54 protein-coding genes, 1 rRNA gene and 1 pseudogene (1 of these 56 running past the window's edge) are annotated in these 57,671 nt (G+C 37.7%); 23 read left to right on the top strand and 33 right to left on the bottom strand.

Annotated features, from left to right (window positions below; translation table 11 throughout):
• From pspA to H4J67_RS07090, 10 genes are all read right to left on the bottom strand, one after another.
• Window positions 1-106, bottom strand: partial view of a phage shock protein PspA gene (pspA, locus tag H4J67_RS07130; protein WP_182176465.1) — the beginning only. It extends 557 nt beyond the left edge of the window; the window shows 106 of its 663 coding nt (coding positions 1-106); the start codon lies at window positions 104-106; the stop codon falls past the left edge of the window.
• A 291-nt stretch (window positions 107-397) separates the two neighbouring features.
• On the bottom strand, window positions 398-1,285 hold the full coding sequence (locus H4J67_RS07125) for a sulfurtransferase (RefSeq protein ID WP_182203277.1): 888 nt from the start codon (window positions 1,283-1,285) through the stop codon (window positions 398-400).
• A gap of 109 nt (window positions 1,286-1,394) precedes the next feature.
• On the bottom strand, window positions 1,395-1,526 hold the full coding sequence (locus H4J67_RS20510) for a hypothetical protein (protein WP_259364605.1): 132 nt from the start codon (window positions 1,524-1,526) through the stop codon (window positions 1,395-1,397).
• A 10-nt stretch (window positions 1,527-1,536) separates the two neighbouring features.
• A complete protein-coding gene (locus H4J67_RS07120; protein WP_182176467.1) occupies window positions 1,537-1,815 on the bottom strand; it encodes a hypothetical protein in 279 nt (92 codons plus the stop codon).
• Window positions 1,816-2,091: 276 nt separating this feature from the next.
• The gene (dusA, locus tag H4J67_RS07115) at window positions 2,092-3,066 is read right to left on the bottom strand and encodes a tRNA dihydrouridine(20/20a) synthase DusA (protein WP_182203275.1); all 975 of its coding nucleotides are present in this window, start codon (window positions 3,064-3,066) and stop codon (window positions 2,092-2,094) included.
• A 292-nt stretch (window positions 3,067-3,358) separates the two neighbouring features.
• Window positions 3,359-3,721: a DUF413 domain-containing protein gene (gene maoP / locus H4J67_RS07110; RefSeq protein ID WP_070374989.1), complete on the bottom strand. Its 363-nt coding sequence runs from the start codon at window positions 3,719-3,721 to the stop codon at window positions 3,359-3,361.
• Window positions 3,722-3,899: 178 nt separating this feature from the next.
• Entirely contained in the window at window positions 3,900-4,748 is an 849-nt protein-coding gene (locus tag H4J67_RS07105; RefSeq protein ID WP_182203273.1) for an alpha/beta hydrolase, read from the bottom strand.
• A gap of 342 nt (window positions 4,749-5,090) precedes the next feature.
• On the bottom strand, window positions 5,091-6,317 hold the full coding sequence (locus H4J67_RS07100) for an ectonucleotide pyrophosphatase/phosphodiesterase (RefSeq protein ID WP_182176469.1): 1,227 nt from the start codon (window positions 6,315-6,317) through the stop codon (window positions 5,091-5,093).
• A 204-nt stretch (window positions 6,318-6,521) separates the two neighbouring features.
• Entirely contained in the window at window positions 6,522-8,831 is a 2,310-nt protein-coding gene (locus H4J67_RS07095; protein WP_182203271.1) for a hypothetical protein, read from the bottom strand.
• Window positions 8,832-8,921: 90 nt separating this feature from the next.
• Window positions 8,922-9,077 carry a hypothetical protein gene (locus H4J67_RS07090; RefSeq protein ID WP_182176471.1) on the bottom strand — a complete coding sequence of 52 codons (156 nt, stop codon included), beginning with the start codon at window positions 9,075-9,077 and terminating at the stop codon, window positions 8,922-8,924.
• 934 nt (window positions 9,078-10,011) lie between these two features.
• Here H4J67_RS07090 and zur point away from each other — a divergent pair.
• From zur to H4J67_RS07070, 4 genes are all read left to right on the top strand, one after another.
• The gene (gene zur / locus H4J67_RS07085) at window positions 10,012-10,449 is read left to right on the top strand and encodes a zinc uptake transcriptional repressor Zur (protein WP_070374992.1); all 438 of its coding nucleotides are present in this window, start codon (window positions 10,012-10,014) and stop codon (window positions 10,447-10,449) included.
• A 161-nt stretch (window positions 10,450-10,610) separates the two neighbouring features.
• Complete coding sequence (locus H4J67_RS07080; protein WP_182176472.1) at window positions 10,611-12,962, top strand: M1 family metallopeptidase; 2,352 nt, start codon at window positions 10,611-10,613, stop codon at window positions 12,960-12,962.
• Window positions 12,962-13,477: a DUF6702 family protein gene (locus H4J67_RS07075; protein ID WP_182176473.1), complete on the top strand. Its 516-nt coding sequence runs from the start codon at window positions 12,962-12,964 to the stop codon at window positions 13,475-13,477. The genes H4J67_RS07080 and H4J67_RS07075 overlap by 1 nt, the downstream gene beginning before the upstream one ends.
• A gap of 75 nt (window positions 13,478-13,552) precedes the next feature.
• Window positions 13,553-14,017, top strand: a complete 465-nt coding sequence (locus tag H4J67_RS07070; RefSeq protein WP_182176474.1) for a chemotaxis protein CheX — start codon at window positions 13,553-13,555, stop codon at window positions 14,015-14,017.
• Between the two features lie 221 nt (window positions 14,018-14,238).
• On the opposite strand, the gene alr is transcribed toward H4J67_RS07070, so the two are convergent.
• The 6 genes from alr to rpmE form a co-directional block, all read right to left on the bottom strand.
• Window positions 14,239-15,417 (bottom strand): alanine racemase, encoded by a 1,179-nt coding sequence (alr, locus tag H4J67_RS07065; protein ID WP_182203269.1) that lies wholly within the window; start codon window positions 15,415-15,417, stop codon window positions 14,239-14,241.
• Window positions 15,417-16,835, bottom strand: a complete 1,419-nt coding sequence (gene dnaB, locus H4J67_RS07060; RefSeq protein WP_070374997.1) for a replicative DNA helicase — start codon at window positions 16,833-16,835, stop codon at window positions 15,417-15,419. Before dnaB ends, alr begins: the two co-directional genes overlap by 1 nt.
• 138 nt (window positions 16,836-16,973) lie before the next feature.
• On the bottom strand, window positions 16,974-17,924 hold the full coding sequence (locus tag H4J67_RS07055) for a DUF4097 family beta strand repeat-containing protein (protein ID WP_182203267.1): 951 nt from the start codon (window positions 17,922-17,924) through the stop codon (window positions 16,974-16,976).
• Between the two features lie 24 nt (window positions 17,925-17,948).
• The gene (locus H4J67_RS07050) at window positions 17,949-18,485 is read right to left on the bottom strand and encodes a hypothetical protein (protein WP_182203265.1); all 537 of its coding nucleotides are present in this window, start codon (window positions 18,483-18,485) and stop codon (window positions 17,949-17,951) included.
• Window positions 18,482-19,018 carry an RNA polymerase sigma factor gene (locus H4J67_RS07045; RefSeq protein WP_182176542.1) on the bottom strand — a complete coding sequence of 179 codons (537 nt, stop codon included), beginning with the start codon at window positions 19,016-19,018 and terminating at the stop codon, window positions 18,482-18,484. Before H4J67_RS07045 ends, H4J67_RS07050 begins: the two co-directional genes overlap by 4 nt.
• Window positions 19,019-19,257: 239 nt before the next feature.
• A complete protein-coding gene (rpmE, locus tag H4J67_RS07040; protein ID WP_070374999.1) occupies window positions 19,258-19,470 on the bottom strand; it encodes a 50S ribosomal protein L31 in 213 nt (70 codons plus the stop codon).
• A 255-nt stretch (window positions 19,471-19,725) separates the two neighbouring features.
• Here rpmE and priA point away from each other — a divergent pair, with 255 nt between their 5' ends.
• From priA to H4J67_RS07015, 5 genes are all read left to right on the top strand, one after another.
• Window positions 19,726-21,942 carry a primosomal protein N' gene (gene priA, locus H4J67_RS07035; RefSeq protein WP_182203263.1) on the top strand — a complete coding sequence of 739 codons (2,217 nt, stop codon included), beginning with the start codon at window positions 19,726-19,728 and terminating at the stop codon, window positions 21,940-21,942.
• Window positions 21,943-22,045: 103 nt separating this feature from the next.
• Window positions 22,046-22,600 (top strand): SPOR domain-containing protein, encoded by a 555-nt coding sequence (locus H4J67_RS07030; RefSeq protein ID WP_182176479.1) that lies wholly within the window; start codon window positions 22,046-22,048, stop codon window positions 22,598-22,600.
• A 133-nt stretch (window positions 22,601-22,733) separates the two neighbouring features.
• Window positions 22,734-23,252, top strand: coding sequence for an ATP-dependent protease subunit HslV (gene hslV, locus H4J67_RS07025; RefSeq protein ID WP_070375002.1), 519 nt, complete (start codon window positions 22,734-22,736; stop codon window positions 23,250-23,252).
• A 61-nt stretch (window positions 23,253-23,313) separates the two neighbouring features.
• Window positions 23,314-24,642, top strand: coding sequence for an HslU--HslV peptidase ATPase subunit (hslU, locus tag H4J67_RS07020; protein WP_070375003.1), 1,329 nt, complete (start codon window positions 23,314-23,316; stop codon window positions 24,640-24,642).
• Window positions 24,643-24,701: 59 nt separating this feature from the next.
• Window positions 24,702-25,067 (top strand): gamma-butyrobetaine hydroxylase-like domain-containing protein, encoded by a 366-nt coding sequence (locus tag H4J67_RS07015; RefSeq protein WP_182176480.1) that lies wholly within the window; start codon window positions 24,702-24,704, stop codon window positions 25,065-25,067.
• Between the two features lie 124 nt (window positions 25,068-25,191).
• Here H4J67_RS07015 and H4J67_RS07010 read toward each other — a convergent pair whose 3' ends face one another.
• Both H4J67_RS07010 and H4J67_RS07005 read right to left on the bottom strand, forming a co-directional pair.
• Entirely contained in the window at window positions 25,192-27,051 is a 1,860-nt protein-coding gene (locus tag H4J67_RS07010) for a methyl-accepting chemotaxis protein (protein ID WP_182176481.1), read from the bottom strand.
• Between the two features lie 107 nt (window positions 27,052-27,158).
• Window positions 27,159-29,159, bottom strand: a complete 2,001-nt coding sequence (locus H4J67_RS07005) for a bifunctional diguanylate cyclase/phosphodiesterase (protein ID WP_182203261.1) — start codon at window positions 29,157-29,159, stop codon at window positions 27,159-27,161.
• A gap of 248 nt (window positions 29,160-29,407) precedes the next feature.
• On the opposite strand from H4J67_RS07005, the gene rraA reads away from it, so the two are divergent.
• On the top strand, window positions 29,408-29,893 hold the full coding sequence (gene rraA, locus H4J67_RS07000) for a ribonuclease E activity regulator RraA (protein ID WP_182176483.1): 486 nt from the start codon (window positions 29,408-29,410) through the stop codon (window positions 29,891-29,893).
• A 51-nt stretch (window positions 29,894-29,944) separates the two neighbouring features.
• Here rraA and H4J67_RS06995 read toward each other — a convergent pair whose 3' ends face one another.
• Complete coding sequence (locus H4J67_RS06995; RefSeq protein ID WP_182203259.1) at window positions 29,945-32,044, bottom strand: EAL domain-containing protein; 2,100 nt, start codon at window positions 32,042-32,044, stop codon at window positions 29,945-29,947.
• 240 nt (window positions 32,045-32,284) lie between these two features.
• Window positions 32,285-33,517 (bottom strand): imidazolonepropionase, encoded by a 1,233-nt coding sequence (hutI, locus tag H4J67_RS06990; protein WP_182176485.1) that lies wholly within the window; start codon window positions 33,515-33,517, stop codon window positions 32,285-32,287.
• A 236-nt stretch (window positions 33,518-33,753) separates the two neighbouring features.
• Here hutI and hutC point away from each other — a divergent pair, with 236 nt between their 5' ends.
• The 6 genes from hutC to H4J67_RS06960 all read left to right on the top strand — a co-directional run bounded on the left by hutC (window position 33,754) and on the right by H4J67_RS06960 (window position 40,725).
• Window positions 33,754-34,476, top strand: coding sequence for a histidine utilization repressor (gene hutC, locus H4J67_RS06985; RefSeq protein WP_182203257.1), 723 nt, complete (start codon window positions 33,754-33,756; stop codon window positions 34,474-34,476).
• A gap of 64 nt (window positions 34,477-34,540) precedes the next feature.
• Complete coding sequence (gene hutU / locus H4J67_RS06980) at window positions 34,541-36,223, top strand: urocanate hydratase (RefSeq protein WP_310650683.1); 1,683 nt, start codon at window positions 34,541-34,543, stop codon at window positions 36,221-36,223.
• 88 nt (window positions 36,224-36,311) lie between these two features.
• Window positions 36,312-37,856 carry a histidine ammonia-lyase gene (gene hutH / locus H4J67_RS06975; protein WP_182176488.1) on the top strand — a complete coding sequence of 515 codons (1,545 nt, stop codon included), beginning with the start codon at window positions 36,312-36,314 and terminating at the stop codon, window positions 37,854-37,856.
• A gap of 507 nt (window positions 37,857-38,363) precedes the next feature.
• Window positions 38,364-38,816, top strand: coding sequence for an NfeD family protein (locus H4J67_RS21005; protein WP_182176489.1), 453 nt, complete (start codon window positions 38,364-38,366; stop codon window positions 38,814-38,816).
• A 47-nt stretch (window positions 38,817-38,863) separates the two neighbouring features.
• Window positions 38,864-39,781: a slipin family protein gene (locus tag H4J67_RS06965; RefSeq protein ID WP_182176490.1), complete on the top strand. Its 918-nt coding sequence runs from the start codon at window positions 38,864-38,866 to the stop codon at window positions 39,779-39,781.
• Window positions 39,781-40,725 carry an SPFH domain-containing protein gene (locus H4J67_RS06960; RefSeq protein ID WP_182176491.1) on the top strand — a complete coding sequence of 315 codons (945 nt, stop codon included), beginning with the start codon at window positions 39,781-39,783 and terminating at the stop codon, window positions 40,723-40,725. Before H4J67_RS06965 ends, H4J67_RS06960 begins: the two co-directional genes overlap by 1 nt.
• Window positions 40,726-40,803: 78 nt before the next feature.
• Here H4J67_RS06960 and H4J67_RS06955 read toward each other — a convergent pair whose 3' ends face one another.
• Genes H4J67_RS06955 through H4J67_RS06940 form a run of 4 tightly spaced genes read right to left on the bottom strand, consistent with a single transcriptional unit; the run spans window position 40,804 to window position 43,366 of the window.
• Window positions 40,804-41,115: a hypothetical protein gene (locus H4J67_RS06955; RefSeq protein ID WP_182203256.1), complete on the bottom strand. Its 312-nt coding sequence runs from the start codon at window positions 41,113-41,115 to the stop codon at window positions 40,804-40,806.
• Between the two features lies 1 nt (window position 41,116).
• A complete protein-coding gene (locus H4J67_RS06950; protein ID WP_182176493.1) occupies window positions 41,117-41,950 on the bottom strand; it encodes an SDR family oxidoreductase in 834 nt (277 codons plus the stop codon).
• Between the two features lie 17 nt (window positions 41,951-41,967).
• Complete coding sequence (locus H4J67_RS06945) at window positions 41,968-42,453, bottom strand: nuclear transport factor 2 family protein (RefSeq protein WP_182203254.1); 486 nt, start codon at window positions 42,451-42,453, stop codon at window positions 41,968-41,970.
• A 22-nt stretch (window positions 42,454-42,475) separates the two neighbouring features.
• A complete protein-coding gene (locus tag H4J67_RS06940; RefSeq protein WP_182176495.1) occupies window positions 42,476-43,366 on the bottom strand; it encodes a bifunctional GNAT family N-acetyltransferase/hotdog fold thioesterase in 891 nt (296 codons plus the stop codon).
• Between the two features lie 50 nt (window positions 43,367-43,416).
• On the opposite strand from H4J67_RS06940, the gene H4J67_RS06935 reads away from it, so the two are divergent.
• The gene (locus tag H4J67_RS06935) at window positions 43,417-44,169 is read left to right on the top strand and encodes a spermidine synthase (RefSeq protein ID WP_182176496.1); all 753 of its coding nucleotides are present in this window, start codon (window positions 43,417-43,419) and stop codon (window positions 44,167-44,169) included.
• Between the two features lie 10 nt (window positions 44,170-44,179).
• Here H4J67_RS06935 and dtd read toward each other — a convergent pair whose 3' ends face one another.
• The 3 genes from dtd to H4J67_RS06920 all read right to left on the bottom strand — a co-directional run bounded on the left by dtd (window position 44,180) and on the right by H4J67_RS06920 (window position 46,547).
• Entirely contained in the window at window positions 44,180-44,617 is a 438-nt protein-coding gene (gene dtd / locus H4J67_RS06930) for a D-aminoacyl-tRNA deacylase (RefSeq protein WP_182176497.1), read from the bottom strand.
• A 1-nt stretch (window position 44,618) separates the two neighbouring features.
• Window positions 44,619-45,581, bottom strand: coding sequence for a prolyl aminopeptidase (gene pip / locus H4J67_RS06925; RefSeq protein ID WP_182176498.1), 963 nt, complete (start codon window positions 45,579-45,581; stop codon window positions 44,619-44,621).
• Between the two features lie 84 nt (window positions 45,582-45,665).
• Entirely contained in the window at window positions 45,666-46,547 is an 882-nt protein-coding gene (locus H4J67_RS06920; RefSeq protein WP_182176499.1) for a virulence factor BrkB family protein, read from the bottom strand.
• A 100-nt stretch (window positions 46,548-46,647) separates the two neighbouring features.
• On the opposite strand from H4J67_RS06920, the gene H4J67_RS06915 reads away from it, so the two are divergent.
• Complete coding sequence (locus tag H4J67_RS06915) at window positions 46,648-46,881, top strand: hypothetical protein (RefSeq protein ID WP_182176500.1); 234 nt, start codon at window positions 46,648-46,650, stop codon at window positions 46,879-46,881.
• Window positions 46,882-46,921: 40 nt separating this feature from the next.
• Window positions 46,922-47,530: pseudogene (locus H4J67_RS06910) on the top strand (DUF2959 domain-containing protein).
• 167 nt (window positions 47,531-47,697) lie between these two features.
• Here the strand turns inward: H4J67_RS06910 and H4J67_RS06905 are convergent.
• The 3 genes from H4J67_RS06905 to typA all read right to left on the bottom strand — a co-directional run bounded on the left by H4J67_RS06905 (window position 47,698) and on the right by typA (window position 50,236).
• The gene (locus H4J67_RS06905) at window positions 47,698-47,880 is read right to left on the bottom strand and encodes a hypothetical protein (protein WP_182176501.1); all 183 of its coding nucleotides are present in this window, start codon (window positions 47,878-47,880) and stop codon (window positions 47,698-47,700) included.
• Between the two features lie 49 nt (window positions 47,881-47,929).
• Window positions 47,930-48,148, bottom strand: a complete 219-nt coding sequence (locus H4J67_RS06900) for a hypothetical protein (RefSeq protein ID WP_182203252.1) — start codon at window positions 48,146-48,148, stop codon at window positions 47,930-47,932.
• Between the two features lie 273 nt (window positions 48,149-48,421).
• Window positions 48,422-50,236 (bottom strand): translational GTPase TypA, encoded by a 1,815-nt coding sequence (gene typA / locus H4J67_RS06895; protein ID WP_070375026.1) that lies wholly within the window; start codon window positions 50,234-50,236, stop codon window positions 48,422-48,424.
• A gap of 342 nt (window positions 50,237-50,578) precedes the next feature.
• Between typA and glnA the strand changes: the two genes are divergently transcribed.
• The 4 genes from glnA (at window position 50,579) to glnG (ending at window position 55,185) form a co-directional block, all read left to right on the top strand.
• Entirely contained in the window at window positions 50,579-51,985 is a 1,407-nt protein-coding gene (gene glnA, locus H4J67_RS06890) for a glutamate--ammonia ligase (protein ID WP_182176503.1), read from the top strand.
• A 111-nt stretch (window positions 51,986-52,096) separates the two neighbouring features.
• The gene (locus H4J67_RS06885) at window positions 52,097-52,618 is read left to right on the top strand and encodes a DUF4124 domain-containing protein (RefSeq protein ID WP_182176504.1); all 522 of its coding nucleotides are present in this window, start codon (window positions 52,097-52,099) and stop codon (window positions 52,616-52,618) included.
• Window positions 52,619-52,694: 76 nt separating this feature from the next.
• Window positions 52,695-53,789, top strand: coding sequence for a nitrogen regulation protein NR(II) (gene glnL / locus H4J67_RS06880; RefSeq protein ID WP_182176505.1), 1,095 nt, complete (start codon window positions 52,695-52,697; stop codon window positions 53,787-53,789).
• On the top strand, window positions 53,779-55,185 hold the full coding sequence (glnG, locus tag H4J67_RS06875; RefSeq protein WP_182176506.1) for a nitrogen regulation protein NR(I): 1,407 nt from the start codon (window positions 53,779-53,781) through the stop codon (window positions 55,183-55,185). The genes glnL and glnG overlap by 11 nt, the downstream gene beginning before the upstream one ends.
• 21 nt (window positions 55,186-55,206) lie before the next feature.
• On the opposite strand, the gene H4J67_RS06870 is transcribed toward glnG, so the two are convergent.
• The 3 genes from H4J67_RS06870 to rrf form a co-directional block, all read right to left on the bottom strand.
• Complete coding sequence (locus H4J67_RS06870; RefSeq protein WP_182176507.1) at window positions 55,207-55,590, bottom strand: MerC domain-containing protein; 384 nt, start codon at window positions 55,588-55,590, stop codon at window positions 55,207-55,209.
• Window positions 55,591-55,669: 79 nt separating this feature from the next.
• Window positions 55,670-56,629, bottom strand: a complete 960-nt coding sequence (gene epmA / locus H4J67_RS06865) for an elongation factor P--(R)-beta-lysine ligase (RefSeq protein WP_182176508.1) — start codon at window positions 56,627-56,629, stop codon at window positions 55,670-55,672.
• Window positions 56,630-57,560: 931 nt separating this feature from the next.
• Window positions 57,561-57,671 (bottom strand): 5S ribosomal RNA (rrf, locus tag H4J67_RS06860); the annotation flags it as partial.

Raw genomic sequence — 57,671 nt, 5'->3', positions numbered from 1 at the left:
TTTCCTGAATAATCAATTTAACCATTTTCTCAGGATCTTCAGCTTTATCTAACATATTGTTTAAGTTAGCGTTAATAATATCGGTAAAACGTGAAAACATGCCCATAATCCATTCTCCTGCGCAAATGCGCTGCTATTAGTATTTTAATTTAATGACTCATTAAGTATTAACCAAAATGTTAATGCTTAACTTGCTACTGTGTTTTCTATTACAAGTGACATGCCAACTCAGCAAAACAAATTAAGCTACTGTTTATTATGAGATTTTAATAGATATCGATTACAGAAAGAAAGAGGACATAATATGTCAGACGAAAATATAGTCAAATTGACAAATTAATTAGTTAATTTAACTATACCCATAACATGGTGGAATTTTATTAAAATGAGCGTTGAATTATTGAGTAACCACTACCGGAAAATAATCACCTGCGCCCCACTCACTCCATGAGCCGTCATAAACTTTTACGTGCTTATAACCGCACATTTCGGCGGTTAACGCTAAAACACAGGCGGTTACCCCAGAGCCACAGCTCATCACCATTGGTTTATTTTCGCTATTAATAGCGTTAAATTTTTCTTTTAAAATATTTTTGGCGTGCAAGCAGCCATCATGCGATAAATCACTAAAGGGTAAATTCACAGAAGAGGGAATATGACCGCTACGAATACCTTCGCGTGGCTCAGCAACGTTGCCCTCAAAGCGTTCTTTAGCCCTAGCATCAACAATAAGGTATTCTTGAGAGTTAAGGTTATGCTCTATATTTTGGCTGCTATAAAAGTATTCTTTACAAAATGTGGCGATAAAGTTACCACGGCTAGTAACGGAAGATGTCGCTGATGAAACACGATACCCTGATACCAACCAAGCGGGTAAGCCGCCATCAAGTACAGCAACATTTTCATGTCCCATTGCTCTAAACATATACCAAGCACGCGCTGCAGAAAATAAGCCTTGGTCATCGTAAACAACAATTTGACTGTCTGTCATTACACCTAACGCACGCGCTTGCTGCTGAAAATGTTCAGCACTTGGCATCGTGTGGGGAAGTGGATTTGATAAATCAGAAAAGTTTTTATTTAAATCAAATCGTTTGGTATAAGGCAGCGTAAAGTCTGGCCATTTTTTTTCTGGCGAGCGCATATTACCAACGGGTGGGATACTCGCATCAAGCAGTATTATATTTGATAATGATTTTGCAGAGTCTCCGGTCAAATGGAGTGGAGAAAAAAGCAAATCATGCAGCTGATGGCACGATATTATTTGCTGAAAAGTCGAAGGCATAGTTAGCGTCATTCATTTTTGAATAAGGCTTAAAAAATAACGAATAAATCGATTGTTGTACAGTCGAAAAAACAATATAAATTGGCAGGGTACAACAAATTCCCTGCATTTAGCTTGCTGCTTGTTTTTCGGCTGATGATTGTTCACGGTTATTTTCTACTAGGCTTACCACTAAAGACGCTGCCAATAAAAATACAGCAGGTAACATCAATAACGTAAAAATTAGCTCTAAGCTAGGCATAATCAATTCCTTACTCATCCGCTGCTTTAGCGGTATTCTTTTGTTGAGTACCCTTTTTGTTACTAAGCTTAGCCACTAAAATTTGGGAATATTTGTTGTTGGCTAAAGCTGACATCGTGATATCTGGCTGAACTTTATCTTTTACGCTACTCGTTAATTTTGTATTAAGTTGTTCAATGCCTGTTTTAACCATCAGATTAGCGATAGTTTTGATGTCTGTGGTGTTGTCTGCAAAACTGTTAAAAGATAATAAAGCGGTAGTTAATGTGGTGATCAATAATGTTTTCATGTTGTTCTCCGAGTTTTATAATAGTTAAGTCGTAATATCTATTACAAAGGTTGTGCCAGAGATCAAAAAAAAATTAAGCAATTGAATTTTATAGGATTAATTAATCTATGCTTTTATCATAAAAATAAAACTTAAGACTAAATAAAAGAAAAGTGGTCAAAAAAGCCAATTATTAATAATTATAGCGATAACATTATCTTTATCGCTAAACGGCAAAATAAATAGTATTCCGATTTAGGGATACAATTTCCCAAAATCGGTACACAAAACAGAAAATTACTCGCCTGCAGGAAGGGTCACTTGTGCGAACGCATCAAAAAGAACTTGGCTGGTTACTGTATTACCACTGCATTGCTCACTTAAATAACGACGAAACTGCCTAGCACCCGCTAAACCATTGCAGAGTCCAAGCATATGGCGAACAACATGCCAAGCACGCCCGCCGTTGGCAATATGAATATCAATATAGCGCGCCATCTCGGCAACGATTTGCTCACGAGAAAGAATCTCCGTGTTTGTTTGATAAATCGCGTTGTCTGCTTCAACTAACATATATGGGTTTTGATAAATTTCACGGCCTATCATCACACCATCAATATGAGTTAAATGCTCATTCGCCTCATCATAGCTTTTAATACCGCCATTAATTGAAATTTGTAACTGTGGAAAGTCTTTTTTGATTTGATAAACACGACCATAATCAAGGGGGGGAACGTCCCTATTTTGCTTAGGGCTTAAACCGCTTAACCAAGCTTTACGTGCGTGAATAATAAAATGTTTACAGTCCGCTTGAGAGACCACATCAACAAAATTATGTAAAAACTCATAACTGTCATGGTCATCAATACCGATACGCGATTTAACGGTAACCGGAATATTGGCTGCCGCTTGCATCTCATTGACACAGTCAGCGACCAAAGAAGGTTCAGCCATTAAACAAGCACCAAAGCGACCATTTTGCACACGATCAGATGGACAGCCAACATTAATGTTAATTTCATCATAACCATACTGTTCAGCCATTTTCGCACACTCTGTCATGGCTTTAACATCACTTCCCCCCAATTGCAGTACAACAGGATGCTCTTCTTTGTTAAAGGATAAATAATCACCTTTACCAAATATAATTGCGCCAGTAGTCACCATTTCGGTGTATAGCACGGTGTGCTTTGACATAACACGATAGAAGTAACGGCAATGGCGATCAGTCCAATCGAGCATGGGTGCAACGGAAAGTTTATGTGAAATCATAAAGTTATAAAAAACCTTTAAGTTTAAAGCGAATGCAGCTGTTAGAAACAACAACAGAATATTTCGCTGATTATAAAGGCTTTAGCGATGTTAAACAAAAGAAATAATGCCAAGTGACAGCACCGAAAGCCTCGATAGCTTTCAGCTATTTTTATGGTATAAAGATGAGTGAATTTTAAATAACATCACTTAATAATTTGGCGAATTAACGCCTAGTCAATTTGAACCTAAATCGGGGCTAAGTTATAGCAAGTATCTTGCATAAATAGCCTAATAGATTAACAAGAAAAGGTTAATCTAGGTCGTCAGGATCTGACTCAAGTTCGTCGTCTGTTTCAACTTTAGTTCGACCAAATAAGGTATGGAATTGCTTGGGTGTTAAAATTATGTTTTGATATTTTAACCAAGCCTTCTCAATGGTGTTGCTGACAACAGCCTTACCACGACAAACTTCAACAAAATGTTGCTCTTCTTCGGTAACTGGCAGGCGACTTCCTAAAGAAAGTGCCATTAATGCAACGCCATATTTTTCTAATGCTTCGGCCTCAGCCAAGTTAAAGTCACCAGAACGCTTTATGCCGCGCGGATAATTTCTATCATCGTAAAAATTTCTATTTACCTTAAAACTTTCTGCTGATATTGCTAAATTAGCCATTTTATAAACTCTACTAAAATATAAATATACTGATAATCGCATTTTTAACTTAATATCGATTAATTGGCAATTATTTTTTTAACGTTAATTAGAATATTTTACTTAATATATATTATTTACTGTTATATAGACTATTCGTGACTTTTTTTTAGGCTAAAAATACAAAACTAGCATGAGGTTATATTTTGTAAATCCAATGTAGTCCTTGAATGACCGTCGTAGGAAAAGCGGTTTGATGATTGGCTTCTGGGATAATGACAATTTTTGCTTTTACATGAGTTTGCTGCCAATTAAGTATTTTTTCATAAAAATTTTCAGCATCTTTGACCATGTCATGACTGCTGTCTAATGCTTTTGATTCACGCTCGCCAATAGCAATAAAAATATTTGCATTAATGGTTAACTGCCGCTTTCGATGCGCTTCTTCTAATGTAAAAATAACTTTATTATCAAACCAATAAGAAGGACTACCGAGTATGTAATGATTAAATAATGTCGGTTTAGTTAATAAAATGTATGTACCAAATAATCCGCCAAGCGAGTTACCTACAAAGGTTCTATCTTGTCGATCCGTTCGATAATTTTTATCGATATAATTGATAACACTAGCTTCGATAAACGCCATATGTTGTTGAGCACCACCTGTTGTTTGTTGCCAGGATTTATTGATTGTTGGGGTATAGTCTCGCACTCTGCTAGCATCTCGCTTCGACCCTTTTGCATATGAAATGCCAACGATAATAGCTTCTTTCATTTTTTGTACATTCATTGGATAACGGGTTGCCCCAGAAACAATCTGAAAAGTATACCAAGCATCGGTTAGGTAAATGACGGGGTAAGCTTTATCATCATTTTTAGCATAAGATTTAGGTAACTTTATAAATAATGGATAAACACGTTGACTGTCGGGATCTTTAATTTCAACGACTTTACTTCTTGGTATTTGAAAAGGCGTAGTGGCAAAAGCTATTGATAGCTCGCTGGTCAATATTAATAGCAGCGTTAAACTATATATTACTAGTTTCAAGTGAACTCTCTTTCTTTATTCAATGAAAAGTCGATATGTGTACTTAACCATAACGAGTTATTTAAGTAACGGTTTCATAATCGCTAATTTACCATCAATTGGGGTGGTGATTTCTAGGCCTAAAATGTCTACAATTGTTATTGGCATAATATTTATTTAAGTAACGGTTTCATAATCGCTAATTTACCATCAATTGGGGTGGTGATTTCTAGGCCTAAAATGTCTGCAATTGTTATTGGCATAATATTTATTTAAGTAACGGTTTCATAATCGCTAATTTACCATCAATTGGGGTGGTGATTTCTAGGCCTAAAATGTCTGCAATTGTTATTGACATAATATTTATTTAAGTAACGGTTTCATAATCGCTAATTTACCATCAATTGGGGTGGTGATTTCTAGGCCTAAAATGTCTGCAATTAATGGCATAATATTTATATTTTCAGCTGTATCTAACTGATATGCTTTTTTAAACGCGGGCCCTTGTGCATAGAATATTCCGTCCATGTCCGTAGTGTCAAACTGACTCCAGCCATGATTTCCTTTACTGGTTTTCCCGGTAAAACCTATCGACCAATCGTTATCGGTTAAACAAGCTATATCACCGATACGACTTGATTTTGAGGCGTTAAATTTTGCTGGAATATCTTGGTATTGATAACATTTATAATGTTTAGCTTGTTGATTTAATCGTGCAACAGTTTGAGCTAATGTGCGGGTAGACTTACCCTCATCGTATATAAGTGTAATAGGGTTGGTTGCTAAAACTTTATATTCCTCATTTAACCAATTAGGTAAATATTCATAATTTTTAGCAGGATAGTCGGCCATACCATGATCAGAGACAATAATAATATTTACTTCAAAATCTAACGCGCGTACTTTTTCAACCATTTCACGAATGGTGCTATCTACACGGTTAATAGCAGCAATAAGCTCAGGTGAATCTTGACCAAAACCATGCCCTGCACTGTCTATATCATGAAAATAAGTGGTTATTAATTGCGGCCGCTCGCTTGAAGGAAGCTGATACCAATTTAATACACCATCTATGCGTTCTTGATGTGAGGCGTTGTGATCATATTTTTTAAAATGAGACGGGTAAATACCGGCAATAGCGGCTTCAGAGCTTGGCCAAAAATAGTTAGCGGTACGCATATTTTGTTCTTCTGCAATAATCCACAAGGGTTTACGTAAATAAAAGTCAGGATTGGTCACCGCTTCCGAGTCTCTTATGCTGTAGGTTTTATTTAAATCGCGAGCATAGAAACGGTTGGACACTATGCCATGATTCTCAGGGTATGACCCCGTAACAATACTCAAATGGTTAGGAAAGGTTTTTGTCGGAAAAGTAGGACGTAATGATGTTAAATGAGCAGACTCTTTAGCAAATTGAGACAAGAAGGTTGGCTGATATTTATCAACATAATCCCACCTAAAACCATCCAGTGAAATTAACAACACATAAGGTTTAGGATTAGGGTTGGATGCCATACCTAGTGAATTTTTTGATTCTGATGTGCATGCATTTAAGGCAAATAACATGCCTATTATAAATAATTTATTCACAGTAATTTCTCATCAATAATTAGTGTTTAAGGGCTTTCTAGCATTGTTTTTTTATTAACATAAAATCGTTATTTTTTTTATCTTAAGACGAGTATTTATTGACTCAACGCGGGGCGTAAATAAGACAATCGCTTCAATTAAACATCAGCATAATAATTATTTATTTTGTGCTAATGCCTTTTCATAATTGAGCGCTCGGTAAAATTAGTAGAGCTTTACTCGGTAAATACTATCCATTGATTGAAGGACTACAGATAATCTATCATCATTATCAACAAACCAATAGCTTGCCGCAGGAATCGACGGGAGTGCTATAAGCTCAACAAAAGTTGAGGCGTCATAAACTGCTAGATTGGTAACTATAATATTATGCGCTTGATTATGATATCGGATATGTTCATTTTTCTTAGGAAAATAAGTTTCTTCGCCCGTAAAGGTATACAGTACTTCAGAAGTGTCATTTATCTTAATAACAGTGTTTCTAGCAAGCAGTGTTTCATTGACGCCATCAATGAAAATAGCCCGTTCTTGGTTACCGGAGTAATTGTAAGTATCGCGACTATCCGCCAGTGGAGTCGCAACAGCTTCAATCGCGAAAGGATCTAATGTTAATGAGAACAATTCATAACCACTGCTATCTGTATCCGACACATATAATAATTTATTGTCGTTTAATGGAGATTGAACAATGTTATTGACGTTAGCTAAAGCGTTGTTGGTAAGCGCAAAGTCTGTCGTTGACAAGTTAAATTGCTCAAGTGAATCATCATTTACAAATATAAGTTGATTAGCCGCGCACTTTTTAAGGCTATGAGCAGAGCCCGTTTGCTGATACGACTCAATAAACCTTAGCGTTTGGTGGTCATATGAAAATATTTGGTAGCTGTAATCGTCATAATTGAGACCCGTTAAAAATATACGTTCTTGATCAGCCGAGAAACAAATATGGTCAAAAATAATATTGGTTTCATTAGAAGCCTGAATTAAGTGACCTGTTTCAAGATCAAAGACTTTTATTACGGTATTGAAATCATTTATTGCAATAAGATGGTTGAACACAGATGAGTATCGAACCTGCTCTACGGTATGATCTAATGTAACTGCCTCACCGACAATGCCAACGATTTGTTTAACTGAGTGTCCGCCTGAACTTTGTTCAACATATTTTTCACTGGTTTTCAGTTTATAGTTTCCATCGTAATAAATATTATAAAAACCTTTAGATTCATTGGTATCAAAAGAAAGGGTAATGTTGTTTTCAGTTGCTAAAATAATGGGTTGGTAAAAAGAATTAGAGACCGAAAGAGTTGAAACTTGTATCGGAGTATTTGAATAACTACTATTAATAGATACTTTTTTATTAAATTTTATAATGACCTTTTCAACGGGATCATTTTCAATCGTCTCTTTAGTAATTGAAATAGCTTTAAACGGTGTTAACTCTTGGATAAAAGCTAGTGCTTGGGCATTATCATGTAAATTAAATAAGGCGGATGAAGTCCATGCTACTGTTTCTGCTTCACCTATAAGTTCTTGGTTAAGGTGCAATTGCATATATTTATTTGTGATAAATGTTAGCAATATTTCTTCATTTTGAGTGTTGGTCAGTCTAAAGGTTCCAGCAGGTGATTGTGATGCGTAACCTTTACCTGAATATGGCGAGGTAACGGTAGAGGTTAAAGTGGTCTCGAAGGCAAATAGTTTACTCGTTATTATACTGGTAATATCGACTTGGTAATGCGGATATTGATTACTACCTGGCGCGTTAATATGTTGATTAATTGTCGTTTGCTTTAGAGAGTCAGTAACAACCAATAAATCATCAGTTTTAACTTTAAAGTCGATTGCTTTTATATCAAGTTTTCTGTTTTTACTTTGATAATTTAAAACGAGATCTCCCTCTAAATCTTCAGTACTTGCGCTCCACGTTTGCTTGCTTGTTAGCAAAAGCTCAAACATTAACTCTAATGAAAGTGAAGGCTCTTCTATCGTAGAGATAATAAAGCGCGTAGAGGAAAACTTTGCACTTAGGCCCTTAATAAGGAAACTATCCGAGTAAGGACTCTTGCTGTCATCAAGTTGAATATCCTGCTGGGTAATATTAACTAAGGCAGTCACTGTTGTGGTTGAATTTTCTCTATCAATAATATCGGTTTGGTAACTACAGTTTGTAAAAACTAATTGGTAACTATTTTCTGTATCGTCAATAATTTTTTCAACGGTACCTGTACTATTACAGTCTCTAATTAAGATGTTTTCAGGTGCATGATGAAACCAAATAATTTCCTGTTCAATGATGTCTGCGGCATCAATACTCGCTTCGAGTAACACCGTACTCCAGATGGCAATATCACCAGCATTATCTTCTGTAAAAATCGCGTCGACAACAGGTGACGTTGGTACAGTAGGCTGCGGTGTCGTTATTTTTTCTGAACGTTCACCACTGCCACCACCACAAGAAGCTAAAAGAGCCAGTGATATTAAGCTCACTAAAAGAGAAGCAGTATAATTCATTCAAAAACATCCATTTGTTATAATTAATCCTAAATAGGCGAGACATTTATACCTAAAGATCAATATATTTACAATTGAAACGTTTCTTCTTTATTGGGGTAAATCAATAACCAAATTGAATTTTTCAGAGTTTTTCCATAGGTTAAGTAATACAGTAAATTCTGCTATTTCATGAGCAGATGCAGTTGAGCTGAGGATTTTTTCAGAGAGGGTATTCATTCGATCAAATTCATTGACATTCATCATTAACATTCCTTGTTATATGTCAATGAATTATGATTTAAATAATGAAAAAGGTATAGCTTTTAGTGAGTTAGTTTATGAATCTTTGTGACAAACGTTACTGAGAGCACCGCTTAATTAACGATTATTTGCCCAACGTCTCTTCCCTGGTCTTACTGAGCAAGTGCAGGTGCCTGACGCACACTCTTTAGTAAAATATAAATATTAACTCTATAGCGCTAAAGCCAACAAAGATTTATTGAAGAAAACGTTTAAATAATTTTACTGAAATCACTTGATTTTATATCACTTTTTCAGTTTTCGTTTGAGCTTTTCCTTTGTCAACATTGCTTGTGGAGACAGCCTTAATTCTGCGTTTAAGTCGACAACGGCGCTTTAGCCATTAGCCACAATAGTATCGCTATTTATATTTAAACTGCGTTTTATCGCTTTACGGCATAATTAGGCAATAAAGCAATGCGGTTGGCTAAACTGAAAGCAGCTTTCATTAGACGCTTACCTGTTAAATAGGTCTCATTAATTATCACCCATTTTTTGCCTGACGTCCTGAGAAAATAGCCGGAGTGTATACTAACTCTCGTAGTCGCCATCGGATAAATTAAAATACAAGACATGATTTTGGAGTGTTAAATCTAAATATTCAAATTCAGCCATGTTAAGTCCATAGTAAAAAATTTATTATTATCGATTAAAGATGAGACGTAGATATCGCAGGGGGCAGATAAACTTGCTAAACCAGTAAAGTGAATTTATCTTGGTACTTAGCTGTTATTCAACTATCAAATATTACATTCCATTTTTGTAAACGTTGAGAGTACCAACAACCCACTTTTAATTTAAAGGGTTAAGTAATTAACCTTTCAAGCATATTACATCATCAAAATCTCTGTGTTAAACTGCTAAAAAATAACCCAATCATGCAAGTACCTAACTCATAATGAATGCAGAAGAATTATTAATACAAGCAAAAGAGTCTTGCAAGAAGCGTGGTGCACGATTTACTTTGGCTCGCGAACAAGTATTTAAACTATTAACCGGACATAGCGGTGCTATTGGTGCTTATGATCTGCTTGATGAATTAAAGCTAATTGACCCAGCAGCAAAACCAGCAACCATCTATCGTGCTTTAGATTTCCTTGGTAAACAGGGCTTTGTTCATAAGATTGAGTCTATAAATGCTTTTGTGATGTGTCATCATTTCAGTGAGTGTAATCATCCCGTGCAATTACTTATTTGTGACCGTTGCGGACATGTTGAAGAAATTCAGTCTTCTAATTTAGACTTAGCTTTACGCTCGATGGCAGATGCAACCGGCTTTACCATTAGCCATCAAATTGTTGAAGCGCATGGTGCTTGTCAAAGCTGTAGTAAATAGCGTTATTATTCAGGAGTAATAATAACTTTAACACCCCCATTAAACTCATATTTAGAGCTATTGGTCGCATAAGAAGTACCCTCCCCCTTAACTCGGTGAACTTATTTATGCTATAAGTACACGGTTAAACATGCCCATATTATAAAATATTCAGGAAGCCTATGAAATATTCAATCAAGTCAGCGTTAATTTGCTTATTTGTTGTTGCCAGTGGTAGCGCAATAGCGAAAAACACCATTAGTAGCGATAAATTTCGTCAATTAGAAGAATCTTTACCAACACCCAACACTTATAGAACTGCGTCAGGCGCACCAGGTCACCAGTATTGGCAACAACAAGTTGATTATAAAATTAATATTCAACTTGATGATAAAACGCAAACCTTAACGGGTAGCGAAACAATGAGTTATACCAATAATTCCCCTGACACTTTACGCTACTTGTGGATACAGTTAGATCAAAACCGCTTAAAACGTGACTCTGATAATCGCTTAACAGCGACAGCTCCTAGTAAAAAAATAACTTATAGCGGATTGCGTGGCGCTATCGAATCAACTGAATTTGATGGCGGTAATACAATTACTGCAGTTACAGCATCAAACGGTAGTGCTCTTGACTATGTGATTAACGGCACAATGATGCGCGTTATCTTACCTAAGGCATTAAAACCCGGCGATGATGTTGAATTAAATATTAAGTGGAACTATAAGCTTCATGAACAAAAAGTGTTAGGTGGCCGTTCGGGTTACGAATACTTTAAAGAAGACGATAACTATTTATATGAACTTGCTGGCTGGTTTCCTCGCGCAGCAGCATACTATGACGTTATGGGCTGGCAAAATAAGCAGTTTTTAGGTAACGGCGAATTCACTTTAGAGTTTGGTGATTACGACGTTAAGATCACCGTTCCTGCTGATCATATTGTTGCCGCTACCGGTGAGTTACAAAATGAAAGCAAGGTCTTAACAAAAACACAACGTAAACGCTTAGAACAAGCTAAAAGCGCTAAGAAACCTGTGCTTATCGTTACCGTTGATGAAGCACTTGAAAACGAAAAATCTCGCTCAACAAAAACGAAAACCTGGCATTTTAAAGCTAAAAATGTTCGTGATTTTGCTTTCGCATCAAGCCGTAAATTTATTTGGGACGCTCAAGGTTATAAAGAAGGCGGTACCGATACCATGGCGATGTCTTTTTACCCTAATGAAGGTAATCCATTATGGGAAAAGTACTCAACTGAAGCTATTATCCATACCATGCAACAGTATAATAAATATACCTTTGCTTACCCATACCCAGTATCAATTTCAGTCAACGGACCCGTTGGTGGCATGGAATATCCGATGATCACTTTTAATGGTCCTCGCCCAACACTTGACAAAGAAACAGGTGAAAAAACCTATTCTCGTGGTACTAAATACGGCTTAGTTGGAGTAATTATTCACGAAGTGGGTCATAACTACTTTCCAATGATCGTTAACTCTGATGAGCGTCAATGGACTTGGATGGATGAAGGTTTAAACACTTTCCTACAGTTTTTAGCACAGCAAGCATGGGAAGAAGGTTATCCTTCACGTCGCGGTCATGCTGCTGACATTACTAATTACATGAAAAGTACTAACCAGGTACCTATTATGACCAACTCTGAATCAATTCTTCAGTTTGGTAATAATGCCTACGGTAAGCCAGCAACAGCATTAAATATTTTACGTGAAACCGTTATGGGCCGAGAATTATTTGATTTTGCCTTTAAGGAATATGCACAACGTTGGATGTTTAAACGCCCAACACCTTCAGACTTTTTCCGCACCATGGAAGATGCATCAGCCGTTGATTTAGATTGGTTCTGGCGTGGTTGGTTCTACACAACAGATCATGTTGATATCGCTTTAGGTAATATTCATTTATATCGTCCTAATAGCCAAAACCCTGATACAGAAGCCGCTTGGAATCGTGCCTTAGAAAGTGAAAAGCCGACATTCATTAGTGACCTTCGTGATAAAGGTCAATGGCTTAGAACAACTGACAAGCCTGAGTTGTTAGATTTTTACAACGAACATGACAAATTTACGGCAACCAATAAAGCACGTAATACCTATAACAGCGCAAATAAAAAGTTAGAGCAATGGCAAAAAGATCTCCTTGTTGATAAAAGAAATTTCTACATCGTTGATTTTGAAAATAAGGGTGGCTTGGTCATGCCTATTATTGTGCAATTAACTTTTGCAGATAAAACAACAAAACAAGTACATATTCCTGCAGAAATCTGGCGTAAAAACAGTAAAAATGTTTCTAAATTATTTATTACTGATAAAGAGATTACGGCTATCGCTATTGATCCAAACTGGGAGACAGCTGATGTAGATGTTAACAATAACTACTGGCCAACACGCCCTATTAAATCAAGCTTTGAATTATACAAACGTAAGAAAAAAGACATGATGCGTGACTATAATGTTAAATTAAAGTCAGCTGATGACGAAAAAGAAGACAAGGAAGAAGAAGATAAATAATGACAAAAACCTCATTATTTAAAAGCTTTATTGTTTGTTTATTGTGTGGCGTTGCGCTTTCAAGCGCAGCCCACCGATACTTCTTTGGATTAACTGATTTATCAGTTAATCCAAGAACCCATAACATAGAAGTTATTCATCAATTTACGGCTCACGATATTGATAATGCTATTGCTGAACAACAGCAAATACGCTTTTCAGCTGAGCATCCTGAATACGAAAAGTTAATTCAAAACTATGTTGAAGCACATTTCCAACTTATTGATGTTCAAGATAATAAAAAACAGCCAATAAAGCTCAATTGGATAGGTTTAGAAGTCGCTAAAGGTAACGTTTATATTTACCAAGAAGCTAATTTTGAAAACTTTTTATCCGGATTAGTGGTAAAAAATGATTTACTCATCGATACTTACCCTAAGCAAGTAAATACTGTAAATTATAAAAACGAAACAATTAGTGGCAGCTTAACTTTTTCGAAATCAGTTAAAATTGCAATAATAAAAAACAATAACTAGTAGGAACGATTTACATTTGCTAAATTAACATGCAAAATAAAATGACTAGTATAACTAAGCCCTTGGGAAACATTCATGAATGTAGAGTTTATCAATCCTTTTTTATCTTCAATGCTCAATGTAATGTCTACTATGGCACAAATGGAATTAGTACCTGAAAAACCTCGTTTGAAAAAAAATGAAATTGCTATGGGCGATGTGTCTGGTTTAATTGGTATGGTGAGTGCTCAAACAAAAGGCTCACTATCGATTACTTTTGAAGGAAAGTTAGCACTGGCCACCATGAAGAAAATGGTTGGCGAAGGTCCTGACGAAATTAATGAAGAAATTACCGATTTAGTCGGTGAAATTACTAATATGGTCACCGGTGGCGCTAAGCGTATGCTCAGTGAAAAAGGCTTTGAATTTGACATGGCAACGCCTATGGTTGTTTCTGGTCAAAATCATACGATTCACCACAAAGCTGATGGCCCTATTATTATTATTCCGTTAAATTCTGAATTTGGTAAAGCTTTTATTGAGTTCAGTTTCGATAAATAGTGAATTAAGTAATTTGTAGTCACTTTTAGTCATAAAGCAAAACCTCGTTTAGCAATAAACGAGGTTTTTTATTTTTTACGCCATATTTGGGTTATTGACTCAGTAACAACTGACAATTAATGACATTAGAGTAAATAGTGGCGGTTAAATGCTCTGTTAATACATTATTGGCGACTTTACCAAGAAGATCAGTTTGTGTGCTTAGTATTTAAAAAAGACCTTTACTGCGCTGACAAGGTGATTTGTACACGACGAGTAATATTACATAAGAGCTCATAGGGAATGGTAGTTGCACATAACGCTATTTCGGCAACAGATAACTGCTCTCCCCACAAAGTCACAACATCGCCAACCTGTTCTTGTGCATTTATGCCTAAATCAACGGTGATCATATCCATTGATACTCTCCCTACTAGAGGAACCCTTCGTCCATTGACCAAAACAGGTGTGCCGTTTTGAGCATGCCGAGGGTAACCATCACCGTAACCAATGGCAACAACACCAATAATAGTCTGTTGCTCACTTGTCCAAGCATTACCGTAACCGACTGATTCTCCAGCAGCTAATTCACGTACGGCAATCAAACTTGACTTCAGGGTCATTACTGGCAGAAGATCCAAAGTTATATCTTTATTGTGCAAAGCACTCTCTGGCGTACAAGTGAATAAATTTTCTGCTGTACTTTCAAAGGGTAAAGGAGAAATCCCGTATAATAATAACCCGGGACGAAGCCATTGGTAATGGCTTGCTGGCCATGCACAAATACCGGCAGAGTTTGCCAATGTTCGCTCTTCGTTACAACCTAACGTTACTTTTTCAAAGAGTGATATTTGTTGGCGAGTAGCCTGATTGCTTTTATCATCAGCACAACCTAAGTGACTCATTAACACAATGTTTTTTTGCACGTTTACTGAGTTTGTTAATTGCTGATAGAAATAGCTAAATTCCTCTGGATTTATACCTAAACGGTGCATACCGGTATCAATTTTTAGCCAAACCTTTAACGGAGAAGAAAGCGTTGCCGATAGAAGAGCATCAAGTTGCTGATGGTTATGAATAACCGTTTGTAAATTATTAACCGCAAATATAACTAAGTCTTTTGCATTAAAAAAACCTTCGAGCAAGACAATCGGTTGAGTAATACCTGAAGACCGTAATGCCAGCGCTTCATCAATTCTTGCCACGGCAATAGCATCAGCGGTGATCGATAAATGGCCGTGTTCATTTATTTTAGCTTGCTCAGAAAACAATGCGTGTGCAATACGTTCAAGGCCATGACCATAAGCATTGGCTTTTAAAACGGCTAGCACCTTTGCTGCCGGTGCAAGTGATTTTATCTGCGCTAAGTTGTGTTTGAGCGCAGATAAATTAATAATTGCCGTTGGGGTCGTTAATGCCATTAATCTTCATCTAATACATGCGGGCCGGCATAATTATCAAAGCGAGAAAACTGTCCTTGGAAAGTCAACGGAACACGACCAATGGGACCGTTACGTTGTTTACCAATAATGATTTCTGCCATACCTTTAAACTCTGAATCATCGTGATAAACCTCATCACGATAAATAAACATGATCAAATCGGCATCTTGCTCAATAGAGCCTGATTCACGAAGATCCGAGTTAATCGGCCGTTTATCTGAACGTTGCTCCAAACTACGGTTTAGCTGAGACAGTGCCACAACCGGCACTTGTAATTCTTTAGCTAATGCTTTTAATGACCGTGATATTTCAGCAATCTCTAAGGTGCGGTTATCAGCAAATTGTGGTGCGCGCATCAACTGTAAGTAATCGATCATGATCATACTTATACCGCCGTGGTCACGGGCGATGCGGCGCGCACGAGAGCGAACATCGGTTGGCGTTAAACCAGCGGCGTCATCAATAAACATCTTACCTTTATCAATAAGTAACCCCATGGTTGATGATAAACGCGCCCAATCTTCGTCACCCAATTGCCCCGTACGAATTTTGGTTTGGTCAATACGGCCTAATGAGGCTAGCATTCTCATCATCAGTTGTTCTGCAGGCATTTCTAAACTAAAAATCAATGCGGGTTTATCTTCAGTCATCGCTGCGTTTTCTGCGATGTTCATCGCAAAGGTAGTTTTACCCATTGACGGACGTGCAGCAACGATAATAAGATCTGACTTTTGAAAACCAGCAGTCATCTTATCTAAATCAGAAAAACCACTAGAAACCCCGGTAACACCATTATTTGGCGATGAACAAAGTTGCTCAATACGATCGACTGTTTTTTCTAATACCGAGGTAATGTTTTCTGGTCCTTCGGACTTGTTAGCCCGCTGTTCAGCGATAGCAAATATTTTAGTTTCAGCAAAATCGAGAAGCTCTGCACTGGCACGGCCTTGAGGATCATAACCCGCTTCAGCAATTTCATTCGCCACACTGATCATTTCACGAGTAACCGCACGTTCACGAACGATGTCAGCATAAGCGGTGATATTGGCCGCACTGGGTGTATTCCTCATCATTTCTGCAAGGTAAGCAAAGCCGCCAGCATCTTCAAGTCGTTGCTCGTTTTCTAAAGCTTCAGATAAGGTAATTAAATCGACAGGGTTGCCTAGTTCAATTAACGCAGCAATGGTTTCAAAAGTAATACGATGTGAACGACTATAAAAATCCTGAGCGACAACACGTTCGCCAACACGATCCCACGTCTCGTTATCGAGCAATAAACCGCCCAATACAGATTGCTCTGCCTCAAGCGAATGAGGTGGAACTTTTAAAGCATTCATTTGGCTATCTTGAGAATACTTTTTATCTTTGAAAAATTTATTTGGCTTGCGCTCTGCCATTTATATACCCTAAAACTCTATCGCAAATGCGAGATTAAAACTTTTGGTAGGTTAGCAGAATTTACTTTGAAACAGAATATAAATACGAGCCAGAAAGCGCCCTAACTCGTTCTATTTTTAATGCCAGAGTCATAAAGATTAATTGCTGACGCTAATATTGCCATTTACCGTATTTACACGTACGTTCGCGTTGGCACTACCGGTTTCAAAGTCTAATTTTGAGCTTGGTCCATACTTAGCTTTATTTGATTTTTGCGTGGTAATTTTATTAGTGATTTTACCACCAGCACTGGCTGATAACCGGAAGCTCGCTTGAACATTTTTCTGTAGCTTTAACGATAAACCACCACTAACACTCGACATCTTAACGACACCACCATCATTTAACGATAACCTTGCTGAAAGATCGCCACTGACATTTGCAACAGTAAGTTCGTCAGTCTCATTTAATCCTATGTTAATATCGCCACTGACATTTTCAATCGTCACTTCTTTTGCTGTTGATTGTGCGTCAATTTCGCCACTGACCACGCGTAAACTTAAACGCCCACTTGACTGACGATCTTTAATATTACCGCTAACACTCGACAAACTCACTTTTCCTGATAATTTGCTGCTGTTAATATCACCACTAACTGAAATTAATTCAATACGTTCACTCAAATTTACCGCTTTGATGTTACCACTTACGGTTTTTGCTTCGGCGCTGGCATGCAAGTTCTCAAAATTAATATCACTGGCAATCCCCTCAAAACTGACACGAATATTTTTAGGCATATGAATCGTTAATACAGAGCCTTTAGCATTGTTACCCCAGAAGTTGTTGCTATGATTTTCAAGCTCAACCTTAATTTTTACACGCGATCCTTGTTGCTTAAAGAGTAAACCTTCGGCGTCGTCTTCCAATTCTCCCTTTATCAAAATAGTGTTTTTGTCCCAACCAATAACCGTAATATTTCCGCGTAAATTTTCAATATTTACACTACTGACATCACTGACCAGTAATGACTTGTCAATCTGCTCACCCGCAAAGCTTGAACAAGCGGCTGAAAATAACATCATCGGAATAACTTTTTGTAAAACTCTCATAACTACCTCTTTATAATGTTATCTTTAAATACTCTGCCATTTAGGGCTGTATAGTTGGCTTAATAGATCTAATTCTTGTTTTTGGGTCCAACGTAATAAATTAAGTAAATCATTATTACTTGGGTCTTCATTTAGAGCCTTTTCAATCGTAGCTTGGGCTGAGCTTAGGTTTATTAACTCTTGTTGAATTTCTTTTGGCAGTGCCGATATTTTAGGCTGGCCAAAGCTAATCAACATCGATTGCTTGGTGTGCTTAAAATTTTCTTGCATTGCAGTTACTAAGGTCAGGGGTGAGTTATTTTGTTGCGCTAAATCCAGCGGCTGTTCTGAAAATTGAGGCGAAAAAGAAAACCAAGTAGCCAATACTGCGAGCACTAAAGATGCCGCCCATGCTGTAGGCATAAATACTTTTTTCACCGGTGATACAAAGACAGGTTTGTCTTGTGTTTTAACTTCAATCGCCCGTTCAATACCAGCCCATAAATCACGTTGTGGTGTCATTTCATCAGGTAATTTTGCCAGTGCTTTTTGTAAAGCTTGCTCTGATAATAATTTATTCATATCTCGATCCACTCCATTAACAAATTTCTAGCTCTATGGTATTGCGCTTTACTAGTACCTACTGCCATGTCGAGCATATTTGCAATTTCTTCATGGCGGTAACCTTCAACCGCGAACAACACAAAAACTAAGCGAGCTCTTTCAGGTAAACGAGCGATATGTTTATCTAATTCGGTTAGACCCGCACTATCTGGCATTTCTACGGCAATATCTGCCATGGTTTGATCTTCGATACTAAAGATACGTTGCAACCAGTTTTTATGTTTACGCAAGTGTCCAAGTACAATATTGTTGGTAACACTGTGTAACCAAGTAGAAAATTTACTTTCACCACGAAAATTAGCTATTTTTTGCCATAGTTGTACAAAAACCTCTTGGCAAACATCCTCTGCACTATCTTTATCTGCAAGCATGCGCCAGCAAATAGCATAAACTTTACGATGATACTGCTGATAGAGTTGATAAAAAGCCTGCTGATCACCCTGCTGTGCTCGACTAATAACTGCACGTTCTTTTGCAAGTTTTTCAGCAATAGTGGTCGGCGGTTCAGCGCAGTTTTTAATGTAAATAACTTTCGGGTTATCCAAAGGTTAACTCTCAATAATGGTGTCGTTATAAAGTAAGATACAGTATTTATGAAAAGGGTTTAAAGAAAAGCGAAAAATATTATCTTTTTGAGAACATAGCAAAGCTGAATGGTATTTCAATAGATTTATAGGCATAAAAAAAACGTCTTGCGACGCTTTTTTTACATTTTGATTTTAGCGCAAAATTACTTGCTGCTAAGTGCACCAAAACGTTTGTTGAATTTATCAACACGACCACCGGTCTCAGCAGCTTTTTGTTTGCCCGTGTAAAATGGGTGACAAGCTGAACATACGTCTAAGTGAATATCTTTTTTCGCTGTAGAACGAGTTACGATGATGTTACCGCAAGAACAAGTTGCCTTGAACTCAACATAATTAGGATGAATACCGTCTTTCATAGAAACCTCTGTATAAGGCCGTATCGCCACTTAGTCAGTCATTATTGCTGCTAAGCACCATACGAGTTAAAAATAATGGAGGAGAATTTTAAATCATCGACAGATGCTTAGCAATAGCCTAATGACACTAATTGCTAAAAAATGAACAATTAATCCGTTAAGGTGATTAAAGTTAAACTTTCTATAAAATCGTACTTGGCATATTAACAACAAGTCGGCAGAATAAGCTTAATTATCGTCAAAAAAGTACTCGTTATGCAGGTTAGTTATATTCAAGTCGCTATTCCTGTTCCTATGCGTCAGTTATTTACTTATATCGTCCCAAAAACCATCAGTAATGACGAGATTCAAATAGGCGCTCGTGTGATCGTGCCTTTTAGTCATAGAGAAGTTATTGGTATTATTATAAGTACCAGTGAAGTCTGCGATATTGACGACAAAAAACTTAAGCCGATTATTGGCTTAGTCAATGACAACTTTCGTTTTCCTCCCGCGCTGTTAAAGTTTTTACTGCGCTGTGCTGATTATTATCATCACCCTATTGGAGATGTCCTACAACTGGCTCTTCCCGTGTTGCTTCGTCAAGTTGAGCAACCTACTATTGATTTAGCAACCACTTGGCATTGTTTCTTGCTTGAGCAAGACAGTGAAGAAAAGTTGGTATTAGAAAAAATAGTTAAGCGAGCGCCCAAACAAGCCGAACTGCATAATGTCATTAAAACCCACCCGGGGCTAACTTGGGCAGAAATTAGAACATTAGGCTATACAAAAGCACAATTAAATACACTTGAAAAGAAAAAGTTAATTGAAGAAAGACAACAAAAAGCTGAAACCTTTGTCTATCACCAGGACGCTTTAGCTGAAAATGAAAAGCTAACCTTAACGGTTGAACAAGCGGTTATTGTTTCTGCGATAAAAGCGTCCTTTGATCAGTTTTCTTGTCATTTAGTAGACGGTGTCACCGGTAGTGGTAAAACCGAAGTTTATTTACAAGCGATGGAAAAAACTCTCGCCGCCAATAAACAAGTACTGGTATTAGTGCCTGAAATTGGTCTAACACCACAAATGCTCAGTCGGTTTGAACAACGCTTTAATTTACCTATTTGCTTGCACCACTCAGGATTAAACGACAAAGAACGTTTACAAACTTGGCTGGCTGCACAACGGGGCACCGCCGCAATAATTATTGGCACGCGTTCAGCCGTTTTTGCGCCGCTACATCATTTAGGTTTAATTATTGTTGATGAAGAGCACGATGGCTCTTTTAAGCAACAAGACAGTTTTCGTTATCACGCGCGCGACATTGCTATTTTACGCGCGGGTCAGTTAAATATTCCCATTGTACTCGGTAGTGCCACGCCTAGTTTAGAAACGCTACAAAATGCATTGTCGGGTAAATATCAATATCATCAATTAACTAAAAGACCCGGTCAAAGTACTCAAGCCAAAATCAGTCTTATTAATGTTGCCCAACAGCAAATGGAACATGGCTTATCAGGTACACTGAAAAAGGCGATTGAAACAACACTTAAACGCGGTGAACAAGCCTTAATATTTTTAAATCGCCGTGGTTATGCGCCAGCGATTAATTGTCAAGAGTGTCACTGGGTAGCCGATTGTCAGCGTTGCAATAAACCTTATACTTTGCACCAAGGGAAAAAATTATTAATTTGTCACCACTGTAGTAGTCAAAAGCGTATCCCATACCAGTGTCCTAGTTGCGGAAGTGTCCGTATTAAACCCATGGGGCAAGGTACAGAACAATTAGAAGAGCGCATCGGCGAACTTTTTGCCGACTATAGTACCGTAAGAATCGATCGCGACAGTACTCGTAAAAAAGGTGAATTGGCAAAATTATTACAGGAAGTCAGTGATAAAAAACATCAGTTACTGATTGGCACACAAATGTTAGCAAAGGGACATCACTTCCCTGATGTAACACTGGTTGCGGTATTAGACGTTGATGGCGCACTATTTAGTTTTGACTTTCGCGCCGCCGAGCACATGGCACAATTATTAGTGCAGGTTGCTGGCCGTGCAGGTCGAGAAAGTAAGCCCGGTAAAGTTTTAGTACAAACCAACTTCCCTGAACATCCATTACTGCAAGATTTAGTCAACAACGGTTACCCACACTTTGCTAAATATGCGTTAACTGAGCGCAAACAGGCCTTATTACCGCCGTTTAGTTATCAAGCACTTTTTCGCGCAGAAGCTAACTATCCTTCTTATCCTGAAAAATTTCTCAGTGCATTAACCGAATTCACTTTTGATGGCTGCCAATTTGCCGGTCCAGTGCCAGCTGCGATGGAGAAAAAAGCGGGTAAATATCGCTATCATTTAATTGTACAAGCTAAATCACGCAAGCAACTTCATCTTGCTATTTATCAGCTGGTTAACGCTATCTCTCAGAATGAATGGCAGAAAAAAGTACGCTGGACAGTCGATGTTGATCCACTTGATTTAAGTTGGTAATTTTAAGTAATAAGTCTTCTGTTACAATTTTCTTTTTAAACTAGTGTCATTTCCTTACCAGTTGGTTAAAATCACCCGACGTTTACCAGTATATTATTATTTCATGGCTCATCAAGATTACGTTTCCCGCGCACAAAACAAAAAGAAAAGTCCCTATAAAGGTAAGGTAGCGCCTAAACCAACCTTGACCTTAAAGTTTAAGCTTTCACTCTTTTTAGTCATATTATTGATCGGTGGTTTTATTTACGGATTATGGTCGATAAAAGACAATAAACCGCCAGTCTCTCCAGTAAAAATAGTTAAAGAAGCCCCACAAGCTTTGAAACAAAAAGCATTACCCGCTCCACCAAAAGAGATATGGGCATATGTTGACAACCTAAAGAGTAAAGAAGTTGAAGTGGGTAAATATGAAGTTAAGGATAAAGGGCCGTACAAAATGCAGTGCGCGTCGTTTAGAACGATGAGACAAGCCGAAGTATTAAAAGCCAATATAGCCTTTACTGGCTTAGCGGCTCAAATAAGTGAATCTAAAGGTAAAAACGGTATTTATTATAAAGTATTTTTAGGTCCTTATGAGCGTAAACGTGAAGCAGAAAAAGATAAGCATAAGCTAAAAAGTAATAATGTTAATGGCTGCCAAATTTGGCTTTGGAAATAAAATCGAACGGATTAATGAACAATAAATTAGTCCGATTGACATAATAGACACATTTATCTAGCTCCCTCCTTGAAAAAGTCATAATTAGCCTTATCTATTCTCCATAGATATAAATAAATATTTGAGGTTAATTGTGACAACTATCGTATCCGTAAGACGTAATGGCAAAGTAGCAATTGGTGGTGATGGCCAAGTATCACTTGGAAATACCGTAATGAAAGGTAATGCTCGCAAAGTTCGTCGTTTATATAACGGCAAGGTCCTTGCTGGTTTTGCTGGCGGCACTGCTGATGCTTTTACTTTATTTGAGCGCTTTGAAAGTAAACTTGAACAACACCAAGGCCATTTAACTAAAGCCGCTGTTGAGCTAGCTAAAGACTGGCGAAGTGACCGCGCCTTAAGAAAATTAGAGGCTTTACTTGCTGTTGCAGACGAAACAGCTTCATTAATCATCACCGGCAATGGCGATGTTATACAACCAGAGAATGACTTAATTGCTATCGGTAGTGGTGGTAACTTTGCACAGTCGGCAGCAACTGCACTGTTAGAGAATACCGAGCTTTCTGCGATTGAAATTGTTGAAAAGTCATTAAAAATTGCTGGCGACATTTGTGTATTCACCAATCATCAACATACGATTGACGAGCTATAAATCTCGACTTTCGTCTCGCTTAGTAAGTGTATCAAATAAGTAAAATGCTTAAGGAATTATCATGTCGAATATGACACCACGTGAAATAGTCAGTGAATTAGACAGCCACATTATTGGTCAAAGTGATGCCAAACGTGCTGTAGCCATCGCCTTAAGAAATCGCTGGCGCAGAATGCAGTTAAACGAAGAGTTACGCACCGAAGTTACCCCTAAAAACATTCTAATGATCGGTCCAACAGGGGTTGGTAAAACAGAAATAGCAAGGCGTCTGGCCAAGCTTGCCAACGCTCCTTTTATTAAAGTTGAAGCAACTAAATTTACTGAAGTCGGCTATGTTGGCAAAGAAGTCGAAACGATTATTCGTGACTTAGCTGATATGGCAATAAAGATGACCAAAGAGCAAGAAATGGCTCGGGTAAAACATATCGCAGAAGAAGCCGCTGAAGAACGAATTTTAGATATATTATTACCGCCACCACGAGACGGTTTTGGCGCTGATGGAGCGACCGATAATAGCAGTACTCGTCAAGCTTTTCGCAAAAAGTTTCGTGAAGGTCAACTTGACGATAAAGAAATAGAATTAGATTTAGCTGCCCCACAAATGGGGGTTGAAATAATGGCTCCTCCTGGTATGGAAGAGATGACTTCGCAGCTACAAAATATGTTTCAGGGCATGTCTAATGAAAAAACCAGTAAGCGTAAATTAAAAATTAAAGATGCTTTTAAAGCGTTGCAAGAAGAAGAAGCCGCCAAAATTGTTAACAATGACGATATCAAAGAAAAGGCTATTTATGCTGTAGAGCAAAATGGCATCGTTTTTATCGATGAAATTGACAAGATTTGTAAGCGTGGTGATAGTTCAGGTCCAGATGTTTCTCGCGAAGGGGTACAACGAGACTTACTCCCACTGATTGAGGGCTCAACAGTAAGTACTAAGCATGGCATGATTAAAACAGACCATATTTTATTTATTGCTTCAGGCGCATTCCAGATGGCAAAACCATCTGATTTGATCCCTGAATTGCAAGGTCGATTGCCGATCCGTGTCGAGTTACAAGCGCTAACTACCCATGATTTTGTTAGAATTTTAACTGAACCAAACGCATCATTAACTGAACAATATATTGCTTTGTTAGCAACAGAAGGTGTACATGTTTCTTTTAGTGAAGATGGCATTCAGGCAATCGCTAATGCCGCATGGCAAGTTAATGAAAGTACAGAAAACATTGGCGCAAGACGCTTACATACTATGATGGAACGTTTAATCGAAGACCTATCATTTAATGCTGATAAGCGTGCTGGGGAAGTCATTATAATTGATCAAAAATACGTAGATGACACTATTTCTGAATTAGTTAAAAATGAAGATTTAAGCCGTTTTATTCTATAGAAAGAAAAGAGTAGGAAGTTAACTTCCTACTCTTTTAGCCAATATAAGCGCAGGAATTAATGAAAATCATTCAGTTTACGCTTGATCGCAAGCAAAAAAAATTAACCCTTAATTTTGATAGTAACCTTCAACTTAGTTTCTCCTTTGAATACCTAAGAGTATTTTCTCCCGTAGAAACGAAAGCTAAAAATGGCGTTAAAATACCAGAAGTGTTTCATAAAAAAGACGTGCTATTAACTGATATTGAACCGCTAGGTAAGCATGGCCACCGCTTAGTATTTGATGACAAGCACGGCGCTATTTTCACTGACCAAACATTCAAAAATCTCTTTGATAATTACGACATTAATTGGCAAAGCTATTGTTCAAGTTTAACCACAAGCCAAAATAGAGAAGCGTCGATTAGTTTTGTTGAAGTGAAATAGAATAAGTTAACACGAACATTCAAGATGGTTTTTATTTAGCGAATTTTGCCTAGTAATAACTAGACAGAGATAACGTTTTCTCTTGAAAATACCTGTTCGGTATCTTCAAGAGAAAAGTATATTTCTAAACTTTAAACTGACTCACTTCATTATTCAACACTGCCGCTTGCTGAGATAACTCTTCACTCATTTGTGCATTTTGATGAGATATTAGCCCGGCTTGTTCGGCGACGTCTCTTATCTCAACCACATGTTGATTAACTTCAGAAGCGACCGTACTTTGCTCTTGAATGGCTGATGCGATAGCTGTATTCATCTCCATGATGGTTGAAACATCATAGGTTATTTCTTCTAGCATTTTACCCGCTGAGCTTGCTTGGTCTGCGCTGTCTTGGCCTTGTGTTCGGCAAATAGCCATATGAGAAACAATTTCTTTGGTTCGTCCTTGCAATGAACTAATAATCGTTTCAATTTCTTGTGTCGAATCTTGAGTCCGACTGGCTAATGTTCTAACTTCATCAGCAACCACAGCAAAGCCACGCCCTTGTTCACCCGCCCTGGCAGCTTCGATAGCCGCATTTAACGCCAGTAAGTTTGTTTGCTCTGCTATGCCTCGAATAACATCTAATACTGAACCAATAGTATCGCTATCTTTAGCAAGTTCGTGCACTATATTTTCTGACTCCCTTAACTTTTCAGAAAGCTCATCAATTTTCGCAATAGTTTGCTCAACCCCTTCTTTACCACTAATCGCATTATTGTTGGTTGCTTCAGCTTTACTCGCAGCGGCATTGGTATTATTAGCAATTTCATCAACGGTCGCAACCATTTGAGTCACCGCGGTAGCGACCATATCCGTTTGTTGAATTTGTGAGTCGACTCCGGCATTAGCAAGGTGAATATTTTTTGATAAACTATCTGTTGCTTCGTGCACAGTATCAACAGAAAGGTTAACGGCCGTAATTAAGTTTCTAAACTTACCCAGCATATTATTAAAAATAGTGGCCATTTCGCCGAGTTCATCATCACTGTGAGTAGATACGGTCAACGATAAATCCTGAGTATCAGCCACTTTTTTCATGGTCTCGTTTAGCTGATTTATGCTTAATAAAATACTTCTACTGACAAAAAAGGCAAAACTAATGGCAATAATTAATACCGTAAAAAAGACACCGTAAGCAACCAAGTCAACAAATTTGGTGTGCTCAACAACCTGATCTTTACTCAGTAAAACAAGTTTATCTAAAATTTCATCCACTTGATGAACAGCGTTGCGCATATCACCTTTTAAACCTTCTTTAGCGGTGAAGCCAAGCCGTTTTTGTCCGGCAACAAAGTCTGTAAATGCTTGTTCATAGAGAGAGATATTATCAATAGCTTGTGATTTAGCATCACTGGATAAATCGCTTACGTTTATGTTTTGAACAAAAGAACTGGCATTATTCTTCCAACGGTCGACGTATTTCGCATCGAGACGTAACATAAAGTCTTTCTCATTGCGTCTAAGTTGTAGCATATTGCTCAGCAATTTATAGTCACTATCACCAATCGACTCTTCAACTACATGAACAGCAGATCTTAATGAGCCGTAGAGACCATCGGTTGAAGATAAGCCAAGATCTTTTTGTGCATCAACTAAGTCTTTAAAAAACCCTTGATAATCATTTAGCACGGCGCGAAGCTTATTTAATCTAGGAAGGTCTTCGCCTATCGTTTCGTAAGCTTGCTCAAGTGAACTAATCTCTCTTATAAGCTCAGCATACTTTTCATTAAACGCCTTAAAATACTTGATATCTTTTCTGGCTAAAAAATCTTTTTCATTACGACGCAACTGTAAAATCTCGGTTTGGATATTACCAATTTCTCGAGCAATTTTTATATCAGTTTCCAAAGACGACATAGTAAAATTAAGTAAACCCAACATAAAGACCATTGATAAGACCAAAATACCGGTGTTAGCAATAAGCTTGTGCTTGATTAGCATAAAGGAGATCCTAAAAATATTAATAGATTTATATCTTTATTATAGGCAGAAAATTAAAATTTGAAACAAATTTATAGGTTTTTTTATATGAAATAATAAGATGATAATTAGCGGGAAAAGTATTTTTTCAATGCTTCTTCAGGTATAGGTTTACTGATGTAATATCCTTGAACTGCATCACAGCCAATGTTGCGTAATACCCTTAGTTGTTCTTCGGTTTCAACTCCCTCGGCTAAAACACGTTTACCTAAACCATGAGAAAGCTCAACCATAGATTTAACAATCGTTAAATCTGAATCATTACTTGCGACTTCTTCAATAAAACTCCGATCAATTTTAATTTTGTCGATAGGCAGTTTACGCAAGTATGCCAATGAGGAATACCCTGTACCAAAATCATCAATTGAAACTTTTATGCCCATATTTTGCAAAATAACAATGGTATTCATTGCTGTTGCTATTTCTGTCATCACAACATTTTCGGTAATTTCTAAATCTAAGCATCTTGGTGTAATTTGATACTTAAAAAGTAAGGCTTGGATATTTACAATCAATTTTGGATCTTGAAATTCAACAGCGGTGATATTAACCGCAATAGTCACTCGACGATGATATGCTTTTTGCAAACGTGCAATAGTTTGACATGCCCGTTCAAGCACATAAATGTCTAGGTCACTAAGCAAGTTAAGCGATTCAATATCAGGTAAAAAACTTGCTGGTTGTAATAAACCACGTTCTTGGTGTTGCCAGCGAACAAGCGCTTCGAAGCCCTCTATGCGATTATTTAATAAGTTAAGTTGTGGTTGAAAATAGAGTACAAATTCATTATTTTCAAAACCATCGCGAATTTCTTTTTCCATGGCAAGTAATCTTCGACCATGCGATTGCATTCCTGTTTTATATTTGACCGTCGCCACATTTTGGCTTTCAGCTTGCGCTAAGGCTAAATTAGCTTTTTGTAATAAATCTTCAGCTAATCCCCCATCCCCGGGATATAAACAATAACCAACAGAGCATTGTAATAATACTTTATGTTGTTTGATATGGTACGCCCGACTTATTAAGCCGTGTAAATGTTCTATTGCAGCGGCTTGTTGCTTTTCGTCAACACCATCAATAATAAAAACAAAAGAATCACCACTTAATCGTCCAACTACCTGGGGTAGAAATATACTTTCATCAAGTCTACGCGCTATTTCACCTAAAATAGCATCTCCAACCTTAAGCCCGTATGTATCATTGACAAATTTAAAGCCTTTAATATCTAATAAAAAAACCGCTAAGTTTTGTTGGTTACTGGCGGTTTTTTCGATGATTAAAGGTAGTTTTTCCATGACTTGTTGTCGGTTTAACGCCCCCGTTAATGAATCATGCTTACCTAAATATTGAGCTTTATTCATTGCAGAGGTCGCAATACTTCGCTCTGCCCCTTGCATCCAAATAAGCAGAGTAAATGCTAATAAAGTAAAGGCACCCAAATCAAAATAAATCAGTAATTCCGCTAATGGCCTAAACCAATACTCATTAATAAGTACAATAGAAAGAAAGGAAAACAAAACATACCGGCCCCCCATAATAAGACTATAAACAATAAGAATATGTGCAGAAAAATATTTTTTAGGCAAGTTATATAAATAAAAGGCTGTTAATAATAAACCACAGCCCATCACAAATGCAGGTAAACTCTCTCGCAGGTAAAAGCGGTTATAAACTTCGTTAACCTCAAACCCGTAGAGTAACGTTGCCATTAGTGCGAACAGAGCACTGAGTATAAAGATGCTATTGGTGATTTTTTTAGAAATGATTTGTTTTGAAACTGCACTATAAATACCGAGTAAAAGTGCGCAGAGATGAAAGTAAAAACTAACTTGAATACCTACTGTAAGCAGAACTTTCTCTAAGGCGATAACACTGAGGTCGTTAAGTTGGGTTTCAATGGCAAGACAAAGTTGATGGGCACTTAAAGAAAATAGGCTTACCGCCCAGTAGGTAACATATTGTCGGCCTACTCCCCGAGTATATAGCAAAAAAAATATAGCAAGTAAGCCAAAAACTAGGGCTTCAACAGAAAATAATAGACCGTGATAAAAGTCTTTCTCACCTACCATGTTATATTCTCTATTAAGTTGCGAGCATCCATTAAATATTCTTTTGCTTAGCAATACAAGACAGTCACTATTATTATTTGCTGATTATACGGTAATTTACCATTGAATATATTTCACACAAGGTTTGTACATCAAGCTATACTAAGCGCTAATTGACTAAAATTTTCCCACTTTATGTTTACTGTTGCTGTAAGCGAAAATTTAGTAGCATGGGTATAAGCATTCAATCATGGCATTAAGGAAAAATCATGGAATACAACACCTCAGAGCTTTGTAATATTTATGCCGACCTAATTGATGTTGTTGATCCTATCTTTTGTAATTATGGCGGGCGCAGCTCTTTTGGTGGTCAAGTAGTTACCATTAAGTGCTTTGAAAATAATGGTTTAATCGCACAAATTGTAGCGACGGATGGACGAGGAAAAGTCCTTGTTATTGATGGTGGTGGCTCAACACGTAGGGCACTGATTGATTTTAACATTGCTGAACAGGCCGCTAACAATGCTTGGGAAGGAATTGTTTGCTATGGCAGTGTCCGTGACGTAGATGTAATAGAAGAACTCGATTTAGGCATTCAAGGCTTAGTCTCTATTCCTGTTGGTGCTAGCGACCAAGATATTGGCGAAAGTGATTTAGCAATAAACTTTGCAGGGGTAACATTTCTACCTGAAGATCACATTTATGCTGACAATACCGGTATTATTCTGTCACCAGAGCCGTTAGACATTGAATAAATCATCTAGACTTTACATTCAGTAAGTTACGCCCACTGACTTAAATTGGGCTCACTTAGCTGGTGCACTATGTGGATATTGTTCGAGCCAACGCCTAGTCCAAATTTCAATTTCATCAAAAACAACCCCACGACTTAAATATCGACCCTCTGCATATTCCCCGCCCATTGATATAAATGCTTGTTCAGTATTACTATTATTAATTGAGGTGCCTATAAGAGGTAGTTTCATTGCCCGGGTTAAATTGATCAGCGCATTAATAATGGCCTTATCTGAGCTACCACTCTCAATGTCATTCTCACGATTACCCAACAAGCCACAATTAATTTTTACTTGGTGGATACTCAGCTTTCGTAAGTATCGTAATGACTCATAGCTGCCTGAAAAATCCCCTATCGCGATCTTTATATTTAAAGATTTCAGCTGATCAATAATCGCTTTTGCTCTTTGGCTAGCAGATAAAATTAGCGCTTCTTTAAACTCGATAATTAAAGAATTTGTATTAATACTATGTGCTTTAGTTTGTAAAACAATGTAGTCAATTAATGCCGGTTCAAGTAACTCTTTACTAGCAAAGGTAATGGTTACTGGCCTTTCAAAGCCTACCTTTTGTAATTGAGCAATGGCCTTACAAGCTTCAACAATCATCTGCTTTGTTAATAGATAGATATCGCCACTATGCTCGGCAATGTCAACAAATTGGCTGAGTCCACGCGGTGCTTTATCATCGCTATACCAATGCACATCCATTTGAAAGCCGACAACTTTTTTATTCGCTAAACCTATTTGTGGTTGTAAATACCAATGTAATTTTTCATCGGCTATATCTTGTTTTAATTGCTCCATACGCTGTAATTGTTGTTCGGTATAAAGTGCACTATTGTGGTCAAAGTAACTAACAACCTGTTGATTTTGTTCTGAAACGAGCAAGGCATCTTCAGCAAATGAAATAACCTCACTGACACTATTACTGTATTCCCCTGTATAAGCTGCACCAAAAGCCAATTCAAAATTAAGAGAGAAACTTTTGAAACTCATTGCTCTGGGCACAGCAGCCATAAGCTCACGGCAAAGTTGATCAACTTTAGTATGGTCAGGGTAGTTGTCAGTACTCAAGTCTAGTACAACTAAAAAATGTAACCCTTGAAGCCGAGCGATTTTTATCGGTGTTTGTTCATCTGAAAAGTTAACCAATAAAATATTTTCAGCGACTTTCTTCTGTAAACAATACGCTAATTGTAATAATAGAATATCAGAGTTATGGTGACCTAAAACGGTGTTAACCGCTTGAAAATTTACTGGCTTAAAAACAATACTCACCAAGCGACGCTTAGGCTGCTGCTTTATAACATTTTCTAATTTTTCCAAGGCTTGTTGATAACAGGGTAAATTTGTTGCTGGGTCTAACAAATATGCTGTTAATATTTTTTTACTAATATCTTTGCTATTATTAAGTTCGACGCGAATGGCTTGCACTAAATACCAACAACCATTGACCAAAGCAGCTAGATAGGAAATAACGATCGCCGACACTAACCAAACCACACTGATAAAAGCATTTAACCACGCGAAAAGAATAATCACGAAACAAAGGTGTATAAACCACTGCACCGTTAATCTCACACTATTAAGCTCTTTGATTTTTTTTGACGAAAGCACCGCAACGCCAGCACATGCAAGCACGAGTAAACTTGCCACCAGCCAAGCTAAATAACCATCAATAGCGGGTAAAAACCATAAACTAAAAACAAAAGATAGCGCTGTTGCGACGACAATAAAATTGATGACATAATTTACTTTTTCTGCCGGTTGAGAATAAGTGCTTCGTAGCCAAAAAAATAACACCGAAGAAAAAATCATCGCTGATGAAAGTATCAATTCACTTTGATGGCTTTTGGGATAAGCCAAGGCATAAAGCATCAATAAAACACTCAGAGAAATCAGTAACGGGTGACGAAGACGAATGTTTTTTAAGGGCTTAACTAAGGCGATGATTAATATAACTGGAAACATTAACCCCAATACAAAGGCAATATTAAATTCAGTAAAAGAAAAAGAAGCGGCTTGTGCCGTACTCGAAAATAAAAACAAGCTTAACACTACCATCAAAAAACCAGTGAACGAGAAGCGCGTCGAGCGAAAGTGTTTCATATAAAGCCTTTTACCTAATGACAACAAACCTATACGATTGATGAGTTTAACTAGGAAATCAGATCAATTATTGCAATGCCAAACGGGGTTTATCGCTAAACACCATCAGACGAACCTGCGTATTGAAGTAGAACGGGTATATATTAAGACTAAGCAATATAGTGAAGTTTGTATAGGGTGTTTTTAACTAGGCTTATCACAGAAGAAATTATCACCTGAATATAAACACATTTAATTAAATTAAATGGCTTTATTACCCGCCACAAATAATTCACTCAGTGGGTTTACGCCAAACTGATAACAAAGTTCCGCCGGTTGCTCTATATTCCACAAGGCAATATCTGCATCAAAGCCAAGCGCAAGTTGACCTTTATTCGCTAAACCTAGTGCTTTAGCACCATAACAAGTAACACCAGCTAGTGCTTCTGCCGGTGTTAATCTAAAGAATGTGCATGCCATATTAAGCATCAGTTGAATATTATGAATGGGTGAAGAACCGGGGTTTGCATCGGTCGCAATCGCAATTGGCACTTGATACTTGCGTAATAATTCCATGGGCGGTAATTGTGTTTCACGAAGAAAATAAAACGCTCCGGGTAACAATACTGCAGTCATGCCTGCAGCTTTCATGGCTTTAATACCGGCTTCATCTAAAAACTCGATATGATCAGATGAAAGCGCATTATATTTTGCCGCTAATACGGTAGCGCCTAAATTTGATAATTGCTCAGCATGAACTTTTATCGGTAGACGATGTTTTTGTGCGGCAGCAAAGACACGCTCTGTTTGTACTAAACTAAAACCAATACTTTCACAAAAAACATCAACCGCATCGGCTAATTTACCTTTGGCAATGATGGGTATCATTTCATCACAAACTAAGTCGACATATTCATCAGGATTATCTTTGTATTCAACAGGTAAAGCATGAGCGCCAAGGAAAGTCCGCTTTATAGTAACCGGAAGCTTTTCAGCTAACTGCCCTGCTACTTTAAGCATTTTAATTTCGTTTTCTGTATCAAGACCATAACCCGATTTAATTTCAATACTGGTCACACCTTGTTGATGTAATGCAGTTAACCTGGGTAAGGCACTGGCTAATAATTCACTTTCACTGGCTTTACGTGTTGCAGAGACTGTTGAGACTATGCCACCGCCAGCATTAGCAATTTCTAGATAGCTTTTACCGAGTAAGCGCATTTCAAATTCATTGGCTCGGTTACCGCCATATACGATATGAGTATGACAATCAACGAGTCCGGGCGTTAACCATTTTCCTTTTCCATCAATAACCCGTAATGATTTTTCATCATATAGGGGTAAAGAAATTTCAGCACCTAACCAAGCAATTTTACTTCCACTTATTGCTAAAGCACCATTTTCAATAGCACCATAGCTGTTCGAGCCATCAGTCATAGTCGCTAGATTTACATTAATGAAGAGAGTGTGCCAAACAGAAGAATTAATCGTCATAATAGATCCAAAAGGTGATTTAAACGCTAAACTTTCAACCAGCGTTTATATCAAAAGATGGCGGTATTATAAGCGTAGTGTTTGATTGCTAATAACGCTACTTTACGCGATAGAGAATAGACAAGCAAGCTTGTATATACAACCCTTGACATCGGCACTTATAAATGAGATTGTATATACAAGTTATAGCGTTAAGACGACAACAGTCTTATAAACAATAAACCTAGCGAATTAACATGACTAAAGTAAAAACAGCAAAATTTACCGTAATAAAGCAGCATATTTGCCAAAAAATTGAATCTGGCGAATGGCAGCAACATGCAAAAGTCCCTTCTGAAAATGAACTCGCTGATCAATTTTCAGTAAGTCGTATGACAGCAAGACGTGCTTTACAAGAACTTACCGAGCAAGGACTACTGATCCGTTCGCAAGGTTCGGGCACTTTTGTTGCAACGTTTAAGTCACAGTCTTCGTTATTAGAAATTCGTAATATCGCTGATGAAATTCAAGAACGAGGTCATCGACATCACGCTAAACAGCTTACCTTGAAAGCGGTTGCTGTTAACGAAGAAATCGCTATTTTACTTAACTTAAAAACTAATTCAATTAATAGCGTATCAGTTTTTTATTCTGAAGTACTACATTTTGAAAATGATCAACCGATTCAACTTGAACAACGTTTTGTTAATAGCGACTTAGTAAAAAATTATTTACAGCAAAACTTCACGCAAATAACGCCTCACGAATATTTATCAAGTGAAGCGCCATTAACAGAAGCAACACACGAAATAGAAGCTGTATTAGCACAACCCCATATTTGCCAATTACTTCATATAGAAGAATCAATGCCTTGCTTACAAGTAAAACGTCGTACTTGGTCAAGTAAAGGGGTGGTCAGTTTAGCGACCTTAACCTCTCCGGGTAATAAGTATCGTTTAGGCAGTCACTTAAAATTCTAAAAAAATAATCATCCTTTTTACAACCCATAGTTAGGAAAATATCATGACTATCAAAAATACCTCAATAGACCCAAGATTAGATACAAGCCGAGTGATCAGAGCAGATCGTGGTAATAAAATTACCGCAAAAAGTTGGTTAACAGAAGCGGCTAAACGCATGTTAATGAATAACCTTGACCCTGAAGTTGCTGAACACCCACAATCATTAGTGGTCTACGGCGGGATCGGCCGAGCCGCACGCAACTGGGCTTGCTATGACAAAATTATTGAAGTATTAAATCGTTTAGAAGATGACGAAACCTTAATGGTCCAATCAGGCAAGCCGGTTGGTGTATTTAAAACCCACTCAAATGCGCCACGTGTTTTAATTGCTAACTCAAACCTCGTGCCAAACTGGGGTAATTGGGAACACTTCAACGAGCTCGATAAAAAAGGCTTGATGATGTATGGCCAAATGACGGCGGGCTCTTGGATTTACATTGGATCACAAGGTATTGTGCAAGGTACTTATGAAACCTTCGTCGCGATGGCTAAGCAACACTTTGGTGGAAGCGCTAAAGGTAAGTGGGTACTTACTGGTGGGTTAGGCGGTATGGGTGGTGCACAACCTCTAGCAGCAACTATGGCTGGTTTTTCAGCATTAGTGGTTGAATGTGATGAAACTCGAATCGACTTTCGTATCAAAACTCGTTATGTAGACAAAAAAGCAAAAACGTTAGATGAAGCTTTAGTCATGATCAACGAAGCATGTGCTAAAGGTGAAGCGATATCTGTTGGCTTATTAGGTAACACCGCTGACGTTTTCCCTGAATTAGTAAAGCGTGGTATCACACCCGATGTAACCACAGATCAAACGTCAGCACATGATCCATTAAATGGCTACCTTCCACAAGGTTGGACCATGGAATACGCAGCAGAAATGCGCTTAAAAGACGAAGCTTTTGTAGTAAAAGCAGCCAAAAAATCAATGGCGGAACAAGTACAAGCCATGCTCGACTTACAAGCGGCAGGTTCTGCAACAACAGATTATGGTAACAACATTCGTCAAATGGCTTTAGATGAAGGGGTGAAAAAAGCTTTTAACTTCCCCGGTTTTGTACCGGCTTATGTTCGTCCCTTATTTTGTGAAGGCATAGGTCCTTTCCGCTGGGTAGCATTGTCTGGCGATCCAGAAGATATCTATAAAACAGATGCAAAAGTTAAAGAATTGATCCCTGATAATCCTCATTTGCACAATTGGTTGGATATGGCTCGAGAGCGTATCGACTTTCAAGGTCTACCGGCACGTATTTGTTGGGTCGGTTTAAAAGACCGTGCACGTTTAGCGTTAGCTTTTAACGAAATGGTTAAAACTGGCGAATTATCTGCCCCCGTTGTTATCGGTCGAGATCATTTAGATTCAGGTTCAGTTGCTTCACCAAATCGTGAAACTGAAAGTATGTTAGATGGCTCAGATGCCGTTTCTGATTGGCCATTACTTAATGCCCTACTTTCAACGTCTGGTGGGGCTACTTGGGTAAGCATACATCACGGAGGTGGTGTAGGTATGGGCTTTAGCCAACATTCAGGTGTGGTTATTGTTGCTGACGGAACTGACGAAGCAGCTCAGCGTATTGGCCGCGTTTTATGGAACGACCCGGCGACAGGTGTTATGCGTCATGCCGATGCGGGTTACGATATAGCCGTTGATTGTGCAATAGAGCAAGGCCTTGATTTACCTATGATTGATGGCGCTAACGGTAAGTAACTTTTTCTTAGTGGCTGATGTAATAACTTAGTGCAGCCACATTAAAGAAAACTCATTTAACAAATTCATTAGAATTAACGAGAAATACATGTCAGATATAAGCACATTAAACATTATTCCAGGGCAATTAACCCTAGCGCAATTACGCAACGTCGTTAAATACGAAGGGATTCAATATAGCCTTGACGAGAGTGCCTTTGATGCGATTCATCAAAGTGCTGAAGCGGTACAACAAGTTATCCGTGAAAACCGTGTCGTTTATGGTATTAATACCGGCTTTGGTTTATTAGCCAGCACACGCATAAAGACAGAAGAGCTAGAATTATTACAACGCTCTATCGTACTTTCTCACTCAGCGGGTTTTGGCGAATACATGGAAGATTCCACAGTACGCTTAATGATGGTATTAAAAATCAATTCATTGTCACGTGGCTTTTCAGGCATACGTTTAAAAGTCATCCAAGCCTTAATCACTCTACTTAATGCTGAAGTCTATCCATGTGTACCCAAAAAAGGTTCAGTTGGCGCATCTGGCGATTTAGCGCCACTTTCACATATGGTTTTACCTTTACTAGGTGAAGGTGAAATGTCGCATGACGGTGAAGTCATTACCGCCCTTGAAGGTTTAAAAATTGCAGGTCTTGAACCGATAACACTTGCCGCTAAAGAAGGTTTAGCGCTACTTAACGGTACACAAGCATCTACGGCTTTTTCTTTGGAAGGTTTATTTCACGCTGAAGATTTATTTGCTGCTGCTGTGGTTATTGGCTCAATGTCTGTTGAAGCAGCATTAGGTTCACGTGCGCCTTTTGACGATCGCGTTCACCAAGTACGTGGGCAAATAGGCCAGATAGATGCAGCAACCGCTTACCGTTATGTTTTAGATACAAACTCTGAAATTGGTGGCTCTCATGTTGATTGTGAAAAAGTACAAGACCCTTATTCATTACGTTGTCAGCCACAAGTGATGGGTGCCTGTTTAACGCAAATTCGTCAGGCCGCTGAAGTGCTTCATATCGAAGCCAATGGAGTAACTGATAATCCATTGGTTTTTGCCAATGAAGGTGATTTTATCTCGGCAGGTAATTTCCACGCTGAACCTGTCGCTATGGCAGCTGATAATTTAGCCCTCGCCATTGCTGAAATAGGTTCGTTGTCTGAACGTAGAATGGCACTATTGATTGATGCAAATTTAAGTAAGCTCCCTCCATTTCTTGTAGATAACGGCGGTGTTAACTCAGGTTTTATGATAGCTCAGGTAACCTCAGCAGCTTTAGCATCAGAAAATAAATCGTTAGCTCACCCGGCTTCTGTTGACAGTTTACCAACGTCTGCTAACCAAGAAGATCACGTATCGATGGCTTGCTTTGCTGGTCGTCGTTTAGCTGATATGGCAGAAAACACCAATGGTGTCTTGGCCGTAGAGTATTTAGCTGCCGCGCAAGGTTTAGACTTTAGATCTCCTCTTAAAGGTGCTGAAAAAGTTGAATTAGCCAAAGCTATTTTACGTCAAGAAGTAAGCTTTTATGATAAAGATAGATACTTTGCTCCTGATATTGCACAAGCCTCAGATATTATTGCTGATGGTGAATTAAATCAATTAATACCCGCAGGTATACTACCAAGCTTCTAGTATTTAATAACAATATAAAAATAAAGCCCGTTAATGAAAATTAACGGGCTTTATATGTTCAGGATGAACGGTATGCCATGATCACATGGATGTGAAAGAATGACGATGTTCAGGATGAATGGTATGCCATGATCACATGGATGTGAAAGAATGGCGATGTTCAGGATGAAGGGGATGCCGTGCTCACAAGGATGTAAAAAGTAAAGCAACACCTATTACTGCTAGGTATTCACGCATTCATCTTATTAATACTCCCCTGCATATCAATGTTTGAGACAAGGATATTAGAGAGTATCAGGGCCAGACTAACGTGGGGAAGTTACCCAATAACCTAGACTTAACTAGTAAATATAATTCAATAACAAACTTGACATAATATGTCATAGTTGCTAACTTTATTTTTACAGAAGTGATCATAAATTTTACCTCTTCATAATAATATAACAACAGTATCTATATTTTTTTAACCTGTTAATCTATTGAAGTATTAATAACAAGGAGTTAGCGGTGGAATACATACTTTTCTTTGAAACATGGATTGTTCTAGCCATATTATTTGCTTGCGCAGAAATTTTTGTTCCCGGTGGTATCCTCTTAAATTTAGGTATTGCCTCATTATTAGTCGCTATTGGTGTACAACAACAATTACTCGATACTTGGACTCTAACTTTAACGACTTGGTTTATTCTTGCTTCATTTTTACTCTTTGTACTTTATTTTGTCACTGAGCGGTTTTTCAGTGGTGAATATACCGTTGAAAATATTTATGAAGAACTAGACATATATGGAAAAGAAGTAACGGTTATAGAAAAAATTGGACCAGGCACTCATGCTGGTCGTGTAGAATTTCAAGGCACTACTTGGACAGCACTGAGCGACGGTTCAGAGTTACAAGAAGGTAGTCACGCCACTATTGTTTGTAAAGAAAATATCTCTTTGGTTGTTGAACCGATAAAGTAACAACAACAACAAAATTATCATTCTAACTAAAAATATGGGAGCAACCTATGCTAGCCACACTCACCTTTGTCTTTCTTGGATTACTGTTTATCGTTGTCAAACTGGTCCTTATTGTGCCAATGAAAGAAGTTTGTATTATCGAACGTTTAGGTAAATTTCGCGCAATAATGCAACCTGGATTACATTTTCTTATTCCTTTTATTGACCGTGTCGCTTACCGTCATGAAACAAGAGAACAAGTCTTAGACATCCCTTCTCAAAGCTGTATATCTCGCGATAATATTCAAATTGAAGTCGACGGCTTAGTTTATATTCAAGTTATGGACGGTGCCAAAGCCAGCTATGGTATAGAAGATTACCGCCGGGCTTGTGTGAATTTAGCGCAAACCACTATGCGTAGTGAAATTGGCAAGTTAAAACTCGGACAAACGTTTTCAGAACGAGACACCCTTAACGAAACGATTGTCCGTGAAATAGACAAAGCATCGGATCCTTGGGGCATCAAGATGTTGCGTTACGAAGTTAGGAATATCACACCTTCTGCTAATGTCATTCATACCCTTGAAAAACAAATGGAAGCCGAGCGAAAAAAACGTGCTGAAATTACATTAGCGGAAGCTGACAAAGAGTCGACAATAAATTTATCAGAAGGTGAGCGTCAAGAAGCCATTAATATTTCAGAGGGTGATAAACAACGACAAATTAATGAAGCGCATGGTTTTGCAAAAGAAATTGAAATACTAACGCAAGCCACCGCAGAGGGCATGAACATGATTGCCAAAGCGTCAATGGCTCCGGGTGGCGACAAAGCAATAAAAATGCGTTTACTAGAGCAATTCATTAAACAAACTGGGTCTATTTTAAAAACTGCAGATGTCTCAATTATGCCTGCTGAAATGGCGAAATTAGAAGGCTTTTTCGAAGGCATGGACAAAGTAACGCAAACCGTTCAAGGAGCAAAATAATGATCCAGCAAACTATAAGTAATATTGGTGGCAGTAACCTTGATATCGTGGTGCTGGCTATTTGGGGCGCTATATTTCTCTTTCTAGCCTACAAATTTGTACAAGCTATTTGCTTAGTACCAACAAAGTCTGCCTATGTCGTTGAACGTTTAGGCAAGTACCGCTGTACCTTAGAAGCAGGCTTTCATCTTTTATTGCCATTTATTGACCGCGTGGCTTTTATTCAAGATTTAAAAGAAGAAACAATCGACGTACCACCGCAAGAATGTTTTTCAAAAGACGAAGTGAATGTTGAAGTAGATGGCGTTATTTACATCGAAGTCATTGATTCATTAAAAGCAAGCTACGGTATCACTGACTATCGTTTTGCCGCGATGCAATTAGCACAAACCACGACACGTTCGGTTATTGGTACCTTAGACTTGGACAGAACCTTTGAAGAGCGTGATGTTATCAGTGCTAAAGTGGTAGAAGTATTGGATAAAGCAGGCGAAAGTTGGGGAATACGTGTTCATCGCTATGAAATAAAAAATATAACACCACCTGATACCGTTAAAAATGCCATGGAGTTAGAAGTTAATGCAGAGCGTGAACGCCGGGCAATTCTAGCAAAGAGTTTAGGTGATAAGGCGAGTCGTATTAACCGTTCAGAAGGTTTAATGACTGAAATGATCAATATTTCAGAAGGTGAAAAACAACGTCGTATAAATTCTGCGGAAGGTAAAGCGGCACAAATAATTGCTATTGCGCAGGCAACTGGGGATTCAATCGCTAAAATAGCGATAGCCATTGAGCAACCGGGTGGACAACAAGCACTTGATTTACAATTAACCGAGCAGTACCTTCAACAAATGCAAGGCTTAAGCCAGGCAAACAGAAAAGTTATTTTACCGGCAAACTTACTTGATTTTAAGCAGTGGTTAGCCGTATCAGGTATTAAATAATAGCTAAGCTTCAAAATAGTAGAATAAATAAAGCACGTAGTTAACTCGCTTTTTAACTAGGTGCTTTGATAAATAAAATTATGTTATTAACTTGAAAATAAAAAAAAGCCAATGAGTAATACCATAACCACTGAGCCAACCACAAAAAATGATTACCCATCGTGAGTTTTTTTCTGCTAAACCTATTCGAATCTTAGTGACGGCAATATAAATAAGGGCCGCAATTAAAGCAGTAATAAAATGAATAAGTAAGGTATTAATTTCGCTATTTTGTTGCCACAAAAACACAATGCCTCGTTTGTTAACAAAAAATAAGTTTAATAACGAAATATGCAACCATAAAACAAAAAACAACTGAGTGGCTTTGTTAGTTAACCAAGCTTTAAGCATCTTATAACCCTGCAACCGATTTATATAACCAAACAATTAAATCATCATGAGTAAATTGATAAGTAAAACTATTACGCAGTTTTGCATCATTAATACGTTTACCAAAACGCATTGATGTTTCAAACGAGAACTCTGGCAACGGCAAGTTTAAAGCCTCAGCTGCCGCATGGTAATAATGTTGTTTAGATGTTTCTGTAGCGCTTACCGCGTTATAAATACCCCTAATGTTTCCATCTTTAATGATCTCCATTAAAACACCAACCGCATCATCCTGATGGATTAGATTAATAAAGGCTTGTGGGTCAGAAAGTAATTTTCTTCCTTGTAAAAACCTACCGGGGTGTCGCTCAGGGCCAATTAATCCGGCCAAGCGCAATATAACTGTTTCGCCTGAAAAGGCCTCTGCTGCTTTTTCGGCGCGAATTAGAGTAGCCACTTTATCAGCGTTCATATCTAGCACTGATTGTTCATCAACTAAACCTGACAAACCATTATAGACAGCAGTACTACTTAACAAGACAATTTTTTTTACACCGCCTAATTCAGCCATTTCAATTAACTGGGCAACTTTTTCAGGGTAATCGCTTCGCCCTTGGCGGATCTGTGGTGTTATAGAAATAATAAGCGTATCGTGACCAAAAACACTTAACACTGTTGATTTAGGATCTTCAACAGGTAAAATCAAAAGCTCTGTATCTATTTGCTCTTTAGCTAGTCTTTGCTTTTTCTCTTCACTTTGTACCGTTACTGTGACGCGATATTGTTCTCTCAATAATTGCTTTGCTAAAGCGTAGCCAAGCCAACCACAACCTATAATCGCAACATTTTTTGCCATAGTATTCCCTTAATTTATTAACGATTCTTTTGATGATATTCTTTAATTTTACTGACAACATCTGTTGAAATAGTATTGGGAATAGGTATAGAAAGATTATATTGTAAAATTTTCCAACCATCAGATGTCAACTTAAGCACACCAGAGCCCCGGCATTCGCCATAGTGACTATTGTCTAGTAACTCGTCAAAAAATGCCAATTGCTCGCTATTATTTGCTAATGCTATAAGCGTGATATTTCTTTGACGAGATTGATAGCGCCAACCTTGTCCTTGACTAAAGTAAGGAGTAACAAACTCAGTAAATTGTTTTTTTGTCCAACGCTCTTGACCATCAGTGCCTAAAAATACTGCTTGCTCATCAAGTAAATCAAGATAAATTTTTTGGTCAGCATCGCCAGCAGCTTGATGAAAAGTATCTAGCACTTTATCTATATCGCTGTTTGCAAATACACTGACATTTAAAAGACAGAGGCCTATAAGGCAAACTATAATTTTTATCATGGTATCAAATCCTAAATTTGGCTTATTTTGGTAGAATAAAATATAAGCCATTAAAAGTTGCGGCTACTTTTTCTCCACTCATTACCTGAACTTCAACGCAGAGTTTTATTTTCTGCTTAGCCAATAAGTTATCAATACTGCCTGAGCTTAACGAGAGTCCTGTTTTTGCAAAAGCTATCCCTGCTATTGGGCTATGATATCTAATCTTGGCATCAGCTAACACTATATTGCCCTTTAGATTATTCTGTTCCATTAACAAATAAACCCAGCCCCATCCTGTTAATGTTGCTAGTGTGTAGATACTGCCCGCAAACATAGTATTGTGTAAATTTTTATTAAAAAGTTCATCACAAGTCGTGACTAAATTTTGTTGATCGTAATAACCAACTGTCACCTTCATCACTTTGCTCATTGGTATAGTGCTATGCCAAGTCTTTTGCAATGCTGTTGATAGTTCATCACAATGAAAATCATCGCTTACCAGCGTTTTTTCCATATTGAAATGCTTAATTTTATTGAATAATAAGTGCGAAAAGCCAATGTTTTTATAAGATTGTTTTTCATAGAAGCTGATCGCTTGTTCCCGCGCTTTTAAAGAGAGCTTAGTGACACCTAAACGGTTCGCAAACTTTTCAAGGGCGAGTATTAACTGTTGTCCTAACCCTTTGCCCTGAAAATCATCAGCAACCGCCATATAACGGATTTGTCCTACTAACAAGCTACAAAAGTGAAGACGACCAACGGCAATAATATTACCTTTATCATCAAAAATCGCTCGATGAATCGCTTGTTTTTCCAAGTCATCTTTTTCACTTCCTTGTTTTTGTTGTGATGGTTTACGTAATATTGTCCAGCGTAAGTGGTAGTATTGGTCAAATTCTTGCTGGCTTATGGGTGATCGACACTCAAACATTGGTTATGCTTACCTATAACAATTAAAAAGATTCGTTCGTATACGCTATTATGAAATTAGTTAAAAATATCCAACAGGGTCAATTAAGTTACTACACGCAAAATGATGACTCAATTTCGGTGAGTGAAAACCAACACTATCGTTGGTTAGCTTTTGATAATGTCGTACAAAGCATGATGCTAAAGCGCAAGCCCTCACAACTTACATTCCCTCATCAAATCAGCTTATTATCACCTTTACTTTTTTTTCGCCCTAAAAAAGTTGTTGAATTTGGCTTAGGTGGTGGTAATTTAGCACGATTTTTATTGCATTATTTACCTGATTTAACCTTACACACCATTGAATATTCCCAAGAAGTTATTGAATGTTTCGAACGTTTTTTTAATCCACAAGCGACCAAAGTTAATTTGCATCATTGCTCGGCACTAGATTGGCTTCATCACCATAAAAAAATGAAACCTGATTGGTTTATTTGTGATATTTACCTTAAAAATCAGTCAATTAACGACTCATTGGTTTTAACCAAAAATATCTTAAAAAAAGTGGACGAGCAAGCTGTTTTATCACTCAACTTGCCAAGCCCATCAAACGAAGAAATTAATTATTTTCTCGCCGAGTTAAAAGTACTAGCTCCAACTAAACAGCTAGTATACTTTCATATTCCTCACTACTTAAATGTTATTATTCATTTACTGCCCTACGATATGTTAAGTCAAGCAGAAGAGAGTTTACTTGCTAACACTGTGCTACCCGCGAGAACTTTTAAACGCTGGCGTAAATATTGGCGACATGGCATGCAATAGTTCATTCCGCTTAGCAAGTGAGTGTAAAGGTAACAGGACCATCATTCACTAGTGCGACTTTCATATCAGCACCAAACTCGCCCGTAGGCACGGCAAAACCATGACCACGCAATTGTAAACAAAAATAATTATATAGTGGGATGCTGACTTCTGGTTTAGCTGCAGAAGTAAAGCTTGGACGCATACCTGAACGCGTATCAGCGGCTAGTGTAAATTGTGAAACAACTAAAATTTCTCCGTCAATATCGCTAACATTTAGGTTCATTTTTCCTACTTCGTCTTCAAAGATACGATAACCAGCAATCCGTTGCGCTAAGCGTTTCGCTTTAGTTTCGTTGTCGTCAGGCTCAATGGCAAGTAATACTAAAATCCCTCGATCAATTTTCCCTATCACTTGTTGATTAACCGTAACGCTTGCTTGTGAAACTCTTTGAATAACTGCGATCATTTTATTGCTCGGCTAGAAAATTTGCCATAGTATCGCTCGCTCGACAAAATGCATCAATAGTTTGTCGCTCAAAACCACTATGTCCGGCACAAGGCAGAATTTGTAATTGCGCGTTATCCCAAAATTTAGTCAGTGAAAAAGCGTTATCAAGCTGGCATACCATGTCGTAACGACCATGAAGAATAATAGCAGGGATTGCGGTTAGTTTATCAATATTTTCTAAAATGTAATTCTCGTTGATAAAACAATCTTGAGTAAAGTAATGACTTGATACCTTTGCCATGCATAAAGCCTGATGGGCGTCATCAACATGCGCCAAACCTATATGGTGATGCTCGAGGGTTGATAACCTTAATTCCCATAATGTCCAAGCTTTACTGGCCGAGATCACCGCGACTTCATTACTTGAATTGAGTACTTGGTGATAACCTGACAGTGGTGAATGTTGTAGCTCTGCTGGTAAATGTTCTACAAATTCTTGATAGTACTCTGGGAAAAAGTTTTTTGCCCCCTTCTGACTGTAAAGCCATTGGTATTCAGATCGAGTCCCGAGGAAGACACCACGTAAGATAAACGCTAAGATTTTGTCTGAATGTGCAATACCATAGGTTAGTGCTAACGTTGTTCCCCATGAGCCACCACAAATTAACCACTGTTCAATATTTAGGTGTTGACGAATAACTTCGATATCGCCAATCAAATGAACGGTGGTATTATCTAGCACCGACGGAGAGGGCTTTGAACGGCCACAACCTCGCTGATCAAATAAAATAATACGATACAGTTCAGGATCAAAATAACGCCGATGGTTCTCGCTTGAACCACTACCAGGACCACCATGAAGGTATAACACAGGTATTCCTGTTGGGTTACCCGACTGCTCAAGATATATTTGATGCTGCCCCCCAACAGGCAACAACTCTTCAGAATATGTTGCTATTTTAGGATATAAAGACCGTGACATGTATTTACTCTGTTTATTGAGACCATAAATAATATTATGGCGCAAAATATTAAAAACTGTCAGTTTCAAGCAAGCCTTTATAAATTAACTTATCTGATGCTTATCTAAGTGTTCTCTTTGGTGAACTTCTGGTTTAAAATTTTCTAAGCTGACCGTAAACAATGCACCGAAAAGCACGACTAGCCAAGATAAATAAACCCATAAAAAAAGAATCGGAATACCCGCTAGAGCACCGTAAATAGCTTCATAAGAAGGGAGTTGCGTGATATAAAAAGCAAAGCCTTTTTTTGCGACTTCAAATAAAAGTGCCGCTAATGTTGCACCAAACAAGGCATGTTTAAGCAGTACCACTTTATTAGGCACCACCATATATAAAATAAGGAATGCGCCAATTGAAGCAAGAATAGGCAAAGCTCTTAACGCTATATTGGTAAGGCCGAAAACGTCATAATTCCCTATTGATATCAAAGAAACAATATATGAAGTTGCCGCTATACTACTGCCCATTAACACGGGTCCAAGAGTCAGTACCATCCAATACATAGAAAAAGCGGTAACAATGCGCCTTTTGGTTGTGACCCGCCAAATTTTATTTAAGCTGGTGTCAATGGCAGAAATTAGCAATAGGGCAAATAAGAATAAAAAACTAATGGCGATAGCTGACATCTCTGAAGCATTCGTGACAAAACCGGTAATATGTTCTTTAACCACATCACCCGCAGCTGGCATAAAATTTTGATAAACAAAATTTTCAATGATCTCTTTAATATCAGTAAAGATAGGAAAAGCGGTCATAACTGACAACATGACTACAATCAAAGGCACCAGCGACATCAAGGTTACATAAGATAAGTAACCGGCAGTAATGTGTATTTGCTCTTTTAATATTCTATTAATAAAAAACAAACAAAAGTGCCAGATAGTCTGACTTTGCTGGTTTTTTTTAATGCTTTTGATCCAGTTCATTACAAATTAGTTATTATCTTATGGTGTACAATATATTATGATAATTGCTAAGCAAGTGATAGTGATAATAATCGTAATAAAATTTAACGTAGGAGTAATGATGTCTAATCAAGGTTCAGGTGGTAATGTTTTAGCAGCAATATGTAGTTTTTTTATTGCAGGTTTAGGTCAATTAGTTCAAGGCAGGATCCTCGCAGCAATCCTGTTTTTCCTGTTAACCTGGGTTAACTACACTTTAGCAGCGACAGGAGTCTTATTCTTTATGGCGATTCCTGGCCTTATTTTTCATCTGTGGGCAATCATCGATGCTGCTCGTTATAACGGTAGGAACTAATGAATAAGATTATAATTAAGGTCTCGTTTTTTTTCTTTTACTGTCAATAGTAGGCTGTCAATCTGCTTACTATTCAGCCATAGAAAAAGTAGGTAAACATAAACGTGATATATTAATCGATCGTGTTGAAACTGCTACTGAGTCACAATAGGAAGCAAAAGAAGAATTTAAAAATGCCTTAGAACAGTTTTCTGCATTAGTAAATTTTGATGGTAGTGAACTGCAACAACAATATGTAATAAGTAATGAACACTATCATACGAGTAAAGTTGCTGCTGAGGATGTAACTACTCGTATTAATTCAATTGAAGCTGTCGCTGAAGCTTTGTTTAATGAATGGAGTAGTGAATTAGAACAATTTACTAATCAATCCTTAAAACGCCAAAGTCAATCGCGTTATAACAAAACCGAAAAGCGTTATACTTCAGTGATTGAATCAATGCGTAATGCGGAGAAGAGAATGCAACCTATTCTTGATGCGCTTAAAGATAATATGCTTTATTTAAAACATGTTCTTAATGCGCGAGCTATCGGTGAGCTTAAAATAGAATATAAATTAATTGAATAAGATGTTGAACGCTTAATTAACGAAATGAACAATTCAATTAACAAATCACAAACATTCATAAAATCACTTAAAAACCCTTAGTACAAAAGGAGCACTTTTATGAATGTCTGCTTAGCGTAAGAAAAGGAATAGTAAATGGGAATAGGTGCTAGCTTGTTTATGTTAAATTAGCCGCCATCGCTCCATTACTTGATAACAGAGACTTACTCTTTATTAGTAGGATTTTATGTTGCTGAGATTATAAGTTATCACGTGTCATTACTTGATCTAGCGTGTGATAAGGGAGGATTAGCAATAAAATCACTTCGATCTTGTTTTTGGTTAATCGCGGTAAGTAAGCTTGACAGCTCTCTTATTTGACTCGGACCCGCTCGGCCTTCTTCAAAAAGTTGACTTAATCGTTGTAACATTTTGAGTTGCTCTGGAGACATTTCGAAATTCCCTTTCTTAATAATATTATTTAAAGATACCGCTTGGTCGTTATGAAGCTGTGGCATGTTGGGGGTAAATAGAGTCTTGTATGGGCAAAGTTATTTCCCTGCCATCATCAATGTACTCTTGATAAAGGACTTTTAACTCTCTGCGTTCGATAACGTTAGCTTTATCAGCAACAGCTTTTTCAAATAGATCATTTAAACGATTTAATTTTCTCTGCACCATAATAAGTTTGCTCCCTGCACCGTTACTTTTAAAGTTCATATGCAACTAATCGTATCAGTAAAACTAATATTCACCAGTGAGGTGTAATGATTAGCGTCAACTCAACATTTAGACATAACTAACTCACTTAATTAATTTTCATTAAAAAACAATAAATTAAAATACAATTACCCACTTTATTAACAGTGTATTGTGTTACTTCCTATGTGTTTTTAAGACATGTCTTACGCAATATTACGTTTAGGCTTACTGAAATTTACTGACAAAAAAACCAGCCGAAGCTGGTTTTTATCAATCGTCTAGATAAGAGGCTTATTTAGGACGAGTATCACGCTTACGTTCATTTTCTTTTAAAAGCTTTTTACGAATACGAATGCTCAGTGGTGTAACTTCAACTAGCTCATCGTTATCAATAAACTCAAGCGCTTGTTCAAGTGACATGACAATAGGCGGTGTTAACGTTTGTGCTTCATCAGTACCTGATGAACGAACGTTAGTTAACTGCTTACCTTTAAGAGCGTTTACTGTTAAATCGTTGTCACGGCTATGAATACCAATAACTTGACCTTCATAAATATCAACACCGTGTCCGATTAACATACGACCACGTGATTGTAAGTTGAATATTGCATTCGTTAATGCTTTACCTGTTGCATTACCGATCATTACACCATTTTTACGTTGGCCAATGTCGCCACCTTTATGAGGTCCGTATTCAAAAAATGTATGATAAATCAAGCCAGAACCTGACGTTAATGTCATGAATTCAGTTTGGAAACCGATCAAACCACGACTTGGCATGATAAAGTCCATACGAATACGACCCGTTCCGTCAGGTGCCATATCTGTTAATTCAGCTTTACGAACACCCATTCTTTCCATTATAGGTCCTTGATGCTGCTCTTCAACATCAATGGTCACGTTTTCATAAGGTTCTTGTATTTGACCATCAATCTCACGAATAATAACTTCAGGACGTGATACTGCTAACTCAAAACCTTCACGGCGCATGTTTTCAATTAAAATGCCTAAGTGAAGCTCACCACGACCTGATACTTTAAATTTATCAGCATCAGGAAGTTGCTCAACACGTAAAGCAACGTTGTGAATTAATTCTTTGTCTAAACGGTCTTTGATGTTACGTGAAGTAACATACTTACCTTCTTTACCACAAAATGGTGAAGTGTTTACTTGGAAAGTCATATTGATAGTAGGTTCATCAACAGATAATGCTGGTAAGCCTTCAACTTCTGTAGGACAACAAACCGTATCAGATATTTTTAACTCGCCTAAACCAGTAATAGCAATAATATCGCCAGCAAAACCTTCTTCGATATCAAGTCTTTCTAAACCTAAGTAGCCGAATACTTTACCAACTTTAGCATTATGAATCTTGCCAGTTGCTAATTTAATCGTCACTTGTTGGTTTGGTTTAACAGAACCACGAGTAATACGGCCAACACCAATTACACCTAAGTAAGAGCTGTAATCAAGTTGAGATATTTGCATTTGAAATGGACCATCTGGATCCGCTGTTGGTGCTGGCACTTCTTTAAGAATAGTATCAAATAAAGGTGTCATGTCTGTGCCTGTTACGCCTTCTTCAAGCGAAGCCCAACCATTAATTGCTGAAGCGTAAACAACTTTAAAGTCAAGCTGTTCATCTGTAGCGCCAAGGTTGTCAAACAATTCAAAAACTTGATCCATAACCCAATCAGGGCGAGAACCAGGCTTATCAACTTTATTAATAACTAGGATTGGCTTTAAACCTTGAGCAAACGCTTTTTTCGTTACGAAACGCGTTTGTGGCATAGGGCCTTCTTGTGCATCAACGATAAGTAAAACCGAATCTACCATTGACATAACACGTTCAACTTCGCCGCCGAAATCAGCATGGCCAGGAGTATCAACTATGTTTACACGGTAACCGTTCCAGTTAATAGCCGTATTTTTAGCTAAGATTGTGATACCACGTTCTTTTTCGATATCATTCGAATCCATCGTGCGTTCTTCAAGACCGCCGCGGGCATCAAGGGTACCTGATTGTTCTAATAATTTATCAACCAAAGTTGTTTTACCATGATCAACGTGGGCTATGATGGCAACATTACGTAATTTATCTAACACGGGTTTTACTCACTTCTTGCAAGACTTTTTCATCAAAAGAATATAGGGCTATAATTGGGCGCGAATTATACAGCAACGAAGTCAACAAAGACAGCAACAAATATTTCAGTACCTATTAAATTCTCCATACACGAATCGTAATGCACTGTTATACTCTTAAGCACCAACAACTAGCAGACGCACCAATTTGGCGCTACCAACGCACAAAGGTGGTGCAGACAGGCTTTAGTAAATAAGTTAACACCTTATATATAAGGGTTTTATCTGTTGGCATGAATTTCGCTTTATGCCCGTCATGCGAAATGCAAACGTATTTTATTTTAATGACACTGGAGACTTTACATGTCACAAGCCGTATTAGATTTAATCAAAGACAACGATGTTAAATTTGTTGACCTACGTTTTACTGATTCAAAAGGTAAAGAGCAACACGTTTCAATTCCTTATCACCAAGTAAATGAAGACTTTTTTGAAGACGGTAAAATGTTTGATGGTTCTTCTATCGAAGGTTGGAAAGGTATTAATGAATCTGACATGGTAATGATGCCTGATGCTGATTCTGCGGTATTAGACCCTTTTACAGATGCAGTAACATTAAATATTCGTTGTGATATTTTAGAACCAAGTACAATGCAAGGCTACAGCCGTGATCCTCGTTCGGTTGCTAAACGCGCTGAAGAGTACTTACGTAGCACAGGTATCGCTGATACTGTATTGATTGGTCCTGAGCCAGAATTCTTCTTATTTGATGATGTACGCTTCAGTACTGATATGAGTGGTTCTTTCTATAAGATTGATGATAAAGAAGCTGCTTGGAATTCAGGTACTGAATACGAAGAAGGCAATATGGGTCACCGTCCAGGTGTTAAAGGCGGTTACTTCCCAACGTCTCCTGTAGATTCATCACAAGATATTCGTTCAGCCATGTGTTTGGTTATGGAAGAAATGGGCTTAGTTGTTGAAGCGCATCACCATGAAGTAGCAACAGCTGGTCAAAACGAAATTGCATGTCGCTTCAATACCTTAGTTAAAAAAGCTGATGAAGTTCAAATATACAAGTATGTTGTTCATAACGTTGCTCACGCTTACGGTAAAACAGCAACTTTCATGCCTAAGCCATTAGTTGGTGACAACGGCTCTGGTATGCATGTTCATCAATCACTTGCCAAAGACGGTGTTAACTTATTCGCTGGTGATAAATACGGTGGCTTATCTGAAATGGCGCTTTATTATATTGGTGGTATTATTAAGCATGCTAAAGCATTGAATGCTTTTACTAACCCAGCAACTAATTCTTACAAACGTTTAGTTCCACATTTTGAAGCGCCGGTAATGCTTGCATATTCTGCACGTAATCGCTCTGCATCAATTCGTATACCGGTTGTTCCATCACCAAAAGCAATGCGTATTGAAGCTCGTTTCCCTGATCCAGCAGCAAACCCATATTTAGCTTTTACGGCTTTATTAATGGCTGGTCTTGATGGTATTAAAAACAAAATTCATCCTGGTGATGCGATGGATAAAGATTTATACGATTTACCAGCAGAAGAAGCTGCAGCTATCCCACAAGTAGCAACATCGCTTGAAGATGCCTTACAAAGCTTAGAAGCTGATTATGAGTTTTTAATCGCTGGTGGTGTTATGGATAAAGATATGATTGATGCATACATTGCTATTAAACGTGGTGAATCACAACGCGTAAACATGACAACTCATCCATTAGAGTTTGAATTATATTACAGCGTATAATCTTGACTATATGATTAAATGAAAAAAAGCTCACTTCGGTGAGCTTTTTTGTGGCAAATAGACGATTAATTATATAAGTTTAAGGTAACTATTTTAAGTTGAGCTAAATTTTTGCGTTATTCTTTATTGTTATTAACTTTAATCATCACATTACTTAGTTGTAATACCTTTGCGACGGCAACCAAAATTTATGTTTGGAGAAGTGATGATGGTATCTTAGTTTTTTCTGATAGCCCTCAAGCTGGTGCGGAAGAAGTTGAAATAAAAAAACCCAATACGGCCTCTTCTATTGATACCTCAATGCTAGATTTAACGCCAAAAATTATCAAAGATGATTACCAAGTTGAAATTAACCAACCTAAACAAAATGCCACGGTTAGAGACAACACTGGTTCTGTTTACATAGCAGGTAGTATCAAACCTATCTTTAAACAAGGCTTAGCTATTCAACTTTTTTTAGATGGTAAACCCCATCAACCTCCGCAATCTCACTCGATGTTTGTGCTACGAAATATAGATCGCGGCGAACATATCATAAAAATGCAATTACTTAATGATAAAGGCAAGATAATTGCATCATCAAAGCCTATAACCTTTTATATGCATAGAGCATCGGTTAATAACGCAAATTAAGTAGCATTTGCTGCAACTTGCACCAAATGTAACTACATTAATATTTTGTCGCACTACATCAGTGCAAAAGGTTTTTATGTCTAGCAACAGCAATAGAGATCAACAATTAAAATTTAGCTACCAACAAAAGCTGCCAAATCAGATGGTTACGGCACTTGTAGTGCTAGATAATAAATTAACGATTAAATATGTTAACCCTGCAGCAGAAGCGTTATTAGTTAAGAGTTTTAACAAGCTGTGCAACTTACCAATTACAACAGTCTTCTACAATTCTCCTATTAAAAAGGAACGTTTAGAACAACTGCTGACTTCTGGCCAAGAATTTAGTGACAGTGATGTCACTATTGAATTTTTTGATCACAGCCGTATTACCGTGGAAATAACAGCCTCGTCTGTTGAGTTCAACAAACAGCCACATATAATCTTAGAATTCAAACAGATTGATCAGCAAAAACAAATGAGTATCGAAGCATTTCAGCACCAGCAATGGGAGTCGTCTCGAGATTTGATACGTGGGCTTGCACATGAAATTAAGAATCCATTAGGCGGTCTTCGTGGCGCTGCACAATTATTAAGTAAAGAATTAACGCAAGAGCAACAAGAATATACTGAAATGATTATTGAACAAGCCGACCGTTTAACTAATTTGGTTGACAAGCTTTTAGGCCCTAATCAATTACCTCAAATGGCAGAACAAAATATTCATATTGTCTTAGAGAAAGTTTTTAAGCTGATTAATTTTAACAACCCTAAAAATATTAAATTTATTAGAGACTATGACCCCTCTATTCCTGAAATAAGTTTTGATCAAGATAAGCTTCAACAAGCGGTTTTGAATATTGTTAATAACGCCGTTCAAATTATTGATGAGGGCTGTAACATAACCCTCAAAACAAGAGCCGCTAGTAATAAAACCATTAATGGAAGACGGGTAAAACTCTGTGTTCAAATCAGTGTTATTGATAATGGCCCTGGTATTCCGAAAAAGATTCAAGACACTCTATTTTACCCTATGGTATCTGCACGCGATAACGGTACAGGTTTAGGCTTGTCTATTTCACAAACCTTAGTGCAACAGCACAAAGGTAAATTATCTTGCTATAGCCGACCAGGTCATACTGAGTTTTTAATTTTACTGCCTTTACAAGAAGAGAATAATAATGAATGTTGAGCAAGTTTGGATTGTAGATGATGACAGCTCTATTCGCTGGGTGTTAGAAAAAGCCTTATCAGGAGCAAATATATCTGTAGCCTCTTTTGAGAAACCAGAAGACTTACTCATCGCCCTAGAGCACCAACAACCAGAAATAATAATTTCTGATATAAAGATGCCAAATATTGATGGTATGACGTTACTTAGCCGTGTTAGTGAGAATTTTCCTAACCTACCGGTGATCATAATGACTGCACATTCAGATCTCGATAGTGCTGTAAATGCCTATCAGGGTGGCGCATTTGAATACTTACCTAAACCTTTTGATACTGACGAAGCTATTTCTCTAACAAAACGGGCGCTAACACATGCTCGGGAACAAAGTGCTAAACGTAAGCACTCTATAGTAGCACCTGATCCCGTTGGAATAATTGGCGCGGCTCCAGCTATGCAAGAAGTTTTCAGGGCAATTGGACGATTATCACGTTCGAGTATCAGTGTACTCATTAATGGCGAGTCTGGTACAGGTAAAGAGCTTGTCGCACATGCCCTTCACACGCATAGTCCACGATCGAATGCTCCCTTTATTCCCTTAAATATGGCTGCAATACCAAAAGATTTAATTGAATCAGAGTTATTTGGCCATGAGAAAGGTGCGTTTACTGGCGCGAATGCCGTAAGACAGGGTCGCTTTGAACAAGCGCATAAAGGAACCTTGTTTCTTGATGAAATTGGCGATATGCCTTTAGATATTCAAACACGTTTGTTACGTGTGCTCGCCGATGGACAATTTTATCGCGTTGGTGGTCATTCACCTATTAAAGTTGACGTAAGGATCATTGCGGCTACACATCAGAACCTAGAGGTTCAAGTCAGTAATGGTGAATTTCGTGAAGATCTATTTCACCGTTTAAATGTCATTAGAATACAGTTACCCAGTTTACGTGAACGCAAGGAAGATATTGAACAGCTCATTAATCATTTTTTACATTTAGCTGCAAAAGAATTAGAGGTTGAACAAAAAACCCTGCACAAAGCCACACTTAGTTATTTACAACAATGTGCGTGGCCAGGAAATGTTCGTCAGCTTGAAAATATTTGTCGTTACTTAACGGTAATGGCAAGTGGTAAAGAAATTATATTAGATGATTTACCGAGTGAACTTGCTGAGAATACCCCATTAACAAACCCTACTGCAAAAGCTTCATCATGGCCAGTTGCATTGCAAGAGTGGGTTGATGAGCAATTAGCCAAAGGGAATAACAATATTATTGATACCGCTTTGCCTGAATTTGAAAAAATACTATTAGAGCGTGCGCTTCATTATACACAAGGAAGAAAGCAAGAGGCGGCTAAAAAATTAGGTTGGGGAAGGAATACCCTAACAAGAAAATTAAAAGAACTTAATATGTAATGACGTAGTGAAGGTAGCTGTTTAGCTACTTTCACATGTATCACTGATACACTGCTTACAACTGTTACACAATTTCAAGTTAATGATGTGGGCAGCTACAATCAAACTTGCGCCAATCACAATAAAGAATGGCTGAATATCTTCTGAAAAATCATGCTTTATCCAGTAAATACCAATACCTAAAAAAAGTAGGTAGAAAGGGTAATGCTTTCTATGGTATTTTTTAAAACCGGAAAACAAGGCTAAAGTACCTAGTGCAGCAGTTATTAATAAAAATACATGTTCCCATGCATGGTCAGCTAAAAAACTTAATCCTAGTAAAGGCAGTGCCGGTAACAATATCGGTAATAAGATACAATGAAGCGCACAAAGTGATGTTGCGGTTATTCCAATACGATCAAGCACTTTATACTCCCCTTACAATTAGACAATGATTACTGTTATAAGTGAATAATATCACAATTGATATAGTATCACAAAACTTTTAAGCGCGTTCTATAGGAAAAGAAATTACATCCTCAATAGCACTTTTTTCTAGCGCAATCATCATTAAGCGGTCTATACCCAAAGCTACTCCTGCACATTGTGGCAAGCCTGATTGTAGGGCTTTAATAAAGTTATCATCTATATTTTTAGTAGCAAGTCCTAGTTGTTGACGTTTACTGTTATCTTGCTCAAATCTCGTAATTTGGATATCAGCATCTGTTAATTCATTGAAGCCATTTGCTAACTCAACGCCCTTAAAATAGCATTCAAATCTTTGGGCAACACGGTTATCTTCATCACACTCTTTAGCTAATGAAGCTTGCGCAATTGGAAAATTATAGACAAAGCATGGTCGAGATAAGCCAATATTCTTTTCTATAATTTCTGAAAAGATAAACTGTAGTAATAAGTCACAATCATCTGATTCATACAACCAATCTGCGGCTTTACCTCGTAACTCGATAACCTCATATAATTGGTTAAAAGTTGCGGTTAAAGGATCTACACTGACGAATTTAATGAATAAATTTTGATAGGATATTTTTTCAGATTCTGGCGTTTTTACCACTGTAGATAATAGTTCATCAACTTCAGCCATTAAATCGTGTTGATCAAAACCTATACGGTACCATTCTAATAGGGTGAACTCAGGATTGTGATAACGGCCTGAATCTTCATGACGAAATGCTTTACAGATTTGGAAGATACAGCCATAACCTGAAGCAAGTAGTCGTTTCATATGAAACTCAGGTGAAGTTTGTAAATATAGCTGTTGAGATTGATCTATATCGCTGTTATCTAAATAGTTGTATTGGGTGCTAAAGGCCTCAAGATAAGGATCTGTTACTGTTCCCATAGAGAGTGATGGTGTTTCGACTTCAACAACATTTTTATTTTTAAAAAAATCTCTGATCGCATTAATAACATTTCCTCTAGACTTAGCTACTTCCCACTTCATTTACGTACACTACTTAGAATAAAAAATTATAATTATATAGAGTATATACGAAAAGCTAATCATCTGAGAAGTGGACAGATGACTATCAGAAATATCTAAAGCGCTATATTGAAAAAGAGGGGAATAACTTTTCAACGCTATCTTTTATCTGTTGCGATATACGTTCAGCGTCGTTAATCATCTGGAAGTAACAAACAACAAATATCTGTTAACTGTATATTGATTTGGTACGTTGAATATCCTACCCCGAGATAGGCATGTTCAATACAAGTCCACTATCGTAAGCGCTACTACTCTATAGTTATAAAATATTTATAATTGATGTGTTTCAAATGCCAGAAAGCAAAAAACCTGACTCTTTCGGATTGGGTTTTTTTACGTGTAGGGATATACTAATGTCGCGTTGCCAAGGATGGTAAAGAGCAACCTAATTAGAAGCTTAGCAATGTCCTATTCTCACATTTGCATGTCGAACATAAGTCACACTAACGTTGGCGCTACGACTATATTAGTTATAAATGGTGTATTTTTCAAACGCCAGAAAGCAAAAAACCTGTTACGTTAGTAACGGGTTTTTACGTCTAGGAATATACTAATGTCGTGTTGCCAACGATGGCAAAGAGCGACCTAAATAAAAGCGGAGAATATCCTACTATCATATGGGCATGTCGAACATAAGTCACACTACCGTTTATGCTACTACTCTACAGGTATAAATGCTGTTTTTTTCAAACGACAGAAAGCAAAAAAACCAACTCTTTCGAATCGGGTTTCTCTAAATAGAAGCGGAGAATGTCCTATTCTTACATGGGCATGTCGAACATAAGTCACACTACTGTTTGCGCTACTGCTCTACGGTATAAATACTGTATTTTTAAACGTCGGAAAGCAAAAAATCCGCTACATTAGTAACGGGCTTTTCTAAATAGAAGCCTAGCAATGTCCTACTCTCACATGGGAACTCCCACACTACCATCGGCGCTACTGCGTTTCACTTCTGAGTTCGGAATGGGATCAGGTGGTGCCACAGTGCTATTGTCGC

Source organism: Colwellia sp. BRX10-4 (assembly GCF_014077465.1).
In the GTDB taxonomy this organism is placed as follows: Bacteria; Pseudomonadota; Gammaproteobacteria; order Enterobacterales; family Alteromonadaceae; genus Colwellia_A.
The sequence above is the reverse complement of the archived record's forward strand: the minus strand, read 5'-3'. Positions and strand labels throughout refer to the sequence as shown.

What these genes read in the sequence shown, in the direction of transcription:
- hutH (WP_182176488.1), top strand. Translation starts at nt 36,312, where the DNA reads ATGTCAGATATAAGCACATTAAACATTATTCCAGGGCAATTAACCCTA.
- H4J67_RS06940 (WP_182176495.1), bottom strand. Translation starts at nt 43,366, where the DNA reads ATGTTTGAGTGTCGATCACCCATAAGCCAGCAAGAATTTGACCAATAC.
- H4J67_RS07005 (WP_182203261.1), bottom strand. Translation starts at nt 29,159, where the DNA reads ATGGTAGGTGAGAAAGACTTTTATCACGGTCTATTATTTTCTGTTGAA.
- maoP (WP_070374989.1), bottom strand. Translation starts at nt 3,721, where the DNA reads ATGGCTAATTTAGCAATATCAGCAGAAAGTTTTAAGGTAAATAGAAAT.
- H4J67_RS07090 (WP_182176471.1), bottom strand. Translation starts at nt 9,077, where the DNA reads ATGATGAATGTCAATGAATTTGATCGAATGAATACCCTCTCTGAAAAA.
- H4J67_RS06935 (WP_182176496.1), top strand. Translation starts at nt 43,417, where the DNA reads ATGAAATTAGTTAAAAATATCCAACAGGGTCAATTAAGTTACTACACG.
- H4J67_RS07070 (WP_182176474.1), top strand. Translation starts at nt 13,553, where the DNA reads ATGAATGTAGAGTTTATCAATCCTTTTTTATCTTCAATGCTCAATGTA.
- rpmE (WP_070374999.1), bottom strand. Translation starts at nt 19,470, where the DNA reads ATGAAAGACGGTATTCATCCTAATTATGTTGAGTTCAAGGCAACTTGT.
- H4J67_RS07055 (WP_182203267.1), bottom strand. Translation starts at nt 17,924, where the DNA reads ATGAGAGTTTTACAAAAAGTTATTCCGATGATGTTATTTTCAGCCGCT.
- H4J67_RS07120 (WP_182176467.1), bottom strand. Translation starts at nt 1,815, where the DNA reads ATGAAAACATTATTGATCACCACATTAACTACCGCTTTATTATCTTTT.
- H4J67_RS07095 (WP_182203271.1), bottom strand. Translation starts at nt 8,831, where the DNA reads ATGAATTATACTGCTTCTCTTTTAGTGAGCTTAATATCACTGGCTCTT.
- alr (WP_182203269.1), bottom strand. Translation starts at nt 15,417, where the DNA reads ATGGCATTAACGACCCCAACGGCAATTATTAATTTATCTGCGCTCAAA.
- H4J67_RS07010 (WP_182176481.1), bottom strand. Translation starts at nt 27,051, where the DNA reads ATGCTAATCAAGCACAAGCTTATTGCTAACACCGGTATTTTGGTCTTA.
- H4J67_RS06995 (WP_182203259.1), bottom strand. Translation starts at nt 32,044, where the DNA reads ATGAAACACTTTCGCTCGACGCGCTTCTCGTTCACTGGTTTTTTGATG.
- hutI (WP_182176485.1), bottom strand. Translation starts at nt 33,517, where the DNA reads ATGACGATTAATTCTTCTGTTTGGCACACTCTCTTCATTAATGTAAAT.
- hslU (WP_070375003.1), top strand. Translation starts at nt 23,314, where the DNA reads ATGTCGAATATGACACCACGTGAAATAGTCAGTGAATTAGACAGCCAC.
- H4J67_RS07030 (WP_182176479.1), top strand. Translation starts at nt 22,046, where the DNA reads ATGGCTCATCAAGATTACGTTTCCCGCGCACAAAACAAAAAGAAAAGT.
- H4J67_RS06915 (WP_182176500.1), top strand. Translation starts at nt 46,648, where the DNA reads ATGTCTAATCAAGGTTCAGGTGGTAATGTTTTAGCAGCAATATGTAGT.
- epmA (WP_182176508.1), bottom strand. Translation starts at nt 56,629, where the DNA reads ATGAAGTGGGAAGTAGCTAAGTCTAGAGGAAATGTTATTAATGCGATC.
- H4J67_RS06955 (WP_182203256.1), bottom strand. Translation starts at nt 41,115, where the DNA reads ATGCTTAAAGCTTGGTTAACTAACAAAGCCACTCAGTTGTTTTTTGTT.
- H4J67_RS20510 (WP_259364605.1), bottom strand. Translation starts at nt 1,526, where the DNA reads ATGCCTAGCTTAGAGCTAATTTTTACGTTATTGATGTTACCTGCTGTA.
- dtd (WP_182176497.1), bottom strand. Translation starts at nt 44,617, where the DNA reads ATGATCGCAGTTATTCAAAGAGTTTCACAAGCAAGCGTTACGGTTAAT.
- H4J67_RS06945 (WP_182203254.1), bottom strand. Translation starts at nt 42,453, where the DNA reads ATGATAAAAATTATAGTTTGCCTTATAGGCCTCTGTCTTTTAAATGTC.
- H4J67_RS07125 (WP_182203277.1), bottom strand. Translation starts at nt 1,285, where the DNA reads ATGCCTTCGACTTTTCAGCAAATAATATCGTGCCATCAGCTGCATGAT.
- H4J67_RS06900 (WP_182203252.1), bottom strand. Translation starts at nt 48,148, where the DNA reads ATGAACTTTAAAAGTAACGGTGCAGGGAGCAAACTTATTATGGTGCAG.
- H4J67_RS06950 (WP_182176493.1), bottom strand. Translation starts at nt 41,950, where the DNA reads ATGGCAAAAAATGTTGCGATTATAGGTTGTGGTTGGCTTGGCTACGCT.
- H4J67_RS07050 (WP_182203265.1), bottom strand. Translation starts at nt 18,485, where the DNA reads ATGAATAAATTATTATCAGAGCAAGCTTTACAAAAAGCACTGGCAAAA.
- H4J67_RS06905 (WP_182176501.1), bottom strand. Translation starts at nt 47,880, where the DNA reads ATGTCTCCAGAGCAACTCAAAATGTTACAACGATTAAGTCAACTTTTT.
- rraA (WP_182176483.1), top strand. Translation starts at nt 29,408, where the DNA reads ATGGAATACAACACCTCAGAGCTTTGTAATATTTATGCCGACCTAATT.
- H4J67_RS06920 (WP_182176499.1), bottom strand. Translation starts at nt 46,547, where the DNA reads ATGAACTGGATCAAAAGCATTAAAAAAAACCAGCAAAGTCAGACTATC.
- glnG (WP_182176506.1), top strand. Translation starts at nt 53,779, where the DNA reads ATGAATGTTGAGCAAGTTTGGATTGTAGATGATGACAGCTCTATTCGC.
- hutC (WP_182203257.1), top strand. Translation starts at nt 33,754, where the DNA reads ATGACTAAAGTAAAAACAGCAAAATTTACCGTAATAAAGCAGCATATT.
- zur (WP_070374992.1), top strand. Translation starts at nt 10,012, where the DNA reads ATGAATGCAGAAGAATTATTAATACAAGCAAAAGAGTCTTGCAAGAAG.
- dnaB (WP_070374997.1), bottom strand. Translation starts at nt 16,835, where the DNA reads ATGGCAGAGCGCAAGCCAAATAAATTTTTCAAAGATAAAAAGTATTCT.
- pip (WP_182176498.1), bottom strand. Translation starts at nt 45,581, where the DNA reads ATGTCACGGTCTTTATATCCTAAAATAGCAACATATTCTGAAGAGTTG.
- dusA (WP_182203275.1), bottom strand. Translation starts at nt 3,066, where the DNA reads ATGATTTCACATAAACTTTCCGTTGCACCCATGCTCGATTGGACTGAT.
- H4J67_RS06960 (WP_182176491.1), top strand. Translation starts at nt 39,781, where the DNA reads ATGATCCAGCAAACTATAAGTAATATTGGTGGCAGTAACCTTGATATC.
- glnL (WP_182176505.1), top strand. Translation starts at nt 52,695, where the DNA reads ATGTCTAGCAACAGCAATAGAGATCAACAATTAAAATTTAGCTACCAA.
- glnA (WP_182176503.1), top strand. Translation starts at nt 50,579, where the DNA reads ATGTCACAAGCCGTATTAGATTTAATCAAAGACAACGATGTTAAATTT.
- priA (WP_182203263.1), top strand. Translation starts at nt 19,726, where the DNA reads ATGCAGGTTAGTTATATTCAAGTCGCTATTCCTGTTCCTATGCGTCAG.
- H4J67_RS07075 (WP_182176473.1), top strand. Translation starts at nt 12,962, where the DNA reads ATGACAAAAACCTCATTATTTAAAAGCTTTATTGTTTGTTTATTGTGT.
- H4J67_RS07015 (WP_182176480.1), top strand. Translation starts at nt 24,702, where the DNA reads ATGAAAATCATTCAGTTTACGCTTGATCGCAAGCAAAAAAAATTAACC.
- H4J67_RS07080 (WP_182176472.1), top strand. Translation starts at nt 10,611, where the DNA reads ATGAAATATTCAATCAAGTCAGCGTTAATTTGCTTATTTGTTGTTGCC.
- H4J67_RS06965 (WP_182176490.1), top strand. Translation starts at nt 38,864, where the DNA reads ATGCTAGCCACACTCACCTTTGTCTTTCTTGGATTACTGTTTATCGTT.